Origin of the sequence: Hymenobacter roseosalivarius DSM 11622 (assembly GCF_900176135.1) — a bacterium.
In the GTDB taxonomy this organism is placed as follows: Bacteria; Bacteroidota; Bacteroidia; order Cytophagales; family Hymenobacteraceae; genus Hymenobacter; species Hymenobacter roseosalivarius.
This window is the reverse complement of the sequence record NZ_FWWW01000104.1, coordinates 1-57,237: the sequence shown is the minus strand read 5'-3', so window position 1 is coordinate 57,237 and position 57,237 is coordinate 1. Positions and strand designations below refer to the sequence as shown.

Genomic DNA, 57,237 nt, shown 5'->3' with positions numbered 1-57,237 from the left:
CTTACCCGACAGCCCAGCTACAATACCCCACCGGCAAAACTACCGGCATTGTTTCCACTTTCAAATCGGGTCAGACGGAATACCAGTGGCAGGTAAACAACTTCGCCAAGCCCAAGCGTACCGACCTGGTAGTGTACGAGCTGCTGGTGCGTGATTTTATTGCGCGCCACGACTACAAAACCCTCACCGATACGCTCAGCTACCTGCAACGCCTGGGCGTAAATGCCATTGAGCTGATGCCCATCAATGAGTTTGAGGGCAACGAAAGCTGGGGCTACAATCCCTCTTTCTACTTCACCCCCGATAAGTACTACGGCACCAAAGACGACCTCAAGCGTTTCGTGGACGAGTGCCACAAGCGCGGAATAGCCGTTATCATCGATATGGTGCTGAATCATTCCTTCGGGCAGTCGCCGATGGCGCAGCTGTATTTTGAGGGCGGTGCACCTTCGGCCGCCAGTCCGTGGTTTAACCGGGCCGCCACGCATCCCTTCAACGTGGGCTACGACTTCAATCACGAAAGCCCGTTCACGAAGTATTTCGTGGAGCGGGTAAACGAATTCTGGCTCCAGGAATACCGTATTGATGGCTACCGCTACGACTTATCAAAGGGCTTCACCCAGCGCAACAATCCCAATGATGTAGCCGCCTGGGGCCGCCGCGACGACTCGCGCATTGCCATCTGGAAGAACATCTACGACCAGCTTCGCACCATTGACCCCAACGTGTACTGCATTCTGGAGCACCTGAGCGACAACGACGAGGAGAAGATACTGGCCGACTACGGCATGATGCTGTGGGGCAAAATGACCGATAAATACAACGAAGCCACCATGGGCTACAACACCGGCGACAAGTCGGACTTCAGTGGCACGTACTACCGCAACCGCAACTGGGAGCAGCCACACCTGGTGAGCTACATGGAAAGCCATGATGAGGAGCGCCTGATGTTCAAAAATATATCCTTTGGGGCCGCTACCGCTACCTACGATACCAAGAGCATCAATGTAGCCCTGGCTCGTAACGAGGCCGCCGCTGCCTTCTTCTTCACGGTGCCTGGTCCTAAAATGGTGTGGCAGTTCGGAGAACTGGGCTACGACTTCTCTATCAACCGCTGCCCCGACGGTACCATAAAGGATGACTGCCGAACAGCCAATAAGCCGATCCGCTGGGATTATCGCGAGGTGCAGGAGCGGCGGAAGCTGTATAATGTGTACGCCAGCCTGATTGCGCTGAAAAAGAACGAGCCCGTATTTGAAACCACCAACTTCACCCAGAGTGTAGTTGGGGCCGTCAAAACCATTCACTTGCAGGATGACAACCTGAAGGTGACAGTGATTGGCAACTTCGATATCGTGCCCCAATCGGTTAACCCGGAGTTTCAGCAGGCCGGCACCTGGTATAACTACCTGACTGGCATGACGCTCAGCGTAACAAACCCCACGGCTAATCTGACGCTACAGCCCGGCGAGTACGCTGTATATACCTCCCGCCTGATTAATCGGCCGACTACTGTGCTGGCCACGCGTGGCCCAAGCAATACCACGGCGCTGCGTCTTACGGCCGCGCCCAATCCGGCCACGGCTACGGCCACGCTCCGCTATGAGCTGAAGACGGCTTCCCCGGTTACCATTACCATTACCAATCTGCTTGGGGCTGCCGTGCGCACGTTGCCAGCTACACCTCGGCAATCTGTTGGTGCGCATGAGCTGCCCGTTTCCCTGACTGGCTTGGCCAATGGCGTATATCTGGTGCGTCTGAGCACCGGCGAACAAATTCAAACCACGCGCCTGGTAGTGCAGCACTAAAAAGCCCCCCAGCGTCAAACAAAAAGAGCGGCCCCATTATCGGGGCCGCTCTTTTTGTTTGACGCCACATAATCCAGGATGACACTTTCAATCCCCCTTCGATGTGCTCGTGCTACACGCCTTATTTGGTAAGCACCGTGTGATAATCTACCAAGTCATCGATAGGGGAGCGGATGATTTTGCCCACTTCCATATCGTGGCTTTTGGCTACCTGAATCAGTGCATCGCGGAAGTTATAGCCCACCGAGCCGATGCAGTTGAACGTATAGTTCTGGTAGTTGGGGTACTTTGTTACCAGGTTATCAAAGAAAGCCTTGAACCCATCGAGCACGATTTCGCGGCAGTAGCTCACGTTGTTATGGTCGTAAGCATACTTGGCGAAGCTGGCCAGGAAGCGGTTGGGCAGCGGCTGATTGTACAAGCGGTCCAAAATCTCGTCGCGGGTGAGGCCGTAGGTTTCGCGGAAATTCTCCTGCAAACCATCGGGTAGGAAACCGCGCAGATAGTCGCGCAGCAGCCGCTTGCCGATGTAGGAGCCGCTGCCCTCATCGCCCAGAAAATACCCCAGCGAATCGACGTTCACGGCTACTTCTTTGCCGTCATAAATACAGGAATTGGTACCCGTACCCAGGATAGCTGCGAAGCCGGGCTTGGTGCCCAGCAGCGCCCGCGCGGCGGCCAGCAAATCGTGGTCTACCACCACTTTAGCTCTTGTAAACACCGCCCGCATAGCCGCCGCCACTATCTCCGCCTTCTTCGCCGATGAGATGCCCGCGCCGTAGTAATGCACTTCCGCTATCTTCTCCAGCTCTAGCGTATCAGGCAGATTCTGCTGGAGCGAGGCCTGAATACCTGCCGTATCAATGAAGTCGGGGTTGTAGCCTTCCGTGTTGAAGTTGATGCGCGTACCCGCGTCGTCAATGAGGCACCAGTTGGTTTTGGTGGAGCCACCGTCAGCAATGATTATCATAGGAAAAGAGCTAAGTGGAAAAGGCCCACGGCCAATGCGGAACCCCCGCGCAGTAGAAACGAGAACCGGAGAAAACGGTGGCGAAACACGGAAAAGATTTCCGTAGAAAAAAACCCCGCGTCAGAAATGTGCCGTTGCCTGGGGCCGTAATTGCCCGCGGCCCGCTGGCCGAGGCCTAAGCGTATTCGTAATCAGGGCGTAAGCGGTAGGCAACTGCTGACTTCCTGCTACTTAAAAAAGCCGCAGCGAAGAACGAAACTTCCTTCCTTGGCTGCCGTACCCATTTCGTGTGTTCCCGGCTTGTTTTATTGTTAGGTAAATCGTACTTTTCCTATGTAAAATGCCAGTACAGTAGCTTGCCTGTCTTCATCTCACTTTCCCCTTTTTTCACTTCAATCACCCTTTCATGAAAAAATTATTTACTCTGGCAGCGGCTGGTGTCCTCACCGCTACTTCACTTGACGCCCAGGCGCAGGCCCCCATTACAGTCAACGGACAGTTGGCCGCTACGGAAGTAAGTGCCAACGGCTATCAGCTCGTAGGCCGTTATACAGGCAACCGGGGTTTCGGCGACGCTGGCTTACTGGCTTTGTACGCCGCCTCCGACGCGACGAATCTGTACTTCTTTCTAGCCGGAACGCTGGAAAACAACGCGAGCGACGTAAAAAACTCCATTCAGTTGTTTATTGACCGGCCCGGCGCGACCGATGGGGTATCAGTAGGCACCCGCCTGCCAGCCCCCGCCGCCGTTACCGCGCCGGCAGTCGGCACCTCCTTTGCCGGTATGACGGCCGCGCTGGATCTGGCAGCTGATCTGGGTATCGGAATCAAAGGAACCGGGGCCGGCAATCAGGTACAGGTAGATGGCATCGCTTACACCTCCGCCACGGCCGCTACGGCCGCTGTGCTGACGGGCTCTACTCCTCTCAATACCACGGGTACACCCGGTACCATCGTCGCTACGGGTGCTTTGGCTCCCTTCGCCGGTGCCATGGTGGCTTACAACAGCAGCGCTAATCTGTCGGCCAACCCCGGCTTTGCCAGCAATGGCAACGCCCCCAGCAATGGTCTGGAAATTATGGTAAGCCGCGTGGCGATGGGCATTCCTGCCGCTGGCGGGGTCGTACGCATCTTCGCTGTGCAGAACAACCAGGACGGCAGCTTCCTCTCTACTGACTTCATCCCGCAGCGTAACCCGGTGCCTGCTACCTCCGAAAACGTAGGATCGGCCGCTACCGCGAACTTCACGACCATCCCTGGCACCCAGGCCGGCACCCTGACCGTGGGCAGCGCCACTCTCACCGTGCTGTCTAACCGCAGCGAGGTAGCTTCCAAGCTGGGCTTCTCAGTGTATCCCAACCCCAGCCGCGGCGCGGCCAAGGTGGAGTACAACGTGTTAAGCGGCAAGCAAAGCGTTTCTCTGGACGTTTACAATGGTATCGGTCAGCTCGTGCGTACTTTGTCCAGTGAGCAGCAGTCGGCCGGCCGGCACAGTTACGCGCTCGATAACCTGTCGGCGGGTGCTTACTACGTGAAGCTGCAAGTAGGCAGTCAGGCCACCAGCCAGAAGGTGATAGTAGAGTAAAACACAGCTAAGTCAACTATTTTGCAAAAAGGCCGGCCATTATGGTCGGCCTTTTCTGTTTTGCCCTGCTGGATTTCCCTGCTGTATGCCGCATTCGCTCGGCTGGGCTGAGTGAGGCCTGCGCCTGAGCGGCTGCGCCGCGAATCCGTCTGCAAACGTATGCGCAATAAATACCGAACGGCATGGGTGATGCAGGCGCGCGCAGCATAGCTGCTGGGGCATAGACCTCACTCGGCCCAGCCGAGCGACTGCGGGGAGCCTCAGCATGACAGTTAGCTTGGTAACGGCTGCGAGCGAGTTGCTTCGCGTTGCGCTGCATGACCGCCAGCTTAATTTACTGTTCATACCTCCTACGCTACCAGTTGCTGCAAATGAGTTGAGAAAAAGAGAAATGTTGGTGGTCAGTCATTTTGCATGGAGCGGGTTGAGTTTGTCTGAGCTACCCCGGAAATAGTGGTATCGCAACGTAAAAAAGCCCTCCAGCTACCTTGCAAGCCTGACCACGTTAAGACAGAAAGGCCATCGTACGGTACGATGGCCTTTCTGTTTTTAGTAAGAAGCTAAGCGGAAGCTCTTAGTTCTTCTTGATAGTATAAGTCGATTTGTTTGGCTCAGCCTCATCAAATTTCAGCTTGATGGTGTAGTTGCCGACCTCCGAGTTTTTGATGTCTTCGCCACCGGTTTTTAGCGGCCCGGAAGCCGAGGGGGCATTTTTGGCAAGAGCACCCAGGTTCAGATCCCATTTCTTGTTGGCGCGGAACTTGAAAAAATCAGCTTTCAGGTCGGTGGTAATAGTCCAGACCTTCTCATCAAAATTGTAGGTCATCACCACGTCCGTATCCCAGCTTATGCCGGCCGGGCCAATCAGGGCCCAGGTATCCTTGGGCACCTCCCGCGACTCGTAGGGCGTACCGGCCAGCGAAGTAGCGGCTGACATCAGCGCCTCCACGCTGGCACCCACCGACGACTTTACCCGCACGTCGAGCTGGGCCGGTGTGCCGGCAGGCAGCTTCAAATCCGTGAAGATGCTGTTAACTTCGGCCACGGTCAGGGTTTTGGTCAGTGCGCTGCCAGCGTCAATATCCTTGGGCGCTTTGAAGTCGTTGCCTCTTTTGTCGAACTGCAAGGTGTACGCGACGGCCGCCTGGTAGCCGTACGTAGCCGGGGTCCAAGAGTAGGTAACGGCTTCCTTGGCAGCATCGTCCCTGCGCAGAACGGCGTTGGAGGCCGAAGCGGTAAGGGCGGGGGCGGCCCCCATGTTGAGCATCACCCTGGTTTCATCCTTCTCGCAGGAAGTGAGGGCTACGGCCGCAAACGCGACCAGGCCGAGGGCTGTTTGAGTGATCCAGGTTTTCATGGAAAAGCTGAGGTTAAAGTTAAGTATGTACCAGCAGGAGCCGGCTTCCCCGATAAGGAAACCGGCTCCCAAAAGGTTCGGCTAGTTGTAGCCTGGGTTCTGCTTCAGATTCTGGTTAACTGACAGGTCGGAGGAGGGCAGCGGGTACAGGACCCGGAAGGCATCTACTCCGCGACCGCCCGCTACGCCCCCTTTCCAAGGCCAGAGGTAGGTGCCCTCCACGAAGCGGTTGTAGCGAATGAGGTCGGTACGGCGGTAGCCTTCCCAGTACAGTTCCCGGCCCCGCTCGTCGAGCAGAAACTCCGGCGTGAGCTGGGCGGCCGTGATGGCGCTGCCCGCGCGGTTGTTGAAGGCCCGCGCCCGAATCTGATTTACGTAGCTCAGGGCCAGAGCCCGGTCGCCGGTGCCGCCGCGCACCACCGCCTCGGCGTAGGTGAGCATTACCTCGGCCAGGCGAATCATGGGAAAGTCGATACTCGACTGATTCTGGGCTCCGCCCTGGGCGGCTCCGGTAGAAGTCACGTTGCGGAACTTAAGTACGCCAAAGCCCTGGTTGAACTGCGACAAATCGGTGATTTCCAACGATTGGCCCGTCGTCCAGAAGCGGCCACGGGTGTCGGCCGCGGTGTCCGGGAAAAGGTTGAACAGGGCGCGCGTCGTGCGAAGGCCCTGCCAGCCCACGGTCTGGCCTACTTTGCCCTGCCAGGAAGCCGAGTTGCCCGTGGCAGCATTTACCAGAAACGTAGTACCGCCAAAGCTCTGCGTATTATTCACGTCGAAAGCAATGGGCCAGATGATTTCCGAGCGGGCCGAAGCCGTGTTGTTGTCAGCCAGGAAGAGTCGGCCGTAAGCCGAGGCCACGTTGCCGGCCGGGGTAGTAGAGAGGGTGTAGCCCGCGTCAATCACCTTCTTGGCCTGGGTGGCAGCATCCGTGTAGCGCTGGGTGCCCGTGTACACCTGCGCATTCAGGTAAAGACGGGCCAGCATGGCCCAGGCGGCGGCCTTATCCACCCGCGCGTACTCGTTGGTGCGAGGCTCGGCGAAATCCGGGTCCGCGCTTAGGGCCGTCAGCTCCTGCTCGATAAAGGTGAAAAACTGCTGGCGGGTGTAGTAAGGGGGCTGAAAGGTGCCTATCGGGTCGTTCTCGGTTACGAAGGGGCCGTTGCCGTATAGGTCCATGGCGTGCATGTAAGCTACGGCGCGCAGAAACCGGGCCTCGGCCCGAAACTGCCGGGCCACTGCCACGTCGGCGGCGCTCAGGCGCGCCGTCATCCGGCTATCCGAAGCCTCCCGCAGAAACTCGTTGCAGATGGCAATCTGATAGTAGATGCGGTAATAAAGACCCCGAATCAGCGGCCCGCCGGCCGTCCAGTTCATATTGTGCCAGTCTTGCACACCGGGGTCGTTCCAGGCCACCACGGCCTCGTCAGTAGAGAGCACCTGGGCGCTCCAGTACTGGCGCAGGTAGTCGGAAGTGCCTTCGTCGATACCGCCGATGTCGCCGCCGCCGGCTGGGCCTTGCTGGCCCGTCACGGCGAAGCCCGCGTAGAGTTTGGCCAGTACCTGCCGGTAGCCATTGAGGTCAACGTACACCTTATCAGGCGTCGGCTCGAACTTAGGTTGCTGATCTAGGTCTTTGGTGCAGGAGCTGGTGCCCGCGGCCAGTGCCAGACCCGTGGCCGCAACGACCAGTCCGCGAATGAGATATTTAGTCATGGGGGAGTATGTTAGAAGCTGGCGTTGACGCCAAAAGTGAAGGTGCGGGCACGGGGATAAAAGTTGTTGTCGACACCGCCAAAAATCTCGGGGTCAAGGCCATCATACTTCGTAATCAGGAACACATTCTGAACAGCGGCGGACAGGCGAAGGTTGATTTTTTCGTTGAGTACGCTACCAACATTGTAGCCCAGCGTCACGTTCTCGCCCCGCAGGAAAGAGCCGTTGCGAATGTAATAGTCGGCAAACAGCTGCTGCCGGGTGAAGCCCGTGCTATTGATGTCGGTGGGCAGGTTGGTCAGAAAGCCGGTGGAGCTTTGGGCATTGGCGAAGTTGGCCAGGTTGGCGGCCGCGGAGTTATATACGTAGTTGCCCACGTTGCCCCGCAGCAGGAAAGACAGACTTAGCTTGTTGTAGGACACATTGGACGAGAAACCCAGCACGGCCAGGGGAGCCGGCTGCTTATAGCGGTACAGGTCGCCGTCGCTGCTGAGACCATCGGCGTTACGGTCAACATATACGCCCTGCAGCGGCCGGCCATTGGGGTCGTATACTTGCTGGCGCACGTAGAACGCACTGGAAGGAAAGCCTACGGAGTGAACCTGAATGGTGCTGCCCGTACCGCCCGGAATGCCACCTACGAGGTAGCCGGCAAAGTCGGATTGCTGCGGCCCCAGCCCGGTAATTTTATTCTCGTTGTAAGCCACATTGAAGTTAAGATCCACGTTCCAGGCTTCGGAGCGAACCGGGCTGCCGTTGATGCTGAACTCAATACCGCGGTTGCGCAAAGAGCCAATGTTGGAGGCCAGCAGGTTGGTCAGGTTGGCCCCGGCCGGCACGTTTACCACGGCCAGCAGGTCGGTCGTGTTGCGCTGGTACACGTCGATGGCACCCGAGATGCGGTTGTCGAGAAAGCCGTAGTCAAGTCCGTAGTTCCAGGTAGTGGTCGTTTCCCAGGTCAGGTCGCGGTTGTAGCCCGAAGGGCGCTGGGTGGTCACAAACTCGGAGCCAAACTGATATTGCGCCCCGGCGTTGCTGGTCACGTAGCGCGGCAGGTAATCATACACGCCGCCAATGTCCTGCTGGCCGGTGCGGCCCCAGCCCGCGCGCAGCTTCAGCTCCGAAACGGTGTTGTTGTCAGCCAGAAACTGCTCCTCCTTGATGCGCCAGCCCAGGCCTACGGCCGGAAATACGCCGCTCCTATTGCCTTCCTCGAAGCGCGACGTTCTGTCGTTGCGGACGGTAGCCGTCAGCAGGTAGCGGTCTTTTACGTTGAGGTTGGCGCGGCCGAAGTAGGAAAGCAGGACCAGGCGGTTGTAATAGCCCGGCACAGTCAGCACGTCGGTGGGGTTCACGAGCGTGGCGCGGTCGAAGCGTAAGGGTAGGAAGTTGTCGCCCTGATTGACGAAGTCCTGGTAGGAGTGGCCGCCCTGCACGTCCAGCTTCACGCTGCCCAGCTGCTTGCTATAAGCCAGATAAGCTTCCAGCAGGCGCATATCCTTGCGCTGATTGTATTGCGTGAAGCGCCCGCTCAGGTTGGGGTCGCCACCACCAGTCGGGTTGAAGTTGCCGAAGTCCGTGGGTTGAATGGTAGTTGAGCCATCACCACGCGAAATGTCGGTCCCCAGGTTCAGGTTGGCCCGCAACCCTTCTACCCCGTGGATTTTGTAGTCGAGCTGCACGTTGCCAATCAGGCGCTTCACGTCACTGACGTTGTTGGTGTTGTTGAGGGCCGCTACCGGGTTGCCGGGAGCCAGGCCCAGGGGGCTGCCGTTGGGCTGGAGGTACTGGAAGTAGCCCCCAAAAGGAGCAAGCTGAGCCCCATCGGCACCCTCCACCCGCACGGGCTGCGTGGGGTCAAAAAGGACGGCATTACCAATCTGCCCGTTATCAACAAACCGGTTGTTGACCAAGGTGCCTTTGGCGTTTATATCCACGCGCAGGTGGTCATTAAACAGCATTGGGGACAAGCTCACGGAGCCGCTGTTGCGCTTCAGGTTGTTCGTGATGACGATGCCATCCTGATAGAGGTTGCCGTAGGACACGCGAAAGGGGATTTTGCCCGCGCTGCCGGTCAGGCTGATATTGTTGTCGAAAGTGGCGGCTGTCCGGAAGATTTCGTTCTGCCAGTTGGTGGAGGTGGTACCCAGCGTGGCAATCTGCGACTCCGCGCCATTGGCCCGCACGATGTCGCCGAACTGTTGGGCGCTGAGCACGTCGTAGGTGTTGGCGCGCACGGAAGCCGACGTCTGCGAGGAGAAGTTAACCGTCAGCTTCTCACCCTGCAGGCCGCGCTTTGTGGTGATGAGAATGACGCCGTTGGAGGCGCGGTTGCCATAAATGGCCGTGGCCGAGGCATCCTTCAACACCGTCACGCTCTCGATATCGTTGGGGTTGATAAGCGAGAGGGGATTGGACGCTCCCGCGATTCCGCCCTTGTCTACCGGAACGCCGTCGATTACATATAAGGGGTCATTGTTGGCGTTCAGCGACGAGTTGCCGCGAATGCGAACGGCCGACCCCGCGCCGGGGGAACCACCGCCGGTAGTAATGCTCACGCCCGCGATTTTGCCCTGCACGAGCTGCTCGGGGTTGGTGATCTGCCCCTGCACGAAGTCCTTGGAGCTAACCGTTGCCACGGAGCCTGTCACGTCCTGCCGGCGCTGGGTGCCGTAGCCGACGACTACGGCCTCGTTGAGCAGGGTCGTATTCTCGCCCAGGGTGGCGTTGATTTCCGTGTTCTGGCCCGCCGTTACGGTTACGGGCAGACGCTGACTGGTGTAGCCGATAAACGACACGACCAGCGTCTGCGCGCCAGCCGGCACGTTTTGGATCGCGAAAGTGCCATCGGCATTCGTCGAGTTACCTAGGGAAGTGCCTTCAATCAGCACAGTCACGCCGGGTAGCCCTTCTTTTTGCTCATCCAGAACGCGGCCACTCACGGTGCCGGTCTGCGCGAAGGCACTGGTAAAACCAGCGCAGATGAACAATAGCAGAAACAGTAGTTTCGGCAAGTAAGGGTGTTTCATTGAAAAAATGTTTGGAGTGGGAATAAATAAACCGGTTGGGGACCGGGCAAGCAAAAGAGAAAGAGCGAGAAAAAGCAAGAATAAATATAGCCGGCGGACTATTTTACGAATGCTTATATCTTTGCTCTTCCATTACAAAAGGGTTAATAAACTACGCAAGGTAAAGTTTTGACATCAAAAAATCCAATGTTAACTGGCTTTACTTTTTCACTGGAAAGCAAGGCCGCCGCTTGGGCAGCACATAAAAATTACAACCAGCCTTTGCCTGTATTGACCTGAGATTTACGCTGACCAGTATCCTTGTATGTTCTCTGCGGGCCTGCACTACCGCATTTCGGGATAGTAGGTTCCGGTAGTAGTTGAAGACCTAATTGCTGCTCATTACTTTAAGCGAGCCGCCAGCAAGGCCCGAAGCATCCGCCCGAACTTGAGCGTCTTTAGCGCCGGGGGGGCATTTTTAGTAAAATAGTAGCAATGCCCGCTTCCGCTTTTACCGGGTTATCACCAATCAGCTCAAGGCCTTGCGTGGAAAAGCGAACGGCGGTAGCTGCGTCCGGTATCACGGTGCCGTTAGCATCTACCACCGCGGCGTACACGAATACCGCGTCGTTCTGGCCGGCGGCTAGGTCTTTGCCGTGGCGGGCATAAGACAGCTTGATGCTCTTTGGGACGCCGGGCGTGCGCCGCTCGGTCTGAGCGGCGGCTTTGCCCTGATAGTAGCCCACGGCCCGCAGCGTGCCGGGCGAGAAAGCCGGTAGCGTGAAGGTAAACGGCGGGTGGGGAAGCTGGTCGGAAAACGTGTTTTTATCCGGCCGCTGCCGGGCTATTACTTTACCGTTGAGCGACAATTCCACTTCGTCGCAGTTGCTGTACACCACTACCTGCTTGCTGGAAGTCGGCTGCCAATAATTAGCAATAAAAACCATGGACTTGCCGAAGCCGTGGGGGGCATTTACGGGGCCGTACTGGCTTTGGTAGAAGTAGTAAGCGAACTTCGGCAGCCGGAAAATATCGGCTACGCCCGATGACTCAATATCCGGGGCGTACCCGCGCTTGTAGTCGAACATCAGCCAGTTGGCGTCGCCGACGGCGGGGCTGCGGTAGTTGTCGTTGTGGGCTTCCTGAAAGTTGAGGGCCTGCTGGGCCAAGGCTCGCTCGCCTTGCCCGCGCAGCTGGCGCGAGGTGCGCTCCGATTCTTTCAGGCCCGCGTAGGCCGTTTGGTTGAAGCCAGCGTTGTGGGCGTAGTACTCCCAATCGCCGTATTCGCACAAGAAAAGCGGCTTCTGGCCGTCACACTTGTTCCAATATTCGGGGACTTTGCGGTGCTGGCGGGCCGGAATGAACACGTCGTAGGCATAATCCAGCCAGCCGCAAGTATATACGCCTTCTTTCCAAGGCAGCTCCTGATGGACAGCCTGATGGGTCTGCTCCATGTAGGGCTTGCTCATGTCCGTCTCATTCAACGACGACTCCCAGAGCACGATGCTGGGGTGGTTACGGTCGCGGCGCACCATGTCGCGCACGTCCTGGAGGCTGTTTTTCTGAAACTCGGCATCGCCAAAAAACTGCCAGCCCGGAATGGAATTCATCACCAGTATGCCCAGCTCGTCGCAGGCCCGTAGAAAGGCGGATGAGGGCGGATAATGGGAGCAGCGCACGAAGTTGAACCCAGCCTCCCGGATCTGCCAGGCGTCGCGGTACTGGGCGTTATCCGATAAGGCATAGCCTAGGTATGGATATTCCTGGTGACGGTTGGTGCCGCGCAGGCGCAGCTTCTGGCCGTTCAGATAAAAGCCGTCGGTGGCGAAACGGATGCAGCACTTCTACCACCAGCTCATATAAGTAAGGCTGCTCTGGTGACCACAGCTGCGGCCTCGTAACTGTGAGCTGCTGCTCTATCCGCCCAAATGCCCCGGCGGCAATGCCGGCCGCTTCGCTTTCAACTCTGCCTACTTCGGCTCCTTTTGCGTCGAGCAGGATAGCGCGAACCTGCGCCTTCTGCGTCTGAGCGGCATCGTTCTGTACTTCGGTTTGCACCCGCAGCATGGCCGACTTTGAGTTCACGTTTTCATAATGGACCAAAATGCCCCCACCCGCCACGCGTCCGGTCTGCACGGGGTCGGTGATGTACACTTTGTCCTGCACCCGCAATTCCACCCACCGGTACAGTCCGCTGTAAAAGTTAAAATCGAGGTCTTTCAGGGGCTTACCGGGCGGCACGGCGGGGTTGTCCTGGTTGTTGAGCTTCACCAACAAGCAGTTTTCCTGGCCATACTTAAGCTGGCGCGACACATCGACTGTGAATGGTAAATAGCCCCCCCAGATGCCGCTGAAGGCGCTTTTCATTCAGATATACGTCGGCCGTGTGCATGGCGGCCCCGAAATGCAGCGCCACCCGCTTATTGGAATCGGCCGCTGGCACCTGAAAAAACTTGCGGTAGAAGCAGGTACCCTGCCACTGCTTTTTGTCGGTCACCCCGGGCTCAATTTGGGCCGTGTGCGGCAACGATACGGCCGTCCACGGCACGGTGCTGTCGGCCGTTTTGGCGAAAAACGGAGCCGTCACGACAGTATCAATATCCTTCACGAACTGCCAGTCCTGATTGAAATCTACGGTCGTTGTCAGGCTGGCTGTCTGATTCTTGCTGGTACACTGACTCAGCGCCGCTACCAGCAGCAAGCCGGAAGCCAAGCGCGAAAGAGTAGGTGAAAGCACCGAAATAATGGACATATATCTTACTGGAGATAAACGGATTCGAGGTCAACGTACAGCTGGCCACTGGCCGGAGCAACACCCTCGAGCACCACTTGTAGAACCTCTGCCTCCGTCAATTTGAGGGTAGCCGGTTGGTTGGCTGACTGATAAGTAAGGGGCAAAAAGCCGGGGTAGGAGCGGGGCAGCAGCAGCAACGCATCCGGGCGAAACGCGGTGAGCGGAATCCGCAGCTCCCGCTCCTCCGCTCCGAGCTGCACCATGGCCGAGTACGCGGTGGCGTCTTTGGTCATCAGCACCACTTTCACGCTGGTGGCGGGTTGGTTGGCCTGAGCCTTCACGATTACTTCTGTAAAGCCGGCTACTTCCGTTGTTCGCCCGGCCAGCTTATGACCGAAATAAGCACGCAATGCCGCCGAGGGACCGGGTCCTGCGCTGGGTTTCGCCTGCCCCAACTTTGGCTGGCCTACCACTAGGCGCAGGGCCAGCTCGCCGGCGGGCGTGGTCACGTAGTCCGTCCAAGCGGTGCTGGCAATGCCGCGCGCCTCCACCTGATCTTTATCTAGGCTGGCGCGGAACAGCGGCAACGGCGTGTCTTTGGCTACGATGGGCACCGAAAAACTCTCGGCGTGATGATAATTCCAGTCGCGGGGCTGGCCCGCGAAGCCGCCAGGAAAGGTGAGTGCCTGTTGCCCTTTGCGCAGCACAATCCAGTAGCGCAGCAGCCCCGGATACGCCAGCTCAGCGGGCACGGTGGCCTCGACGGTAGCGTAGCTGGTGGTGGTCATGGGCAGCACCTGGGTGCGGCCGTTATTAGCGAAGGCAATGGCCATGGGGTCGTAGGCAAACTGCGTGGCCCACTGAAAACCCGCCGCCCGGAAGCTGCGCGCCATAAACGGATACATAATCGGCTGGATGATGTCGGCCGACTCGAACTCATACACCATTTTAGCCTTGCTGATAAAGCGCTTATCCGTGCAAAACGGAATCGGATACTCGTCAACATAAGGCAGAAAATTGCCGCGCAGGGCGTGCCCGCTCACCAGTCCCTGCGGATACCACTGAAAGGTGACCCCATCCACGCTGGCATTCAGAATGGCGTCGTACACGTCGGGGCTTTCGGCAATGTTGTAGAACACCGGCTTGCGGCAGCCCGTGGCCCGGATGGCCTGAGCCATGCGGTTGGCAAAGGCCGTGACCGGCGCTTCGGGCTTGCTGTATTTAGGCTCGTTACAGACCTCGTAGGCAATGATATCCGGGTCTTCCCGGTTGAGCTACCTGGTGTACAGGTTGCGGTGGTTCAGAAATTGGGTCAGATACCGTTCCTGGGCCAGGATAGCGCGCGGGTTGGTGTAGGCCTGGGCTTTGGAGTAGATGCTGGAAAAGCCTGTGCCGGTGTCGGGCTCCGGGTAGCCGTTGTTCCAGTAAGCAATGGGCGTCAGGATGATTTTGATGCCACGCTGCTTGAGCTCAGCCACCAGAAAATCGAGCAGCTTCAAATGCTCATTTTCCCGCAGATTGCCCAACGTATCCGTGATTTCCACGTCCCAGACGTGTACTCGAAACGCATCGAGTCCCAGCCGTGAGAGGTGGTACACGTCCTGCCGAATAGCCTGTTCGTGGTTGGCGCCCACGCGCTGGTGCGCCCGGTAAGCGTGAGCGAAGGGCGTGGTGTAGTTGACGCCAAACAAGGCTACTTCCTGCTTAGACTTCTGCCAGCGCAGCACGCCCTGCTTATCCACAAACACGTCGCCCTCAGGCTGACGCGGGCCTGCCTGCGCTACCGCCGGCAACCCCGAAAACGCGGTCGGGAGAGTGAGAAGAAGCAGAAGAGCAAGCAAACGAATGCGCATACGCGAAGAGTGGGTTTAAGGCATGATTATGCCTTATTTAGGAGGGCTTGGAAAGAATAAAGGCAGCTGCTTTACACAATCGTTTGTGCTAAAAGGTAATAGCATTATTTCATTTTTCAACAGCACCGGAGAGAGTAAGGCGAAAATTATATCTTCGTGGCCCTTTCAAGCCCGTCCCGACGGCGGAAACAGCTTCGCCGTTAACCTTTCTATGCGCATCTTCTTTTTTGTAGTATTTTTGCTGCTCTGGAGCAGCGCCAGCCGGGCCCAGACTACGCTGCGCGTGACCCGCGTGCCGGCCAATACGCCCGCCGGGGCCGTGCTCTACGTAGCGGGCTCTTTTAATAACTGGAACCCGAAAAATGCCCCCCACGCCCTCACCAAAAACGCCGATGGCAGCTACCAGCTGATTTTGCCCCCCGGCCTCGATAATTTCGAATACAAGTTTACGCGTGGCTCCTGGGAAACGGTGGAAACGGATGCGGCCAATAAAGCTGTGGAAAACCGCGCTTACACGGCCTCGGGGGGCAAAATCGTAACGCACGACATCAGTAACTGGCAGGACCTGGCCGGCGGCGCGCCGGTGAAGCAGCACACGCTCACGCCCAATGTGACCGTGTTGGCCGACTCGTTTCTGATGCCCCAGCTTAACCGCAAACGCCGCGTGTGGGTGTATTTGCCCAACGACTACGCCACCAGTCACCGCCGCTACCCCGTGCTTTACCTCCACGATGGCCAGAATGTGTTCGACGAGTTCACCGGCTTCAGTGGCGAGTGGGGCGTGGATGAAACCCTGCGTCAGCTGCAGCTGGCGGGGCAGGATGCCGGCTGCATCGTGGTGGCCGTAGACCACGGTGGGGCAAATCGTCTGGATGAGCTATCGCCCTGGCGCAATGCAAAGTATGGCGGCGGACAGGGCGACGCTTACCTGGAGTTCATGGTGCAAACCCTTAAGCCCTACATTGATGCGCAATATCGGACCTTAAAAAGCCGGCAACATACGGGCATAGCCGGCTCCTCTATGGGCGGGCTGATTTCGTTATATGCCGGTCTGAAATACCCGCAGGTGTTCAGCAAGGTTGGCGTGTTTTCGCCGGCTTTTTGGTTTGCCCAGGACTCTCTGTTCAGGTATATGCAGCAGGCTCGGCTGCGGCAGCTGATGCGATTCTACTTCGTGGCTGGTATGCAGGAAGGCGAAACAATGGTGCCGCTGATGGCTGCTATGCGGGATTCGCTGAAGAATAGTGGGGTTAAAGCCTCCAATATTAGTTACCGGGCAGTGGCCGATGGCAAACACGCTGAATGGTTCTGGCGGCGGGAGTTTCCAGCCGCGTATCAGTGGCTGTATAAAAAGGGCAGGTAGCGCGGAGGGCCACTCCGCGCTACGAAAAAACTTGCGCGTTACAAACGGGCGCTTATCTTTGCGGCACAAACGCCTTATTCTTCTGGCAATGAATTTCTCAATGACTTCGCAAGCATGGTGGTGGCCTCTCCGAAACTCCGGACGGGAAAACCTGTGCGTGCGGTAAGGTCAATTGTATAATGAACCTCGCATCGAACATAAAGGAAAGCCCGGCCACCCGCCGGGCTTTTTTGTTTCCCGGTGGTCCGAAACAGTACTCGTTGCTCACCGTCAAAATGCTTCCGCTTCTCATGAATAACTTGCCGCAACCTACTTACGCCCTCAAAACCCGCCACGTACGCCTGCTGGCCGACACCGTAACGCCCGTAGGCCTCTACCTGCGTCTGCGCGACCAATACTCCAACTGCCTGCTGCTGGAAAGCTCCGACTATCACGGTCAGCAAAACGCGTTCAGCTACCTGGCCTGCGACCCGCTGGCGCGCTTTGAGCTAAGCCGGAGCGAACTGCGCCAGACGTTTCCGGATGGCACCGTCGCCACCGAAACGCTGGCCCAGCCTCGTCTAGCTTTAGACCGCCTGCGCGAATTCGCCGGTCGCTTCCAAACCGAGAAAAGCGAGTTCGATTTTATCACTGGGGGGCTTTTTGGCTACATGGGCTACGAAGCCGTGCAGTATTTCGAAGACCTCACGCTGAACCCCGCTAAAGAATCTGCTGGCCAGATTCCAGACATCATCTACGGCACTTACCGCTACGTGATTGCCATCAATCACTTCCGCAATGAGCTGTTTGTGTTCGAGCACTCGCCCGCCGACGAGCCCACCGACCACGACGGCCTGACGCGGCTAGTAAATCTGGTGCGCAACCCGAGTTTGCCGGAGTTTGGCTTCGCGCCGGTAGGGGAGGAGACCACTAACCTCACGGACGAGGAGTTTCTGGAAAAGCTGGCTGCCGGCCAAGATCATTGCCGTAAAGGCGACGTGTTTCAGATCGTGTTGTCGCGCCGCTTTTCGCAGGGATTTTTGGGCGATGAGTTCAACGTGTACCGCGCCCTGCGCTCGGTGAATCCCTCGCCGTACCTGTTTTACTTCGACTACGGCAACTTCAAAATCTTCGGCTCCTCGCCCGAAACCCAGCTGCTGATCAAAGGCCGCGCGGCCAGCCTGTTTCCCATTGCCGGCACTTTCCGCCGCACCGGCCACGACGCCGAGGATGCCGCTCTCGCCCAAAAGCTAGCCGCTGACCCCAAAGAAAATGCCGAGCACACGATGCTGGTTGACCTGGCCCGCAACGACCTGGCCCGCCACGGCGACGAAGTGAAGGTGAAAGTCTTTCGCGAAATCCAATATTACTCGCACGTCATTCACCTGGTAAGCGAAGTAACCGCCACCCTGGCCCCCGATGCCTCGCCCCTGCAAGTAGTAGCCGATACCTTCCCGGCCGGCACGCTCTCCGGCGCCCCCAAGCACAGCGCCATGCAGCTCATCGACCGCCTCGAACCAACAGGACGTGGCTACTACGGCGGTGCCCTGGGCTACCTGGGCTTCAACGACGACTTCAATCACGCCATTATGATCCGCTCCTTCCTGAGCACCGGCAACCAACTCCACTACCAGGCCGGCGCCGGTGTAGTAGCCGCCTCCGATATCAACTCCGAGCTAAACGAAGTTCATCATAAGCTAGCCGCCCTGCGCAAAGCATTGAAACTGGCCGAAGCAATAGGAGAGAAACTGAGCGCGAGTATATAGAACGAAGCTCTCCTCCTCAGCTGAGGAGGAGACGCCGTGCCGCAGGCGCAGCTGGGGTGGTTGACCTGGTTGCTGAAGTTGTTTAGGTGAAAATCAACAGACAACCTTGAATAGCATCATTAAAACAATAAGTATCTAAATTCTAGCTCTCATCACTATGAGCATTCTCGTTCTCGATAACTACGACTCCTTCACCTACAACCTCGTGCAGCTCCTGCGCGAGCTAGGCTACGGTGCCCAAACCACCGTGGTGCGCAACGATAAAATTACGCTGGACGAAGTAGACCAATACGACGCCATCATGCTCTCGCCCGGCCCCGGCGTACCGGCCGATGCTGGCTTGATGCCCGCCATTATCCAGCGCTACGCGCCCACCAAGCGTATGCTGGGCGTGTGCCTGGGGCACCAGGGCATTGCCGAAGCCTTTGGGGGGCAATTATATAACCTGCCCGCCGTGCTCCATGGCATCGCCACCGACGCCGACATTATCACTGGCGAAGACCGGTTATTCAAAAATCTGCCGGTCAGGTTCAAGGTGGGCCGCTATCACTCCTGGGTCGTTACGCCCGAAAGTATGCCTGCCGAGCTGGAAATAACCGCCCGCGACGCCAACGGTCAGGTTCTGGCCCTACGCCACCGCCAGTACGACGTGCGCGGCGTGCAGTTCCACCCCGAATCCATTCTGACCGAGCACGGGCACGAGATGCTGAAGAACTGGCTGGCCGAATGAAATCAGACCGTCATGCAGAGCGAAGCGAAGCATCTCGCGTGCTGACGTCTGAGTAGTAATCTAACGGCGTGAGCGAGATGCTTCGCTCTGCATAACCGTCTTTTGACAAAAGAAAGAATCAGCGAAATCATCTAAATCAGCGTTAATCAGCGATTTTGAAAAATATCCTCACTACCCTTTTCGACCAGCAAACCCTCACTCGTGAGGAAGCCCGCGAAGCGATGTTTCGCCTGGGCCAGGGCGGCGTCAACCCGTCCGAAACGGCTGCTTTCCTGACCGTGTACCGGATGCGGCCCATCACGGTGCCGGAGCTGAGCGGCTTCCGCGACGCCCTGCTCGACCTCTGCCGCGACCCGGAGCTGGGCACGAATGAAGTACTCGACATTGTAGGTACCGGCGGCGATGGCAAAGACACGCTGAACATCTCCACGCTGGCTTGCTTCGTGGCGGCGGGAGCGGGCTATAAGGTGGCCAAGCACGGCAACTTCGGCGTGTCGTCGGTGTGCGGCTCGTCTAATATTCTGGCCCACTTCGGCTACGATTTTGAGGCCTCGTCCGACACCCTGCGGCGGCAGCTGGATGAGGCAAATATCTGCTTTCTGCACGCGGCGGCATTTCATCCGGCCATGCGCCACGCCGGACCAGTGCGCCGGGAGCTGGGGGTACGAACTTTCTTCAACATCCTCGGCCCGCTGGTCAACCCGGCCCGGCCGGCGGCTCAGCTGGCGGGCGTGTTCAGCTTGGAGCTGCTGCGCTTATATAACTACTTGTTTCAACAGACCAGCACCCGCTACGCCGTGGTACACGCACTCGATGGCTACGATGAGCTCTCGCTTACGGGCACAGCCAAAGTCGTGTCGGCGCGGGGCGAGCAGGTGGTAACTGCCGCCACGCTCGGCATGCCCACTTACACAGCCACTGACTTAGCTGGGGGGCAAACCGTAGCCGAATCGGCAGCGATGTTTCTCAACGTCCTTGATAACGAAGGCACTGCCGCCCAGCGAGACGTGGTAACGGCGAACGCCGCTCTGGCTATGCAATGCGCCGACCCCACGCTGTCGCTGCCCGACGCGTTGGCAGTGGCCCGCGAGTCATTGGTGAGCGGCGCGGCGCGGGGGGCTTTTCGGAAGTTGTTGAAGGTGTAGAGACACCTATTTGTGTCTCCTCGTTGAACAATGGTAGTTGAACAGCCGAAACCGCGCCGTTCAACTACCATTGTTCAACGAGGAGACACAAATAGGTGTCTCTACATTTCGTCCTGATTATTCGTTTTTTCCCCCACAGCCGACAAAACCTCCCGGCTTCTTGTTCCTAGCTTATGGCAACCATTCTTGATCAGATTATCCAACACAAGCGCGGCGAAGTAGCCGAGCGCCAGAGTCTGGTGCCGGTGAAGCTGCTGGAGCGCAGCTTGTACTTCAGCACCCAGCCTTTGTCATTGCGCCAATACCTGCTGCGCGAAGACCTCAGCGGTATTATCGCTGAGTTCAAGCGCAAATCGCCTTCGAAAGGCTGGATAAATCCGCATGCGCCCGTGGAGCGCACCACCATCGGCTACATGCAGGCCGGCGCGTCGGCCCTGTCGGTACTCACGGATAAGGAGTTCTTTGGGGGGCAAAATGAGGATCTAATTACGGCCCGCCGCTTCAATTTCTGCCCTATTCTGCGCAAGGATTTTGTGATAGATGAGTACCAGATTCTGGAAGCCAAGAGCATCGGGGCCGACGCGGTGCTGCTTATCGCGGCTGTACTCACGCCCGCCGAAGTGTCGCAGCTCGGCCGCTTTGCCCGCGGTCTGGGCCTGGAAGTGCTATTGGAAGTGCATAACGCCGAAGAGCTGGACCGCAGCCTCGACGCCGCCGCCGTGAACCTGGTAGGCGTAAACAACCGTAACCTCCACGACTTCAGCCTGAGCCTGGAAACCTCCGCCGAGCTAGCCGAGCGTATTCCCAATGAGTTCGTGAAAGTGTCGGAAAGCGGCCTGAGCACGGCCGCGGCCATCCGGCAGGTGCGCGGCTACGGTTACGGCGGCTTCCTGCTGGGCGAGGCTTTCATGCGCCACAGCCGTCCCGAGAAAGCCTGCGCGGCTTTGATTCAAGAACTACAGGCCGCAGAGCCAATCACTGCCTAAGCGCCGCTGCGCCTACCAATAAGCCATGAATCCTACTCTCCATGTTAAGGTGTGCGGAATGCGCGAGGCGACTAGCCTGGCTGCCGTAGCCGCGCTGCAACCGGATTTTCTGGGCTTCATATTCTATCCCAAATCCAGCCGCTACGTGGGGCAGGAACTGAATGCGAGTAGCCTGGAAAATTTGCCCCCCGGCATTAAAAAAGTAGGCGTTTTTGTCAATGAAACGACCGACATTATCCGGCAGCGGGTGCAGGAGTTTAAGCTGAATGTGGTGCAACTTCACGGCGACGAAACACCAACTCAATGTCAGGAGCTACGCGCTCCGGGCCTACAGGTAATGAAAGCATTCGCGCTAGGGGGCAAATTTGACTTCGATACGCTTCTGCCCTACGTCCCACACTGCGATTATTTCCTGTTTGATACCAAAGGCGAGCAGCCTGGCGGCAACGGCCTCGTCTTCGACTGGCAACTACTGCGCGACTACGCACTGCCGACACCTTATTTCCTCGCCGGCGGCCTCGATGTAGCGCACGCCGAAATGCTACGGAACCTCCAGCTGCCCGGCTTGTTTGCCGTAGACTTAAACAGTCGGTTCGAGGTCGGCCCCGGCGAAAAAGACCCGATTCGATTGCAGCAGATGTTTCAACAGCTACGCGGCGAAAGGCGGTCATGCTGGATCTGACGTCCGCTTGTCGAAGCGTCTCTCCCGCTTCGTTGAATTACCCTTGTAACATCAGCACGCGAGATGCTTCGCGCTGCGCTGCATGACGTTCTAAACTCCTCAATCAGCTTCATAATACTTCACCACCAATATGGCTACCACTTCCGCTTTCCAACCCAATGCCCGCGGCTACTACGGCGAGTTCGGGGGGGCATTTATTCCCGAAATGCTCTACCCCAACGTGGAAGAGTTGCGCGAGCAATACCTTACCATTCTCGCCGACCCCGACTTCCAGCGCGACTACCAGCAGCTCCTGCGCGACTTCGTGGGGCGGCCCACGCCGCTGTTTGAAGCCAAGCGGCTGTCGGCGCGCTACGGCACGCGCATCTTCCTGAAGCGCGAAGACTTATGCCACACTGGTGCCCACAAAGTCAATAATACCGTCGGTCAGATTCTGCTGGCGCAGCGTCTGGGCAAGACGCGCATTATTGCCGAAACCGGCGCGGGGCAGCATGGCGTGGCTACGGCTACCGTCTGCGCCCTGATGGGCATGGAGTGCATCGTGTACATGGGCAAAACCGACACCGAGCGCCAGCGCCCCAACGTGGAGCGTATGCGCCTGCTCGGCGCGGAAGTGCGGCCCGTTACCAGCGGCAGCCAAACCCTGAAAGACGCTACCAACGAGGCCATCCGCGACTGGATTTCCAACCCCGTGGATACCCACTACATCATCGGCTCGGTAGTCGGCCCGCACCCGTACCCTGATCTGGTGGCGCGTTTGCAAGCCATTATCAGTGAGGAAATCAGAAAGCAGCTGTTGGAGAAAGTGGGCCGTGAGCTGCCCGACTACGTGGTGGCTTGCGTGGGCGGCGGCTCCAACGCGGCGGGGGCTTTTTATCATTTCCTCGATGAGCCTTCGGTGAAGTTGATTGCCGTGGAAGCGGCCGGCAAGGGTATCAAATCGGGTCACTCGGCGGCGACGTCGGTGCTGGGCAAGCCGGGCATTATTCACGGCTCGCGCACCTTGCTCATGCAGGATGAGGACGGCCAGATTACGGAGCCGTACTCGCTGTCGGCGGGGCTTGATTATCCGGGAATCGGACCCCTACACGCGTTTTTGGGTGCTTCGGGACGGGCGCGGTTTATTTCAATTGAAGACGAGCCGGCCTTGCGGGCGGTGGCTGAGCTGAGCCGTCTGGAGGGCATTATTCCGGCCCTGGAAACTGCCCACGCGCTGGCCGCTTTGGATCAGATAGGCGCGGGGCCTGAGGATATCGTGGTGCTGAACCTATCGGGGCGGGGGGATAAGGATTTGGATACTTACTTGAAATACGCGGAGCAAATGCACTAGCGTCAGGTTCCCGCAGAGGAGCGCGGAGGTACGCAGAGCTAGAACGGCCTCCGCGAGCCTCCGCGAAACCTCCGCGTACCTCTGCGGGAACTCAACTCACAACCAATATGAACCGTATCCAACAAGCTTTCCAAAAGAAAGGCAAAGACCTGCTCAACATCTACTTCACCGCCGGCTATCCCACGCTCGATGCCACGGTGCCGCTGATCCAGACCCTGGCCGCGGCCGGTGCCGACCTCATCGAAATCGGGATGCCCTTTTCCGATCCGCTGGCTGACGGCCCTGTAATTCAGCAAAGCAGCACCGCCGCCCTGGCTAACGGCATGAACATGCGCGTGCTGTTCCGGCAGCTCCAGGACATCCGCCAGACCGTGCCCGATACGCCCCTACTGCTCATGGGCTACTTGAACCCGGTAATGCAGTTCGGCGTCGAGAATTTCTGCCGCCAGGCCGCCGAAGCCGGCGTCGACGGCATCATTCTGCCTGATCTGCCGCTGGATGATTACGTAAATGAGTACCAGGAAATTTTCCGCCGCCACAACCTGAAGCCGGTGTTTCTCATCACCCCGCAAACCAGTGAGGCCCGCATCCGCCGCATCGACGAGCTGACCGATTCGTTCCTGTACTTAGTATCTGGCCCCGGCACGACCGGGGGACAAAATACCCAGAGTGAAGGCGTACAGGAAGCATACTTCGAGCGCATCGCGGCTATGAACCTGCGCAACCCCCGCCTCATCGGTTTCGGCATCGGCGACAAAGCCAGCTTCGCGCGGGCCTGCTCCTATGCCGAGGGGGCCATCATCGGTTCGGCCTTCATCCGGGCCCTGGAAGGCGCGGAAGATGCGCCAGCGGCGGCTAAGGCGTTTGTCTCTTCTGTTTTACATTAAAAATTTCCCGCAGAGGAGCGCGGAGGTTTCGCGGAGGTACGCAGAGTTAGAACAACCTCCGCGAGCCTCCACAAAACCTCCGCGCTCCTCTGCGGGAACCTGACGTATGATCATCCAACTTGAAAAGAACATTACGGCGACTGCCCAAGCGGGTATTGAAGCCAGCATCAAGACCCTGAAATATAAAATCACCGAAGTCAAAACTCAGCGGGCACACTATCTGGTGGCCATCGGCAAAGCGGAAGTGGACTTGCGCGCCATTGGCCAGCAACCCGGCATCCGCGACATTCACCAGGTATCCGATGACTACCAGCTGGTGAGCCGCAAGTGGCGCGTAAAACCCACCGTGCTTGACCTCGGCGACGGCGTGTATATCGGCGAAGGCTCGCTAAGCTTGGTAGCTGGGCCGTGCAGCATCGAGAGCGAGGCGCAGATGGAGAAAATCATGCAGCACCTGCTCGATAACAACGTCCGGCTGATGCGGGGGGGCGTTTTTAAGCCGCGCTCCTCGCCGTATTCCTTCCGGGGTTTGGGCATGGACGGCCTGAAGCAGTTTCACCAGATGGCCCGCGCCCGCGGCATCAAAGTGGTGACCGAGGTAATGCAGGTGTCGCAGGTGGAGGAGATGCACGACTACGTGGATGTATTCCAGGTCGGTGCCCGTAACACGCAGAACTTCAATCTGCTCGATGCGCTAGGCGGCGTTGATAAGCCGGTGCTCATCAAGCGCGGCATTTCGGGCACTATCGAGGAATTGCTGTCGTCTGCCGAGTACGTGTTTTCGGGCGGCAATGAAAAGCTGATTCTCTGCGAGCGGGGCATCCGCACGTTCGAAACCGCTTCGCGCAATACCCTGGATCTGAACGCCGTGCCTATTCTCAAAGAGAAAACCCACCTGCCCGTCGTCGTTGATCCTTCGCACGGCATCGGCATCCGCGACTACGTGGCACCGATGGCGCTGGCCGCCGTCATGGCCGGGGCCGATGGCATTCTCTACGAAACCCACGAGAAGCCCGAAGAAGCCGCCTCCGATGGTCAGCAAACCTTGAACTTCGATGAGTCAGCGCGGCTTATTAAGAACCTGCGGCGGGTGTACGAGTTGCGGAAAGATTTAGTGTAAAGCCGTAACGTGCTGGTTGTGTAGCTTTAGCGCATGTTCTTCTAGTTCAGTCCTTATAGCTCGCTGCTGCTGCCCTTCTTTGTGCAGGGCGTAGTGTTTATGGCAATACTACTTGTGCGCGGGTGGCGGCGCGGCATGGCCTCCGATGGCTGGCTGGCCCTGCTGCTCCTGCTAAACACGCTGCCCCTCACGCAGTGGATGCTGGGCTTCGCGGGCTGGTACGACTCCCACGACGCGTACTCTACGTTCATGTTTTATTTCCCCTTCAGCCACTGGTTGGCGCTGGGGCCTACCTTTTACTTCTACTTCCGCAGTCTTACCAATCAGGACTTTCGATTTGGCCGGGCCGAAAAGTTGCACTTCCTGCCGGCAGCGGTGTACCTGGTCTGGCGGCTCGTGCTGTTTGGCTACGACATAGCGTGGCGTCACTGGAGCCTAGGAGAGCCATTCACCGGGCATTTTGGCACGAAGGGCGCGTTGGCCGGGCTAAGCGAGGGCGTAGACGGCGACCTGGAGCTACTTGGCTACATATCCATATTTGCCTACGGCCGGCTGACCCTGCGCGACTACCAACGCTACCGGCGCTACCTCGACGATAACTAATCCAACACAGGGCCCATCAGCTTTCAGTGGCTGCGCAATCTGATGGTGGTAGTGCTTGTGGGCTTGATAATTTCGCTGCTGTTTAGCCTGGTCAATATTGCCGCGCCTCTTTCTTATATTCAGGTCTGGTATTCGTTTCTGGCTACGGGCCTGCTGATTTACTACCTAAGCATTGCTGGCCTACTCGCTCCGTATCAGCCCGCGCCGGCCCTGCATTTTCAGCCCAGCAGCTCCACGGAAGATGCTCCCGATAGCGAGGCTGCCGCCACACCGAGCCCAGCCGTTGAGGTACTCGAACCAAGCTTGGCTGGCGACGCGGCCGAAAAAGCCCCCCAGTGCAGCCCAGCATCGCCCAGACACGCTGTACTGCCCACCGATCCTGACCTTGCTCGATGGGCCGCCAAGCTTACCCGGCACATGGAAGCAGAACGGCCTTACCTGGCGCCTGAGCTTACGCTGGGCGAATTGGCCAGCCAGCTTCGCACCAATACGTCGTTGCTGTCGCGGGTCATCAACACCTGCTTCGGCCAGAACTTCAATGATTATATTAACACCCACCGCATTGCCGAGGCCGAGCGCAAATTGCAAGACCCGCGCTACCAGCATTATACGTTGCTGGCGGTGGCCCTGGAGTCGGGTTTCAACTCCAAGTCAACGTTCAATCGGGTGTTCAAAAAGCTGAAAGCTGCGACGCCCAGTGAGGTGGCAGCTCGGCTCAATCTATAAGTTGGGACGTCCCAAGCCGTAATCCGGGGCGCTTGGGAGTGGGCTGGGGGGCAATTTTGGGTCGTTCAATCAAACCACTGACGACCATGAAAAATCTTCTCTTTTCCGCCACTCCTTTAAGCTCCCGCCTCGCCGACGTGACCTGGTTGCTCCTGCGTTTGCACATCGGCCTGTCCATTGCCATTGGGGCTGGGTGGAGCAAGCTTGTCAATATGACCACCGCTACTGAAGCGGCCAAGCTGGCCGGCGACTCAGCCACCCTGGGCCCACCCGATTGGTTCGTGCAGCAAGTGGCCAATCTGGGTTTTACGTATCCCTCACCCTATACGTGGGCTTGGCTAGCTGTCTGGGGTGAATTCGCGGGCGGCCTACTGATTGCCTTTGGGTTGCTCACCCGCTGGGGCGCAGTGCAGCTGGCCTTTCAGTTTTTTGTCATCGCTTTTTTGTGGTACGAATCGCCCGAACCAGTGCTGGGCATGTATTATCAGCAGCTCTTGTTCTGGTGCTTCGTGCTTGTCACCGTAGTAGGTGGGGGGCGGTATTCGCTCGATTATGCGCTGACGCATCCTACGGGCTGGCTGCGCCGATTGGTGCCCACGCACTAAACAGCCTCTATAGGTGCGGCCACACTGGTGCTATTCGTCGCTACGGCCTGCTGGGCTGGCGACCTGCACTCCGACTTGTATATTGAGCCCGGCAAGCAGTTCGTACTGGGCGGCAGTCAGCCCGGCGCGTTTCGGGTAGTAGCCCGCAACGTGGGGTCGGTGCCGGTAGAAATAAAAGAGCGACCCCGTGGAGGTGGTATTTTTGGCAAGGCGACATTGGTGCCCGGCCAAAAAGCTACGCTTCGATTCCTGCCTGGCTCCAGCGCATTGCTGCTCAACCCCTCCGATCAAAAAGCCCACCTCGACCTACACGTCACCGGCGACACTAAGCTAAGTATGGGCTACGAATTGAATGGCAAGCAGTAGTTTTTACTAGCGCTGAGCTTACTGCTGGCTATAATGAAATATTCATTTGAGTAAAAAAGCCCCCCAGAGCTATTGCTGACAATTCCCAGTATCTGTCTGAAAATAAGTTCAATAGAAGGTGTACAACTTATTAACTCAATTTTCTATATTTGGCCCCATGTTCTTGCTATCCACCAAATGCATTCTGCCGACCGTGAATCGCCCCGATAAGGGCGGAGTCGAGCTGCATGGCCGGAACGGAAGGTAAGAACCACCTCCAACCCCGAAAACCTCAAGCCCGACTCCGCCAGGAATCGGGCTTTTTTTGTGCCCAATACCACTCTGCCGCTATGTTTGAGCAAGCTTACGACCAGTACACGACTCAGGACCAGCTCGTCTGGAAGGTATTATTCGACCGCCAGACAGCCCTGTTGCACAAGCGGGCCGCCGCCGCGTTTGGGGCCGGCCTCGCCCGCCTCGACTTCCAGCGCAACGCCATTCCGCGCTTCGAGGCCGTGAACGAGCAGTTGCAGCGGCTCACCAGCTGGGAACTGGTAGCCGTACCTGCGGCCGTGGATGATGCCGCCTTTTTTGCTGCCCTGGCGGAGCGTAAGTTTCCGGCCGTCACCCAGTTGCGGCCCATGGAGCACTTCGACTTCGTGCAGACGCCCGACCTGTTTCACGACGTATTCGGGCACGCTCCGCTGCTCACCGATCCTGCCTTTGCCGATTTTCTGCACTTTCTGGGTATCGTGGGGCGGCAGCACCGCCATGATGCGCCCGCTTTGGTGCGGCTACGGCGCTTGTATGGGTTTACGGTGCAGTTTGGGCTGGTGCAGGAAGATGGCAAGCCCCGCATCTACGGGGCCGGCCTGGTGTCGTCGGCCGGCGAGATTCACCACTGCGTCCACGATGAGACGGCCCGGCCCGCGTTTGAGCTGGCGACGGTGCTGGCCACGCCGTATTCGGAAGAGCGGTTCCAAGAGCAGTACTTCGTGCTCAATTCCTGGGAGCAGCTCACGGCCAGCGTCGCCGAAATGGCGGCCTTGCTCGCGGATAGCTGGCAACTGAAGCCGGCATAACCCGACCCGAAACTTTCGCCTCTCACCAAAGCGCACAAAAAAAGCCCCCCAGAGATGAATCCAGGGGGCTTTTTTACGCAAAAGCAGTTACGCTTTCAGCTTGAAGCTCTTGCGCAGATACGCCACAGTAGCCGCGTGGGCGTCGGCGGCGAATTTTTCGTTGTATTTAGGGTTGGAGGGGTTGGCAAAGGCGTGGTCGGCGGTGTAGCTCTTGATGGTCACCTTCTTCTTGGCGGCGGCCATGTCCTTCTGGAACTGCGCTACCACTTCGGGGTTAATCCACTTGTCTTCGCTGGCAAAAATGCCCAACACGTCCGTATTCAGCGTTTTCAGCTTGGCTACGTCTTTCTCCGGCATCCCGTAGTACACGACGCTGCCCACGGCCTTAGGGCCGGCCAGCCAAGCCGTCTGCAACGACCAGCCGCCACCAAAGCACCAGCCCACCGACGCAAACTGTGCGTCCTGGCCCGCGTACTGCATGGCCCCACGAATGATATTCTGGGCCCGGTCCGTCTTCACGGCCTGCATGTATTTGCCGGCCTCGTCGGGCGTGGTGGCTACCTTTCCATCGTATAAGTCGAGGGCGATGACATTGACGCCCGGCAGCTCACGGGCGAAGGTGGCCGCTTCCTTCTTGATGTAGTCATTCAGGCCCCACCACTCGTGAATCACGAACAGATACTTTTTGGAAGGCGTCGCGCTCTTAATTTCAAAGCCCTGACCAGTTTGGCCGTCGGCAGTCTTGAACTTGACCATCGCCCCTTCGCCGTGGTAGGTGTAAGGCAGCGGCGCATCGTGGCCCCCGGAGAAATCCGTGTTGGAAGCCAGCATGGCGAAGGTTTCGGTGGCGGCCTGGCCGGCGGCCGGCTTGGTGCAGCAGCTCATTGTGGTCTGAGCGGAGGCAGCCGTGGCCACGCTGAGCAGCGCGGCGCAAAGGGTCCAGAATTTTTTCATGGAGATGGGAACAGGGAAAAAAGAGGGAGAAATAAGCGAGTCCTGACGAAGGGGTCAAATGTGTGTTGCTACACGAGTTAACCTTTCGTCAGGATGCACTAACCAGGCAGGCGGCAAATAGTTTGGCAGGGGCACAGCGGTCAGCGCACAGCGTGGTACTACGACTTTTTTTGTCGTAGTACCACGCCGGCTACTGCGTGCGAATGTGCGCGCCCAGCTCCATCAGCAGGGCATAGAGGCCCACGTACGTCCGGTTCAGATAAATAAAATGCTCGGAGCCGCGGGGTTCCCGCTGCTGGCGCAGCTCGGGCTCCTGCATCAGATCATCGCCTAAGGCATAAAGCGACGCCATGTAGGCGGGGTCGCCGAAGTCGAACGTTACTTGCCGGAAGGGGCGGCCCACCAGCTCCAGCGAGGCGCGCAGGGTGCGTGCGTAGAGGGCGCGGCGGTCGGCGGAGTCGGTGGGGCGCAGGATACCGGTTTCGTCGAGCAGGGCGGTGAGGCGGGCTTCGTCGGCCAGGGTTTCGGGGGCCAGCAGGGCGTTGAACAGGCGCTGCACGTCGGCCGGAATTTCCTTGACGCAGCCAAAGTCCAGCACGCCTACCGTGCCGCCGTTCTCGGCCCGCAGCAGAAAGTTGCCGGGGTGCGGATCGGCATGGACGCGCCGCAGCATATTGAGCTGAAACATATAAAAGTCCCAGAGCGCCTGCCCCAACTGGTTACGAACTTCCGGGCCGGGATTCGTGGCCAGAAACTCTTTCAAATGCTGACCCGGCAACCAGTCCATCGTCAGGATGCGGGCCGCGGACAGCTCGGGGTAGTAGTGGGCAAACTCCAGATGCGGCAAGTGGGTGCAGCTGGCGGCTATTTCGGTGCCGCGCCGCAGCTCCAGCGCGTAGTCGGTTTCTTCGAGCAGGCGCATTTCCACTTCCTCCAGATACGGCCGCACCTGAGCCTCATCCAGCCCCAGCACGCGCAAGGCAATGGGCTTCACCAGCCGAATATCGGAGCGGATGCTGTCGGCCACGCCGGGGTACTGCACCTTCACAGCCAGGGGGCGTTTTTCTGCTTTGGACAAGGCATAATGGACCTGGCCGATGCTGGCGGCCTGCCGGGCATTCACGTCAAACTCGGCGAACAGCGTTGAGGGTGACTGGCCAAATGCATCCCGGAACGTCTTGAGGATAAGGGGCCCAGACAGCGGGGGCGTCTGGTATTGGGCCTGGGCAAACTGGTCGGCGTAGGCGGGGGGCAGTAACTTTTTTTCCAGAGCCAGCATTTGAGCCACCTTCAGCACCGAGCCTTTCATCTCGCTCAGCGTGCCGTATAGCTCGGCAGCGTTGGCCGCGTGCAAATCGGCCTCGGTGCTGGCGGCCCCCACCGAGCGGCGGGCGTAGTGCTTCACGTAGTTGGCACCCACTTTCAGCCCCGATTTGGCGAAGCGCGCCGCCCGCGCCACTTTGGTTGTCGGCAGCGAGTCGAGCTGCCGGCTGGCCGTGCCCTCGCCCGCCACCAGCGGAGTGGGGGGCAAATTATCCATGGATTCCGCCATTAGCGACGCTGGTGCAACAGAAAGCGGGTGAAGTCGAGAGCCGAGTCGAAGGAGTTGCGGCCCACCAGGTCGAAGCTGAGGGTGACGGCTTTTTCCACGGCCGCGTCGGTGCGCTCGAAGTTGAGGCTTTCGTCTTTGGCAAAGAAGCCGAGCACGAACAGCGCCTGCGTCCAGAAGAAGCGCGGGTAGCCATCCTGAATCAGCCGGCGGGGGGCAATTTCGTCGGTACGGCGACCGTCGCGCAGCAGGCTTTCGATAAATATGGTGAACTCAGTCCGAAAATCGTCGAGTACGCGGGGCGTGACGCCCGGCACGCGCGGCATAGAGCGGCGCAGGGCCATGAGCGCATAGCTGCGGTTCTGCTTCAGAATTTCCAGTAAGGTGTAATAGAAAGCCAGCAGCTTCTCGCGGGCACCGTATTCCTGCCACACGGGCTCCAACGCTGCTTTCTCGCGCGCCTGACGGCCAAAGTCAGCCCACAGCTCCCTGTCGATGGCCGCGAAGTTGGGGTAGAAGCGGTAGAAATCAGCTTCCGGGATGTTTAGCTTTTTGGTGAGCTTAAATACCGAGGTTGGGGGGCTGTTTTTATCCAGCACGTAAGCCAGATAAGCCTGCTTGATGCGGTCCTTTTCCGTGTTTTCCATAGTGCAGGTACAACAGCAAAAGGCTCGGTAAAGTTGAGGTAAAGCGGCGGTGTGGACCTACGAATTGCCCGGCGGGCTTCGTAGGTCCACTATAGTTGCTGATAACTGTTTATGCGCGCGTCGCTCAACGAGAGTGGACCTACGAGGAAAAAAGTCGTAGGTCCACTCGCCGCACCAATCCTCTTACTCGGCCTGGCGGTACGCCGCCCGCAGGGTGTCAATGGCCCGCTGCCGCGCGAATTTGTGGTCGACAATCGGGTTGGGATAAGCGTCGCTGCCAACTTCGGGCACCCATTTTTTTACATAAGTCAACTCCGGATCGTACGTGTCCAGTTGACTCTGCGGACTATACACCCGAAACCAGGGCGCGGCTACGGCCCCGGTGCCGGCCATCCACTGCCAATTGCCCACGTTCTGGGCCATGTCGTAGTCGAGCAGCTTATCGGCAAAATACCGGTCGCCCCAGCGCCAGTCGATGAGCAGGTGCTTCACCAGAAAGCCCGCCGCCGCGATGCGGGCGCGGTTAGGCAGGTAGCCGGTCGCGTTCAGCTCGCGCATTCCGGCATCCACCAGCGGATAGCCCGTGCGGCCCTCGCACCAGGCCTGAAACTCCTCCTCGTTATTGCGGTAAGGCACCCGGCGCAGCCTTGGATCGTAGCTCTCGGTGGCCGTGAAGGGGTAGTGCCAGAGCAGCATCATAAAGAAATCGCGCCAGATCAGTTCTGCCAATAGCTTGGGGTTCAATTCTTTGGCTTGCCGCATCAGCTCCCGCACGCTCAGCGTCCCGAAGCGCAGATGCACCGAGCGCCGGGTGCTGCTGTTCACCAGGCCGGGCTGGTTGCGGGTGAGGTGATAGTCACGCACCAAGGCTTCGGGGGGCAATTCGGCGGCGGGCACGAACTGCTCGAAGGGCTCGAAGCCCATTTCCGGCAAGGTCGGGCGGGCGGGCGCGTTGGGCAGGCGGTGCAGGTTGGTGGCGGTGAATAGGTCGGCCGAGGGGTGCTGCTGCAACTGCTCGTCGCGCAGGGCGGCCAGCCAGGCTTTCTGGTAAGCGCCAAATACCTTGGGCACGGTGCCCGACTTGGTTTGAATCTCGTCTTTGGCAAAAATGACCTGGTCTTTGAAGGCCCGAAACTCCGCTCCGTGCCGCGCGCACAGCGCTGCTACGGCCGGGTCACGCTCCCTGGCATAGGGCTCATAGTCCTCGTTGGTGTACACGGCCGCTATTTCGTGCTTACTCAGCAGCTGCGCAAACACCTCCAGCGGCCGGCCATACAGCGCCAGAAAATTGCCCCCCGCCACTTCCGTGCGGGCTGCCAGCCCTTCCACCTGCTGGTAGATAAACGTGACGCGGGCATCGCGGCGGCTGGGGAGCAAATCCAGGATGTCGCGGTCATAAATGAACAGCGGTACCACCGGGTAGCCGCTTTGCAGGGCTGCGGCCAGGCCCGCGTTGTCGTGCAGACGAATGTCGCGCCGGTGCCAGAAAAGCGTGATTTTCATAGGAGAAAGGTTAGGTGGTGAATGGTGAGGTGGTGAGTGGTGAGTTTGTTGTTCTTACTGCTACAGTTCTTATGTGGTCTGCGCCGCCAGAACATCAAACTCACTATTTCACCACCTCACTATTTCAGCCGTCCCATGCCGCCATCCACGGGCATTACCTGGCCGGTAATAAAACTGCCGTGGTCGGAGAGCAGGAAGGATGCCATGTAGGCCAAATCCTCGGGCTGACCGATGCGCTGCAAGGGGTGGCGTTTGGCCCCGCCTTCGGCTTTCTCAGGGGTGTTGAGCAGCGGTGCCGCCAGCGGGGTGTTGGTCAGCGACGGCGCTACGGCGTTTACGCGGATGTTCTGGGGGGCAAATTCGGCGGCCAGGGCGCGGGTAAGGCCTTCCAGGGCGGCTTTGGCGGTAGCGATGCTGGCGTGGAAGCTCATGCCCGTGGTGGCGGCCACCGTGCTGAAGAGCACCACCGACGCGCCTTCGGCCTTTTTCAGCCGCTTCATCAGGGGCTGCAATAGCTGCACGGCGCCCAGCACGTTCAGCTCAAAATCGGCCCGGAAATCATCCAGCGGAATCCGCTCGAAGGGGCGCAGCTTGATGCTGCCGGGGCAGTACACGAAGCCGTGCAGGGTATCGGGCAGCGCGTCGAAAGCGGTGGGAGAGAGGGGCTGGGTAGCGTCGAGCTCCAGGTGGGTGGTATGCAGTTCCGCCAGCTCGGGCGAGAGGTGGCGGGAAGCGGTAAACAACTGGGCTCCCAGGCCGTGCAGCAGCTTAGCCGTAGCCAGCCCGATGCCTGACGAGGCACCGACAATAAGAATGTTTTTTTGGGCGAAATCCATGCGAGTGGTTCAGGTGAGAAAGGCTTCCTGACAACTGAACCAGGCGGCCAAGGTTTGCGCGGCCCTCGATTACCATGATGCTAGCCTGCACCACAAAAAAATAAATCAGGCCGGCAAAAGCACATCTCCTGCCGGCCTGATGACCTGATAGCTTAACAAGCGGTAGTCTATTGGTTACTAGGAATAGATAGTATAAATTGCTGTATAGTAGTAAGTTAAATTCTTGAAAAGGTCAACTCATACCTTGCCCCTTGCCTCGGGCAGGCATGGCGCGGGAGCTTTGAGCGGCGCGAATGGCCGCTGCTTGGGGCAAAGCAGCGGGCAGAAACAACTTAGGGATGAGCCATCCCCGCTACCTGAAGTTGCAGGCATCCAAAAATATTTTTCCCGCCGAAAGGGGGACAGCTTAAGATGCCTTCAGACGGTTATTTTCCGTCGTCTCTAAGCAACCCTTGCGGCGCTTCTCCCATCTGCTAAAGCAACTCCTCACTAACCTTTTACCACCATGAAAACCTCGACTCAGTTGAAAGTCCTTTTTCTCCTTTTAACGGTATGTGTGCTGCACGCTTCCGCCTTTGCCCAAATCAAGCAGACCCGTAAAGTGGGCAACTTTGAAGCGGTAAGCGCTAGCGGAGCAGTAAACATATTTCTCCGCCAGGGCAACGCGCCGACCGTGGTGGTAGAAACCGCCGAAGAAGGGCAGCAGTACCTGGTGACGGAGGTGCAGGGCGGCGTGCTGAAGATTTACCGGGCCAAAGGCATCAACTGGCGAGAGCTGCTGGGCGGTGGGAGCGACAAAGTCAACGTGTACATCACCAGTCCCAGGCTGCGGGCGGTGACGGTCAGCGGCGCGTCGTCGGTGAAGGGCGAGTCGGCCTGGGTGGCGGATGAGCTAAAGCTGCAAACCAGCGGGGCCAGTGATATGGTGCTCAGCATCAAGGCGAAGAGCCTGGTAGTCAACTGCTCTGGGGCCAGCGACGTGAAGCTCTCCGGGCAGGCCGACCGCCAGCAGGTGAGCGTCAGCGGAGGCAGTGAGTATGAGGCGTACGCGCTACAAAGCCGCAATGCCCAAATTGGCGCCTCGGGAGCCAGCGAGGTGGAGGTGTCCGTGGACGGGGAGCTGACCTCTAATGCCTCGGGGGCCAGCAGCATTCGCTACCGGGGCAGTGCCCGCGTGCTGAGCAGTCGGGCGAGCGGGGCCAGCTCCGTGCGCCAGGCCAGGTAGCCAGGGTAGCGTAAGCCGGGACGCTGATTTGCAGGTGCATTTAGAAGGAAAAACGTGGCGTGGACCGAGGTCCGCACCACGTTTTTCGTGACCAGCTGGTATCTTAAGGATGTGGCTTTGCCGTACACGCAACTTAGCGGGCTACTTCTGCGAATAGGTGGAGTTTAGCAAAAATTCGCGGCTTGCCCGGCTTTTGTCTAGCTTCGCCCAAACTCCCTTCTGCTTTCAACTCTCTCGCCAGACTATGAACATCAAAAAGCTGCTCGTTGCCAACCGGGGCGAAATTGCTATCCGCGTGCTGCGCGCCGCCACCGAGTTGGGCATCCCCACGGTTGCCGTGTACACCTACGAAGACCGCTATTCCCTGCACCGCTACAAGGCCGACGAGGCCTACCAGATCGGCCACGACGAGGAGCCGCTGAAGCCATATCTGGACATTGAAGCCATTCTGCGTACGGCCAAAGAGAACGGGGCCGACGCCATCCACCCTGGCTACGGCTTTCTGGCCGAGAATGCTACGCTGGCCCGACGCTGCCAGGAAGAGGGCGTCATTTTCGTCGGCCCCCGGCCCGAGGTGATGGAAGCCCTCGGCGACAAGGTGGCCGCCAAGCGCGTGGCCGTGCAGTGCCAGGTGCCCATTATCGAAAGCAGCGAGGCTGACCTAACCGACTTGGAAGTAGCGCTGAGCGAGGCCCACCGCATTGGCTACCCCCTGATGCTGAAGGCAGCTTCGGGCGGCGGCGGGCGCGGGATGCGCGTTATCCGGGACGATGACCAGCTGGAAAAAGGCTTTTTTGAGGCCCGCAATGAGGCCCTGAAAGCCTTTGGTGACGACACGGTATTTCTGGAGAGATTCGTGGAGCGGCCCAAGCACATTGAGGTACAGCTGGTAGCCGACAACTATGGCAACATCACCCACCTCTACGAGCGCGACTGCTCCGTGCAGCGCCGCTTTCAGAAGGTAGTCGAAATCGCGCCTGCCCTGGATCTGGCTGATCATCAGCGCCATCTGCTGTACGAGTACGCCCTGCGCCTGGGCCGAGCCGTGAACTACAACAACGTGGGCACGGTCGAATTTCTGGTGAACCCGGAGCTGGACCGTATCTACTTTATCGAGGTCAATCCGCGCATTCAGGTCGAGCACACCGTCACGGAGATGATTACCGGCATCGATCTGATTAAAACCCAGCTCTACATCGCTGCCGGCTACAAGCTCGCTTCCCCCGAGATAGGACTGGAGCCGGGAGCCAAACCGCTCAAAACCGGCTTTGCCATTCAGTGCCGCATCACCACCGAAGACCCCGAAAACGACTTCAAGCCCGACTACGGCACCATCGTGGCTTACCGCTCGGCGGGCGGCTTCGGCATTCGCCTGGACCAAGGCTCGGTGTACCAGGGCGTGAAGGTGTCGCCCTTCTTCGATTCGCTGCTGGTGAAAGTGTCGGCCCACGCACCCACGCTGGAAGGCGCAGCCTCGAAAATGGCCCGCACGCTGGACGAATTCCGCATTCGCGGGGTGCAGACCAACATTCAGTTTCTGCAAAATATCATTGCTAACCCCGAGTTCGTGAGCGGGCGGGCCAACGTGGACTTCATTAAAGACCACCCCGAGCTGTTTCAGTACAAGCCCCGTCAGGACCGCGGCACCAAGGTATTGGCCTACATAAGCGACGTCATCGTGAACGGCAACCCCGACGTGAAAAACCTGCTCGACCCCAGCCGCGAGCTGCGCAAGCCCAAAATACCGGCCGCCGACACCACCGCGCCCTACCAGCCCGGCACCAAGGACAGGCTGACCGAGCTGGGCCCCGAGGGCTTTGCCCAGTGGCTGCGTGCCGATAAGCCCATTCACTACTGCGACACTACGTTCCGCGACGCCCACCAGAGCCTGCTGGCCACGCGTATGCGCACCTTCGATATGCTGAAAGTGGCCGAGCACTACGCCAAGATGCACCCCCAGACCTTCTCGATGGAAGTATGGGGCGGGGCGACCTTCGACGTGGCCCTGCGCTTTCTGCATGAAGACCCGTGGGAGCGACTGGCGAAAATCAGGGCGGCGGTGCCCAATATTCTGCTGCAAATGCTGATCCGGGGGGCAAATGGCGTGGGCTATAAGGCCTACCCGGATAACCTCACCGAGCGCTTTGTGCAGCAGGCCTGGGAAACTGGCGTGGACGTGTTCCGCATCTTCGATTCCCTGAACTGGATGCCCGGCATGGAGTCCTGCATCGGTTTCGTGCGCAACAAAACCCAGGGCCTGGCTGAGGCCAGCATCTGCTACACCGGCGACCTGCTTGACCCTAAGCGCACGAAGTACAACCTCGATTATTACCTGCGCTTAGCCAAGCAAATTGAAGATGCCGGCGCGCATATTTTGTGCATCAAGGACATGGCCGGCCTGCTCAAGCCCTACGCCGCCACCGAGCTGATTCAAGGATTGCGGGCTACCATCAGCTTGCCGATTCATCTGCATACCCACGATACATCATCCTTGCAGGCAGCCACTTATCTAAAGGCAATTGAAGCAGATGTTGATGTGATTGACGTGGCGCTGGGCTCCTTATCGGGCCTGACTTCGCAGCCCAATTTTAACTCCGTCGTGGAGATGCTGCGCGGCACGCCCCGGCACCGGGAGTTCGATCAGCGCAGCCTGAATGAGTTTTCCAACTACTGGGAAACCGTGCGCGAGTATTATTATCCGTTCGAGTCGGGCCTGAAGGCGGGCACGTCAGAGGTGTTTCAGCACGAGATACCGGGGGGGCAATATTCCAACCTGCGGCCCCAGGCGGCGGCGCTGGGTCTGGGCGACAAGTTTGAGCAGGTAAAGCAGACCTTCGCCGACGTAAACCAGCTCTTCGGCGACATCGTGAAAGTGACACCCTCCTCAAAAGTGGTCGGCGACATGGCCTTGTATCTGGTTACCAACAACCTGACCACCCAGGACGTGCTGGAAAAAGGGGAGAGCCTGTCGTTCCCGGAGTCGGTGCAGAGCCTGTTCCGGGGCGACATCGGCCAGCCGGAAGGCGGGTGGCCCGCAGAGTTGCAAAAGCTCATTCTCAAGGATGAGAAGCCCTTCACCGACCGGCCCAACGAGCACCTCGCACCCATCGACTTTGATAAGGAGTGGGCGGCGTTTCAAACCAAGTTTGGACCCCAGACCAAGTTTACGGACCTGCTTTCCTACCTGCTCTACCCGAAGGTGTTCGAGCAGTACTGGGCGCACGTGCAGCAGTTCGGCGACGTGTCGCTGATTCCGACGCGGGTGTTTTTCTACGGCCTGAAGCCGGGTGAAGAAACCATCATCGACATTGCCCGTGGTAAGTCAGTGATTGTGAAACTGCGCTCGGTGGGCAACGTGAACGACGACGGCAACCGCACCATTTTCTTCTCCTTCAACGGCCAGACCCGCAACCTGGAAGTGCGCGATAAGTCAGTGGAAGTCAAGACCATACGCAACCAGAAAACCGACAAGGCCAACCCCCTCCAGGTCGGGGCACCCTTGCAGGGGATGCTCTCCAAAGTGCTGGTAAAAGACGGCGAAGCCGTGAAACGCAACACGCCGCTTTTCATCATCGAGGCCATGAAAATGGAAACCACCATTACCGCCCCCAACGACTCCACCGTCCAAAGCCTGCACCTGGGCGAAGGAACCTTAGTAAACGCTGACGACCTTGTATTAACACTTGGGTAATAACCAACTTAAAGCGCTGCGTACGGCTTCTATTCTGAAAATTGCATATATTTTCGAAGTTGTAGCATTTCTTATCCACTCTTGTATCCCTACATGAACCTCTTACGTCCTTTTCTTATTGCTGCTGCTAGTATAAGCTTGCAAGTGCACGCCCAAAGCACCGTTATCAGCTCGGGTAATGCAGCACAGGAAAATCTGAAGTCGTTGGTCAATGGTTCGGCTGCTATCAGCTTCGACAATCGCTACGAAGGGGTGCGCGGCACCCCGTATTTAGTAGCAGCCTGGGTGCCTGGCACTATTCAGCTTGCCTCGAAGGTGCACCTGCCAGAAACCAAGCTAAAGTACGATGCTAACCAGCGCTTGCTCCTGATGCTGCGCGGTCCCAAAGATTCCACGTATGTGGATATGAATAAGATCGAGGGCTTCGTGCTGCGTGACCCAACCCGGACTCAGCCGCGGGCCTTTCAGCGCTTCTACGATGCGCCTGATCCGGTGCTGCGGCGGGAGTATTTTGAGGTGTTAGCGCCGGGCAATTACAGCTTCCTTAAGCTTCAGCGTAAAACCCTGCAAAAAGCCAGCTACTCCGGGGCTTACAGCGCCGACCGTCGCTACGATGAGCTGCTCGACCAGACCGACTATTACATCCGCACGGCCGATGGTCGCCTACAGCCGCTTAAACTTAACTCAAAGGCCCTGCAGGCAGCTTTGCCGGAGCACGCCGCTCAGATTCAGGTAGAGCTAAAGAAGCGCCCTGCCCTGCGTACCGAAGCGGATTTTGTGGCGCTTATACCTTGGCTCAATACCTTGCCCGCGCTGCCAGCCAAATAGCTTATAGCAAAGTATGATTGCAAAAAAGCCTCCCAGACATGTCTGGGAGGCTTTTTTATTTATCAAGCTGTTTAGGAAGTCATGCCTCATGAATTTCTAAACAGCTATAAGCGAAAGAGTATCCTTGGTTTTGTCATAGGACAAAATTCCTACCTTGAGCCATGAAAAAAATTGTCCTGCTCATCGGGTTGGCGTGCATAAGCCAAGTAGTTGAAGCACAGAAAAAGAAGGGCCCGCCCATCAAGGAGGCGACCGTAGAGCGCATTATCCGCATGCTGGCGGCCGATGATATGAAAGGTCGGGCATCTGGTCAGCCGGGCGGCCTGCAGGCGGCCAGATTTCTGGCCGCCGAGTTTGATCGGATCGGGCTCGAAAAGATGCCGGGCTTACCCACCTATGAGCAAGTATTTCCGGCCTATGAAGTGCGCGGCGGTGCTACCAGCGTAACGCTGAATGGCACGGCCGTTGCGCCCGAAAATATCCTGGTTGCCTCGGGGCTCCCGACACTTAGCTGGACGAGCGAGGATGCCACCCCGCCGCAAGTGGTTGTAATTGGGCCCCAAGCCAATGTGCGCCAGGAAATGGGGGCTTTGCTCCAGCCCGCCGCCAATACCCTGATACTTGTCGATCCGGCTCATGCGCAGTGGTTCGGGCAGGTGGCTGGTTACATGAGCCACGGCAGCATGCGAGGGGAGGAGCCGAAGCCGTACGCCAGCGTATTTGTGCTGGCTGCCGCGCCGCCTGCTCCCGTCAAGTTTGCTGCTATGGCTACTACTACTATCAAGGCGGTGGAACTGCGCAACGTGGTAGGTGTATTGCCCGGCCAGGCCAAAGACAAAGCGCGGGCCGCTGAAATGGTTGTTTTCTCCGGGCATTACGATCACATCGGTACAATGCCCGCCGTGGCCGGCGACTCCATCGCCAATGGTGCCGATGACGATGCCAGCGGCACGACGGCCGTAGTAGCGCTGGCCGAGCATTTCAAGAAGAAAAAGAAGAATCAGCGGACGTTGGTATTCGTGGCTTTCACGGCGGAGGAAATCGGCGGCTTTGGCTCGAAATACTTTTCCCAGCAGATTGATCCACAGAAAGTAGCGGCTATGTTCAACATTGAAATGATCGGTAAGGAAGCGAAATTTGGCCCCAAAACCGCTTTCATCACCGGCTACGAGCGCTCCGACTTTGGGAAGCTGCTCCAGCAAAATCTGGCAGGCACACCCTTCCGCTTCGAGCCTGACCCGTACCCCGAGCAAAATCTGTTTTACCGCTCCGACAATGCTACCCTGGCCCGCTTAGGCGTTCCCGCTCACACCATCAGCAGCGACCAGATTCCGACAGATAAGCTTTATCATACAGTAGATGACGAAGTTGAAAGTCTTAATATGACCAACATGACAGCCATAATTTCGGCCATTGCGCGCAGCGCTGTCGGGATTATAGCCGGCGAGCAGACGCCTACGCGTATCGAGCCGGCCAGTGTAGGACAGCGCCCATAAAGGCTAAGCTGACTGAAGAATATGCATAATAAGGAAGGGCCAATGAGACGCAATTATGCGTCTCATTGGCCCTTCCTTATTATGAACAAGTGCTGGCGAAGCTTGCTTTACTTCGGCAAACGCACACTTAAACCTGCTCCCACCAAGAAGCCCTCAGCGGTGCTGGTGAAGCCCTGGCCGGCATTCAGATCGAGACGCAGGTTGGGTAATGGCCGCCAATAAAGGCCAACGGTAGCGCCAGGGGCCAACTCAGACTCGCGCTGCCAGGTGGTATACGTTTCGACAAAGAAGCCAAAATTGCCCCCCAGCGGGCCATTTAAGGCCAACGTGCCGAGATAAGTGCCCAGCTTCGAATCGGCGGCGCGAAAGCCCCGCTGCCGGAATCCAACGTTGGCTTCCAGACCGTAGCGCTGCCCCAGCTGCTGCGATATGAGCAGGCGGGCACCGGGCTCCAATACCTTATCGGGGAAAGAAGCATCGCCGTTACGCAACGTCAGTTCGCCCAGCAGGACCACTTGTGAGCGGCCATTAGGCACCGTTGAAGCCAAAAACTTGGCACCTACGGTCAGGGGCGCAAAACCACCGGGTAAGGTTGTGGAGGGAACGGGTGCTTCAAAATCACCCTCCGCAGCCCTTGAGGGCACGGCAGCGAGCCTGTCGGTAGGGTGGAGGTAGCCCTGCGTGAGGCGCAACTCGATATGGCTGGGCAATCCAATCCGTAGCGTGGCCCCGGATAGGGTGCGAGTCGGGCCAAAACCAGTAGCGTCGGCGGGCTCAAATCGGTTAGTGCCCGCATCTACCTGCACCTGACCCAAGGGCACCATATTGGTCGTAATGGTACGGCCGGGCCGGTCGGGGCGGATATTGCGCACGAAGGGCGCATCGGCGTTGAAAGTGGGATCAACAGTTTGGGCCAGAAGGCGGCCCGGCGCGGCGAGCAGTAGCCCGCCAATGGTTAGTAGAGCGATTTTACGCATGACCCAGGGGACACCAGGCCGCCGGGGAAAGTTCAGTCCTGCCCAGGTGGACTACTTGCCTGCGGAAGTCGGGTAAGCGGCATAATTCTTAGAAAACATAGCTCCTCTACTGCTGTACGCAGCATTCTGGGCGGTACTGGGAAGACTGGATGCTTTGCAATGTGTCGTTACGGCTATAGCTTTAGGCCCTGATTTTATACAAGCCTATATAGCTCGCTATCAGAAAAGAAGCACGGGAGTAGAGTATAATAAGTGAAACCAGCCAGCCTGGTTCAGAGTAAACGGAAGCAGCAAAGTAAGCAGGCGCTTTTTCGCTCGAGAAAGCTTTTAGGTACTATCATAAGTATCGAGAGAACATACTGACTTACAATCGTGTGCTAACGAATAGAGGAGTTAGAAATGAATTTGAAACAGCAACGTACGGTTGAGGCTATCCACCAGCAAGCCGAGAGCATAACCGAGGAGGCCGCGGCGCTATACTGTCAGCAGGCACCCAGTATGTTAGGTGAGGCTGGGGGGCAAAAATCGTTGGAGCAGGAGTTGCAAAGCCACCTGACGGCTTTAGTCAATGCCGTGTTGATGGATAGTGGCGGGCTGTTTGAAGCCCACCTGACACATGCTCGCCGCCAGCCCCCCGAACCAGCGCACGATCAGGAGTTGACCCAGCAGCTAACGGCCCTCAAACAGGTGCTAGCCCAGCGCCTGCCCATTACGGAGTACATCGCGGCGGCTGGGCATCTGAGCGCGGCTTTTAAAGAACTGGAGCAGCCGATGGCAGTAGTGACCCCGGCACCGCCTGCATCGTCTCTTCATGAGTCACCGCTGAAGCACTTAGCCACCTCTTACTTGACATACCTGCTGGATGGGCAGCGTACGGAGGCTATCAACTTACTAAAGACAGAAGTTAAGCGTGGCACTGATGTACGGCTGTTGTATGAGCACGTATTCATGCCGGTGCAGTGGGAACTAGGTTCGCGCTGGCACAAGGGCGAAATCAGTGTGGCGCAGGAGCATTATTGCACGGCGGCTACTGAGCTGGCTATGGCCATGTTGCAGCCCTATCTGCAAGTCGCTCCTTCCAACGGTTTTAGCTTCGTGGCCACTACCGTATCCGGCGACCTGCATAGCGTGCCCGTGCGGATGGTATCCGACTTTCTGGAATTTGACGGCTGGACACCTTTTTTCCTGGGGGCCAATACGCCTACCGATGGTATCTGGCAAGCAGTGGTTGGGTTCAAAGTAGATCTGCTCGTAATTGGGGCTTCCATGGCCCATCATGTTGGTATTCTGCGCCAGCTCATTAGCGCCAAACATGCTACCAGCGGCGCTGAACGCGTATTTGTGATGGTAGGAGGGGAGCCTTTCAACACCGATCCGGCGCTATGGCGCAGTATTGGGGCGGATGCTTACGCACCCAATGCTAGAGCGGCCGTAGAAGCGGCCCGCAATTTAATGCTTAGCTCACGCGCCTGAGTGGCTCATTCGTCCTCGTAGTCCAGACCAAGTAGCTGATTAAGCGCTTGTTGCAACTCGCTGGCGGCGTGCATCTGTCCAGCTTTCCGGCTCACCTGCAAACCTCGACGGTAAACTTTTTCGGCCTCTTCCGGCTTTTCTAGTTGCTCCAGCAGCTTGCCCGCGTGGTAGTAAGTACCCACATAGTCAGGATGTTCATCCAATAGCGTTTGGTAAAATTTCATAGCCCGTAACGGCTCCGTAGGCCGATATTCGGTGGCCAGCGCATAAATCGTAAACGCGTCGTTGGGGTCGTCGGCGTAGAAGGCCAGGAGTTGCTGTAAACGGTTGGGTGCGGTTTCCATGGGGCAGGAGTTTTCTGTATCTTCGCCCGAAATTAGGGGCTTTCCCGTAGTTATCTGTCCATATAAGCACCTTCGATGAAGTTTCTCGTTTGTATCAGCAACGTGCCCGACACGACCACCAAAATTACCTTTACTCCTGATAATAAGGAGTTGAACAAGGCTGGAGTGCAGTTCGTGATTAATCCCTGGGATGAATATGCCCTCACCCGCGCCATTGAGTTGAAGGAAAAGCTCGGCGGTAACGTGACGGTGCTTAACGTAGGCGAAGCCGATACTGAACCCAATATTCGCAAAGCCCTGGCCATCGGTGCCGACGACGCTATCCGCGTAAATGCCAAGCCTACCGACGCCTTTTTCGTGGCCCAGCAAATTGCTGCTGCTGCTAAAGATGGCGGCTACGACATTATCCTGATGGGTAAAGAAAGCATTGATTACAACGGCTTCCAGGTACACGGCATGGTGGGCGAGCTGCTCGGTATCCCGACCGTAGCGCCCGCTATGAAGCTCGACCTAGAAGGGAACACTGCTACATTGGAACGTGAGATAGAAGGCGGCAAAGAAATAGTAGAGGTATCGGGGCCCTTTGTGGTTTCGTGTCAAGAGCCTATGTGTGAGCCCCGCATCCCCAACATGCGCGGCATCATGACGGCCCGGACTAAGCCCTTGAAAGTAGTAGAGCCAACCGGCGAAGCGCCTCGCACTCAGGTTACCGAGTACGCCTTGCCCCCCAAAAAGCAGGGTGTCAAGCTCATTCCTGCCGAGTCGGCCGGCGACCTGATCAAGCTGCTGCGCAACGAAGCCAAGGTCATCTAAGTCAATTAACAATGATCAATTAACAGTGAGCAATTCGCAGCTTAGAGATTAAAAAGCGGCTGAACATTGTAGTTGGTCTTTACTTGTTAATTGCTCATTGTTAATTGTTAACTGAAAAAATATGTCTGTTCTAGTTGTAGTTGAGTGTGATAACGGTGAGGTGAAAAAGTCCTCGCTGGAAGTGGCTTCCTACGGGAGCCAGGTAGCCCAGATGCTCGGCACGACGGCTACGGCCGTGGCCGTAGGCGAGGCAACTGAAGCCAACTTGGCCAGTCTCGGCGAGCAGGGCATCAGCAAAGTATTGTACGATAACGATTCCCGCCTGAAGGATTTCGTAAACGGTGCTTACACCAAGCTGATTGCCGCCGCGGCTCAGCAGGAAAGTGCGCAGATTATTGTACTGGCTAACTCCAATATTGGCACCGCCGTAGGCTCGCGCCTGTCGGTGCGCCTGCAAGCCAGCTTGGCTACCAACGTAGTAGAGCTGCCTAAAACCGATGGGGGGCAATTTGTAGTGAAGCGCGGGGCTTTCTCCGGCAAAGCCTTCTCTGACGTAGTCCTGAGCGGCGAGCGGAAGATTATTGCCGTGAAGAAAAACTCGATGGAGCCCCTGCACAACGCCGGCCAAACCGCCACCGTAGAGCAGTTCTCGGCCCAACTCGCCGATGCCGACTTCGCCGACGCCCCTAAGCAAGTAATTATGCAGGAGCAAGCCGGTGGCATCCTGCTACCTGAAGCCGATAAAGTAGTATCTGGAGGCCGGGGCATGAAAGGTCCCGAAAACTGGAATCTGATTGAAGACTTAGCTAAGGCGTTGGGTGCGGCTACGGCTTGCTCCAAGCCGGTGTCCGACGTCGATTGGCGCCCTCACCACGAGCACGTAGGCCAGACAGGTATCACGGTGTCACCTAACTTGTATATTGCCTGTGGTATTTCGGGCGCTATTCAGCACCTGGCGGGCGTAAACTCTTCAAAAGTTATCGTCGTTATCAACAAAGATCCGGAAGCACCGTTCTTTAAAGCGGCCGATTATGGCATCGTTGGCGACGTATTCGACGTACTACCCAAACTAACTCAGGCCGTTAAAGAGTTGAATTAATGTGTTGCTAAGTTGAGTTTCCTTATGTTAATGTCTTAGTTTTGATTCTAGGCAGTAACTTATTGATTATTACTATAGTAAGCACAAATCGACACACCTTAAATCAGCTTAATCGCTTGTGAAGAAAATTCAGCTCGAAATCCTCGGCCTGTCATCCAGCCAATCCCAGTCGGGTTCTTTTGCTCTTATCCTGGGCGAAAAAACCGGCAACCGCCGTTTGCCTATTATCATTGGCATGTTTGAGGCGCAGAGCATTGCGATTCAAATAGAAAAAATCAGTCCTAATCGTCCTCTTACCCATGATTTGTTTAAGTCATTTGCCGAGCATGTGCATGTGGCTATTATCGAGGTATTGATTTCGGATTTGAAAGAAGGAGTATTCTATTCGAAAATAGTGTGCTCCGATGGGGCCACTAACTTCGAAATCGACGCCCGGCCCAGCGACGCTATTGCTATCGGCCTGCGTTTTGGCGTACCGATTTTCACCGTGGAAAGTGTGCTCAGCGAAGCCGGCATTATCCTGAGTGACCTCGATGAAAGCGCCGAAGAAACTTCTGACGACGATGACGAGGACGATGATGATGACGACAACAGCGGCACGCCAGCGGCCACGCCCAGCCCCCGCGACCCCAGTGGTCAGGTGTCGCTGGACGAACTGACCAAGATGCTGGCCCAGGCACTGGAGAAAGAAGATTACGAAAAAGCCGCCAAAATCCGCGATGAGCTAAACAAGCGCAACGGCTAAGTTTTTGGCCGTTTTAGAAAGAAAGCCTTCCTTGCATGGAAGGCTTTTTTGTGCCGTCTACCCGTCAATTAACTACCCAAAAATGCCCCCCAGTCCCGACCTTCGCTACCCCATCGGCCACCCGACGCTGCCACCCGGCCCACTTTCCGCCACTGAGCGCGCGGCTTTGATCCAGCAGATTGAGCAACTGCCGGCCCAACTTACGGATGTAGCTCGCCAAATAGGTGGGGAAGGTTTGCTGAAGCCATACCGTCCCGGTGGCTGGACGGGCCGGCAAGTCATTCACCACCTGGCCGATTCGCACCTTAACTGTTACACGCGTTTTCGCTTGGCGCTTACGGAAGAAAGGCCCACCGTGCGGCCCTACGATGAGCAGGCCTGGGCCGAACTGCCCGACGTGGAGGCAACGCCCATCACCGTTTCGCTGACGCTGCTGGAAGCATTACACACCCGCTGGACGGTGCTGCTCCATCACCTGACCGAAGCACAATGGCAGAGCACATTTTATCACCCCGGAAACGATAGAGAGTATACGCTCGATCAGGCGCTGGTGCTCTATGCCTGGCACGGCCAGCACCACCTGGCTCACCTAACAGGCTTACTTGACCAAAAGGCTTGAAATTGCTGACAGTAAAAAGCCCCCCAGAGCTACTTCTGGGGGGCTTTTTGCTGGTGATACTCTCTTGAACTAAGAGCCAGCCGATTGGCTATTTGTACTATCTGTAATGGCTGAGAGGCCACCTTCCGATTCGTCGTCCACTTTTTTGGCGGCTCGAACTAGGCTGCTACTGAAGATAAATTCCTTTAGTTCAGGAACCTGGGCATTAAGGATTTCTTCTTTGTTGCCATCCCACAGCTTCTGGCCTTTGTGCAGAAAGATAATGTGGTCGCCGATTTCCACCACTGAGTTCATGTCGTGGGTAATGATGGCGGTGGTGATGTTGTACTCGTGGGTGATTTCGTGAATCAGCTCGTCAATTTTGAGGCTGGTGAGCGGATCGAGGCCGGAGTTGGGCTCGTCGCAAAATAAATAGGTACAGTTAGGCGCGATGGCGCGGGCAATACCTACGCGCTTCTTCATGCCACCGCTGATTTCAGCGGGCATTTTGTTGCCTGCGTTTTCGAGGCCGACGCGCTTCAGGCAGAACTCCACCCGGTCGCGGCGCTCCTCTTTGGTCATCTCAGGTGTGAGCATTTTCAGCGGGAACTCCGTGTTTTCGTACACCGTCATCGAGTCGAACAACGCCGAGCCCTGAAACAGCATCCCGATTTTGCGCCGGATTTCCTGCCTGATCTGCACCTTATTGTTGGTGAATACGCTGCCATCGTAGGTGATGCTGCCGATGTCGGGCTGCATCAGGCCTACAATGCACTGCAACAGCACGCTTTTGCCAGTACCTGAGCCGCCAAGCAATAGATTACACTTGCCCGTCTCAAACGTGCAGGTGATACCCTTTAGCACCTGGTTGCCATTAAAGGATTTCTGGACATTATGAATTTCAATCATGGGAATAAATGGCTGAATGATCAAATGGCTGAAGGGTGAATAGCTAACAGGCTGTCCTTTGGATATCAGAACAATCACCTTTCAGCCATTCAACTACGCAATCATTTACAGAAGTAACGCTGCTAACACGAAGTCAGCCAGCAGAATAGCAATAATAGAGTTGTTTACGGCCCCGGTGCTGGCTGCACCTACTTCCAGTGCGCCACCTGTGGTAAAATAGCCTTTATACGATGAAATGGCTGATACCAGGAAGGCAAATACAACTGACTTAATCAGCGCGAAGGTGATGTTATAAGGAATAAAATCAGTCCGCAGCCCTTCAATATATTCCTGTGCTGAAATCGCGCCGGTAAGCGTACCTGCTAAGTACCCGCCCAAAATCGAAAGCATCATGGCCAGAATAACCAGCAGCGGAAACATTAGAATAGCGGCCACGATACGCGGGAGCACCAGGTAGGAAGCAGAGTTGATACCCATTACTTCCAGGGCTGCTACCTGCTCGGTGATACGCATAGTGCCTAAGCCGCCCGCGATGCTGGAACCAACCTTCCCCGCCAGCACGATGCTGGTGATGGTGGGCGCCAACTCCAGGATGGTCATTTCGCGCACCATAAAGCCGATAGTCGATTTCGGGATGAGCGGGCTAACCAGATTATAGGAGATCTGGACGCACGTAACAGCCCCAATAAACGCACTGACAATCGCGACAATAAAAATCGAGTCGAAGCCGATAATCACGGATTCTTCGAGGGTACGTTGCCAGAGCGTTTTCAGGCGCTCGGTCCGCGTAACCATACTTTGAATGAAAAGCAGAAACTCGCCGAAGTTTTTGACCATATAGCGGAAGAGGGAAGGGAGAAATACAGGAACTTGCAGAGCAAACAGCTGCGCCTTGAAAATGCTCGGCCCGTGTTTGGTAACCCTACGTAAAAACGAACTCAACGAGTAAAGGAATGCAAAAATATATCATTGTTACCGGCGGAACGAAGGGAATAGGGCGGGCCGTGGTCATGCGCTTCGCGCGGGCTGGGTTCGCGGTGGTCACTTGTGCCCGCTCAGCGGCCGATCTAGTTACACTCGCAACCGACTTGGAACAGGAAACTCCCGGCAGCGAACTGTACACAGTATCCGCCAACCTCAGTCAACCTGCTGATACCCGACGCTTTACCGATTTCGTGCTGGCGCTGGGGGGCAAAATTGAGGTGTTGGTTAATAACACAGGGGCATTTACTCCTGGTCGCCTGCAGGATGATATGGATGACGGGTCGGTGCTGCGCCATATGATTGACGTAAACCTGTACAGCACCTACGACGTAACCCGCGCCCTGCTGCCCAGTATGTTAGCGCAGCGTGGGGGGCATATTTTCACGATGTGCTCGGTGGCCAGCCTGCGGGCTTACCCCAGCGGCGGGGCATATAGCGTAGCGAAGTTTGCCTTATTGGGCCTGACGAAAGCCCTACGTGAAGAGTTGAAAGAGCAGAGTATTCGGGTGACGGCGGTACTGCCGGGTGCCACGCTCACGGCCAGCTGGGAAGGGGTAGATTTGCCCCCCGAGCGGTTTATTAAGGCCGAAGATGTAGCGGAAGCTATTTTTGGAGCGTACTCCTTATCGCCCCAGGCGGTGGTGGAGGAGTTGCTGATTCGTCCTCAGTTAGGTGATATATAACTGCCTGAGCTATAAGCAGGAGTTACTGCGATTTTACGGCTTTGCCCTTGCTGGTAATCCGAATGTCAGTAGTAGGGTCGCCGCTGTAATACAAGGTGCCGGTACCGGCATGAAGGCCGCCTACGATGTCGGAAGCTGATACGTAAGCATTGCCATCGCTGCTGCGGGTAAGCTCAAAAAAGCAGCGTTTGGTTTGCAGTTCGGTAGCGCGCAGTGAACCAAGCCCACCCACGGTCAGGCTCAGCTCTTCGGCGGTACCGCGCAGCCGTACGTCACCCAGCTCGTACATATCCAGATAGATAATATCACTGGTCAGGTCGAGATCGTAGTCGCCGGCACCTACGAGGTGAAAGAAGACGGTATCGGCGCGGAAGCTGCTGCCCGTGCGGATGTTACCCGCGCCCAGCAGCGCAATGTCGCGGATGCCGGAGACGTGTAAGGTTACTTCACGAGGCGTATCGTAGCGGCGCACCCAGTTGCAGCGGCTCGTATTGCGAACCGTAAGCCGCCCGTTTTCCACGGTCAGCTCAATATCCTCCTGGAGGTTTTTGCCCGTTCGTACTTCGGCGTAGGGCTCGGTGGCGGTGGCATCCTGCACCAGCGTCACGTCTACGTTAGTATAGGTGACTAAGTCCTGAAAGGGTGACAGCGCCCGCCGCTCGGTTACAATGCTGCCGGTACTTTTAAAACAATCACCTTCGTGGTCTTTCGCGCAGCCCGCCAGCCAGGGTATAAACACCAACAGACTGGCCCAACTGCTAAAAAGCCGTTTGAGGCAGCTAACTTGCAACCAACTATTCACTCGCAACATCACCAAACTATGGACCTGACTGGCAAGGTAGCTATTCTAACGGGCGTCAGCAAAGGCATTGGCCTGGCCACGGCTGAGGCGCTGCTGGCGCAAGGCGCAATAGTGGCCGGCTGGGGCCGCACCCGCCCGACGGACTTACAGCATGAGCGTTTCCACTTTTTCGAGTGCGATGTACGCAAACAAGCCAGCGTGCAGGCCGCTTTTGCCAATACCATTCAACAGCTCGGTGCCGAAGTGCATGTGCTGGTGAATAACGCCGGCCTGGGCATTGCTGGTCCGGTTGATGGCTTTGCGGCCGACGACTGGCACACCATGTTTGATACGAATGTACACGGCACGTTTTACTGCTGCCAGGCCGTGTTGCCCGCTATGAAGCGCCAGCAGCTTGGTCATATCGTGAATATTTCGTCCATCGCCGGCACTACGGGTATCGAGAAGATGGCGGGCTATTGTGCCTCCAAGTTCGCGGTGCGGGGCTTTTCGCAGTCCTTATTCAAGGAAGTGCGCACTGATGGTATCAAGGTCACCTGTCTGTATCCGGGCTCGGTGCAGACCAATTTCTTCGACGATATCCCCGGCACCGATGCTAATGAGCACATGATGCAGCCCCAGGATATTGCCGACACAATTATTTATACGCTGCAAACTCCCTTTAATTTCCACATCGTGGATCTGGAAATGCGGCCATTACAGCCAAAAAAGTAGGTTGTAGCGCTATATTTTATGGTTGAGATACAAAACCTAACCAAAAACTTCGGCACCCAGGCGGCCGTGAATGACATTTCATTCTCGGTGGGTAAAGGCGAGATTCTGGGTTTCCTGGGCCCGAATGGTGCAGGCAAGTCCACGACCATGAAGATTGCGACCGGCTATTTGCCCCCCAGCGCGGGCACCGTACGCGTAGCGGGCCATGATGTGCTGGCTGAGCCGTTGGAAGTGCGCCGCCAGGTGGGCTATCTGCCTGAGCATAACCCACTTTATCTAGATATGTATGTGCATGAGTACCTCGAATTTATTGGCTCCGTGCATGGCCTAAAAGGAGGCGACCGCCGCCGCCGCGTAGCGGCTATGGTAGATAGGGTAGGGCTTGGCCGAGAGCAGAACAAGCAAATTGGTGCCTTATCGAAAGGCTACCGGCAGCGCGTAGGTTTGGCTCAGGCTCTCATTCACGACCCTGGCGTACTCATCCTCGACGAGCCCACCACTGGCCTCGACCCCAACCAGATCGGCGAAATCCGCACGCTTATTCGGGAATTGGGCGAAAACAAGACGGTGATTTTCTCTACCCACATTCTGCCCGAAGTCACAGCACTTTGCACCCGCGTCGTCATTATCAACCGTGGACAGCTAGTAGCCGATAGCTCCGTGAGCGAGCTAGGTGCCCGCGCTGCTGGTGATACGCTTATCCGCGCCGAGTTCGAGCAAGCCATCGACCCCGCTCCATTGCGAGCGTTACCTGGTATTACGAGCGTCGAAATTGCCCCCCAGAACATGTACCACATCCGAGCCAGCGCGGGCGCCGATGTCCGGGGGGCAATTTCGCGCCTCGCGGCGCAGGAAGGTTGGGTGCTACTGGGGCTGCGGCAGGAAGAGCAATCATTGGAGCAGGTGTTCCAGAGCCTGACGAAGTAAACCTAAAGGTCTGTCTTATAGTGTGATTCTTGCTGACAGGCTTTTATCAAATCAATCCATCGAATACATGTTTGCTATTCTTCGCAAAGAATTCAATGCCTTTCTTAGCTCGCCAGTCGCCTACGTGGTGATGGGTGTTTTTCTGGTAGCTACCGGGCTGTTCGTGTGGGTATTTCCGGATAGCAGCGTGCTGGACTACGGCTACGCTGACTTGCAAACCCTGTTTAATATCGCCCCCTGGATTTTTCTGTTCCTGATTCCGGCCATCACCATGCGCACGTTTGCCGAGGAGAAAAAGGCGGGCACCATCGAGCTGCTGCTCACCCGTCCGCTCACCGATGGCCAGATTCTAGGGGGCAAATTTCTGGCTTGTCTGCTGCTCACGCTGCTGGCTTTGGTGCCCACGCTGCTCTATTACTATTCAGTGTATCAGCTTGGTAACCCCGAAGGCAACATCGATTCGGCGGCTACGGTAGGTTCTTATCTAGGGCTGACGTTGTTGGCCGGGGTGTTTGTGGCGATGGGCGTATTTGCTTCCGCCATTACCCGCGACCAGATTATTGCCTTTTTAGTGGCCGTCGTAGGCTGCTTTTTGGTGTACTCCGGCTTTGATTCACTTGCTTCAGTTTTTGAAGGCAGCCCCGCCTACTATATAAGCCAGCTTGGGATTGCCGCTCACTACCGCGACATCAGCAAGGGCCTTATCGACTCCCGCGACCTGACGTATTTTTTTAGCTTAATGGCCGGGCTGCTTTTAGCCACGCGGCTGGTTCTGCAAAGCCGCAATTGGTAACCCCACCCCAACCTCCTCCCCAAAAGGGAGGGCCTCTAGCCCTAATTCATAGCTTAAAAATGATTCCTTCCTTTATTCTAGAATGCTAGTTTAAACTAGCATTCTAGAACCCCTCCCTTTTGGGGAGGGGTTGGGGTGGGGTCCGCGTTAGAATATGCCCGAACCACCAATTCAACCTTCCCGCAAGCGCCGCGATCTAATCAGATTCCTGCTGATCATTGGGCTGCTTTTGCTCTTCAACTTCATCGGCCAGCGGCTCTTTTTTCGCCTCGATCTGACGGAAGAAAAGCGCTATACCATGTCGCCGGCCACCAAACAGCTCCTGCAAAATCTGCCGGAGCCGGTGACGGTCACCGTGTATCTGGATGGTGATTTTCCGCCCGCTTTCCGCCGCCTCCAACAGGCCGTACGCGAGACTCTGAATGAAATGCAGGTGTACGGGGGGGCAAATCTGCGCTACGTATTCGTCGATCCTTCGGCTGCCAGCTCCGAAAAAGCCCGCAGCGAGTACTATGAAACGCTGATTAAAAAAGGCCTGCGCCCTACCAATCTGGCGGCTACTGAGAACGGCAAGCGGGTCGAGAAAATCATCTTCCCCTGGGCCAGCGTGGCTGTTGGTCCCCGGGAAAAGCAGGTGCTACTGTTGCGCGGCAATCAAACGGCTTCCTCCGACGTGCGCCTGAATCAGAGCATTGAGGGTCTGGAGTATGAGCTGGCCAGCAGCATCCGCAAATTGTCCCCCGGTCGCCGCAAGATCATTGGCGTAGTCGAAGGCCACGGCGAGCTGACCAACGCCCAGGCCGGCGACCTTATCGGCTCGTTGCAGGAATACTACGATGTGTACCGCGTCAATCTAGCCGCCGTACCCAACCTGCGTACCCTCGACGCGGTGATTGTGGCCAAACCCGAGCAAGCCTACACCGAAATCGAAAAGTTTAAGCTCGACCAGTTCATCACTCAGGGAGGCAAAGCCCTCTTTTTCGTGGATGCCATGCGCGTCAACCTCGACAGCGCGGCCCGCGGCGGCATGCTGGCTTTTCCGTATCAGCTGAACTTGGAAGACCTGCTGTTTAAGTACGGTGCTCGCGTCAATCCTGATCTGGTGCTTGACCTGAACTCCGGGGTCATTCCACTCGTGACGGGTACCACCGGCGACCAGCCCACCGTCGAGCCTATGCCCTGGCAGTTTTATCCGCTCATTAATCAATTTAGCCCACATCCCATTACCCGCAACCTCGACGCGGTCTACACTAAGTTCGTGAGCACCATTGATACGGTAAAGGCCGTTGGCATTCGCAAAACGCCGTTGCTGTTCACCTCGCGTTATACCCGCGTGTTGCCCTCGCCGGTGCCCGTCAATCTGAACGACGCCCGCATGGAGCCAAATGCCAAGCTGTACCGTGAAAGCTTTAAGCCGGTGGGTTACTTGCTGGAGGGGCAATTTCGCTCACTGTTCGCTAATCGTGCTCAGCCGGGCACGACGCAGTTTCAACCGGCTACCGCAGCCAATGCCCGTCCCGGAAAAGTGTTAATCATCGGCGATGGCGACTTTGTGCGCAGCGAGCTGGATCCTAAAACTGGCCAGCCCTTCCGCCTCGGCTTCGACCGCCTTGCTAATACCGAATTTGCCAACCGCGAACTAGCCCTGAATGCCGTCGATTATATGCTCGACGAAACCGGCCTCATCGCCGTTCGCAGCAAGCAGATTACGCTAAGACCGTTGGATAAAGTGAAAATAACGGAGCAGCGCCGCCGCTGGCAGCTCATTAATGTGGGTGCCCCGCTGGTGTTGTTGGGCGTATTCGGAGGCTTGAGAGCATGGCAGCGCAAACGGCGCTACGCGTCGTTTAAAACCGAATAACGTCATCAGCAACAAACGAGGCCAAGAGCGAATGCAATGACGCGTCGTTTTGCGCAGGCGTGGGGGGCAAAAAATCAGCTTGGTTAATGTTCAGGTAGCCCGCCAGATGCTGAAATTCACTCGACGCTACGGCCTTGAAGCCCATTGACCACTGAGAGAAGTTGCGCTGCTGAATCTCACCGTCAGCTAGTCTTGTCACGTTGCGGTGACGAATATCCTGCTCAATCTTATTGAAGATATAAAACACCTCGTCTTTGGGGCCTTCTAATACCTGCATGATATTATGCTCACTGTAAAGCAATACGCCGGTTAGCTGGTGCTGCGCATTCCAGTCGCGCGACTGCTTTAATAAGGTTTTCAACTCCTGGTCACCCATGGGAAGGGTAGTGGTACTTTGATAAACTAAATGGTGCAGGGTAACGGTCGACATAGAATTATGTAGCAGTCTGGTCTTTGATCAGATCAACATTAGCGAATTTCGTGCAATACATAGTCGCTCTTGGTCACTAAAGGATTATTCACGTAGTGGCGAACCGAACTAGGTATTTATGCGCATCCTTTTATAGCCACGACTACCTGTATGATAAGTGAGAAGGCATGATAAACCAGCGAAAGTTTCGAGGTTTTCGCGGCACTTAAGGTTGGTCCAAAATCCTGGCGTGTTGCTTTGGTTATTCCCTTCTGCTAGCGCTGGCAAAGCCGGGTGTGTTTCCTATCTTTGTCGCCTTCCCCCAACCCTGGCCGAACCCCCACTATATGAAATTCATTGTCTCGTCCTCTGCCTTGCTCAAGCAACTCCAGAGCATTAATGGCGTAGTCACGAACAACCCCGTAGTGCCCATTCTGGAGAATTTTCTTTTCGAGATTGAGGACGGCAAGCTGACCATTACGGCCTCTGATCTGGAGACCAGCATGATAACCGAACTGCCGGTTGAAGCCCGCGAAACGGGTCGCATTGCCGCGCCGGCCCGCATTCTGCTCGACACGCTTAAGAACCTGCCCGACCAGCCCGTGACGTTTACGCTGGACGAGGAAACGTATACCATCGAAATTAGCTCTGCTAATGGCCGCTACAAGTTGGCTGGCGAGAATGCCACCGATTTCCCGCGCGTGCCGGTGGTGAAAGGCTCAACCCCGATTGAAATGCCGTCGACGTCGTTGGCACGGGCTATCAACAAAACCATCTTCGCCGTAAGTACCGACGAGCTGCGCCCCGCTATGACGGGTATATTGGTGCAATTGGCTGATAACCAGGCCACCTTCGTAGCCACCGACGGGCACCGCCTGTTGCGCTACCGCCGCTTGGACGTAGGTGCTGGTCAATCGGCTAATCTGATTATCCCGCGCAAGGCTTTCAATCTGCTTAAGAGTGCCTTGCCTTCGGAAGCTACCACGGTAAAAGTGGAATTCAACAGCTCCAACGCTTTTTTTAGCTTCAACCAGATGCGCCTCGTGTGCCGCCTGATTGATGAGCGCTATCCGGACTACGAAAACGTAATTCCGGTCAGCAACCCTAACCGTCTGATCATCAGCCGCGCCGACTTCCTGAACTCGGTGAAGCGTATTTCGATTTATTCGAATAAAACCACCCATCAGGTGCGCCTGCGTCTGGCGGGCTCTGAGCTAACGGTTTCGGCCGAGGATCTGGACTTCAGCAACGAAGCCAGCGAGCGTCTGGCTTGCCAATACGAGGGCGAGGACATGGAAATAGGCTTCAATGCCCGCTTTCTGGCCGAAATGCTCTCCAATATTGACTCGGAAGAAATTACTTTGGAGTTGAGCACGCCCAACCGCGCCGGCCTGCTCATGCCGACTACTGCCGACGAGAACGAAAGCATTCTGATGCTGGTGATGCCGGTAATGCTGAACAACTACGTTTAAATTTAAATAGTTGAATGGCTGTGGGTTAAATGGTTGATCGTTTTGCTGACACCGATGCGGCTAAAACGATCAGTCATTTAACCCACAGCCATTTAGCAATTCAAGCAATGAAGAAATCCGAAATTCGCTTTAGTATTGCCCTCGACGACCAGAAAGTGCCGGAGGCCATCAGCTGGCAGGCTACTGATGCTGGTCCTGATATTCATTTCGCCAAAGCCATCAACATCGCTCTCTGGGACCGTGATGAACGGGGTACCATGAAAATTGACCTTTGGACGAAGGAAATGCCCGTTGATGAAATGAAGCGCTTCTATGTTGATACCATCGGCGCAATGGCAGAAAGCATTACTACTGCCACCAACGACAAAGTAATGGCCGCCAAAATGCAGGAGTTGTGCCGCACACTTATGGAGCATCTGGAGGAAGAGGAACGCAAGAGTAAATAGGCTGCCTGGTTATAGGCCATAAAAAAGCCCCACCGACCTACGTTCGTTGGGGGGTCGGTTTTTTACGTTTTAGGTCCGT

General features: G+C 57.1%; 52 protein-coding genes (1 of these 52 only partly in view). 32 read left to right on the top strand and 20 right to left on the bottom strand.

Annotation, left to right across the window (positions count from 1 at the left end):
- On the top strand, positions 1-1,808 hold the 3' portion of the coding sequence (locus B9A24_RS20460) for a DUF4961 domain-containing protein (RefSeq protein WP_234997567.1). The gene continues 1,069 nt to the left of window position 1, outside the view; only the last 1,808 of its 2,877 coding nucleotides appear in the window; its start codon lies off the left edge, out of view; the stop codon is at positions 1,806-1,808.
- Between the two features lie 121 nt (positions 1,809-1,929).
- Here the strand turns inward: B9A24_RS20460 and B9A24_RS20455 are convergent, their stop codons facing one another.
- The gene (locus tag B9A24_RS20455; protein WP_084447882.1) at positions 1,930-2,778 is read right to left on the bottom strand and encodes an N-acetylglucosamine kinase; all 849 of its coding nucleotides are present in this window, start codon (positions 2,776-2,778) and stop codon (positions 1,930-1,932) included.
- A gap of 406 nt (positions 2,779-3,184) precedes the next feature.
- Here B9A24_RS20455 and B9A24_RS20450 point away from each other — a divergent pair, with 406 nt between their 5' ends.
- Complete coding sequence (locus tag B9A24_RS20450) at positions 3,185-4,363, top strand: T9SS type A sorting domain-containing protein (RefSeq protein ID WP_084447881.1); 1,179 nt, start codon at positions 3,185-3,187, stop codon at positions 4,361-4,363.
- A gap of 574 nt (positions 4,364-4,937) precedes the next feature.
- Here the strand turns inward: B9A24_RS20450 and B9A24_RS20445 are convergent.
- From B9A24_RS20445 to B9A24_RS20420, 8 genes are all read right to left on the bottom strand, one after another.
- Positions 4,938-5,720 (bottom strand): SusE domain-containing protein, encoded by a 783-nt coding sequence (locus B9A24_RS20445; RefSeq protein WP_084447880.1) that lies wholly within the window; start codon positions 5,718-5,720, stop codon positions 4,938-4,940.
- A gap of 81 nt (positions 5,721-5,801) precedes the next feature.
- The gene (locus B9A24_RS20440) at positions 5,802-7,436 is read right to left on the bottom strand and encodes a RagB/SusD family nutrient uptake outer membrane protein (protein ID WP_084447879.1); all 1,635 of its coding nucleotides are present in this window, start codon (positions 7,434-7,436) and stop codon (positions 5,802-5,804) included.
- 11 nt (positions 7,437-7,447) lie between these two features.
- Entirely contained in the window at positions 7,448-10,465 is a 3,018-nt protein-coding gene (locus B9A24_RS20435) for a SusC/RagA family TonB-linked outer membrane protein (protein ID WP_084447878.1), read from the bottom strand.
- A 437-nt stretch (positions 10,466-10,902) separates the two neighbouring features.
- Positions 10,903-12,231 carry a glycoside hydrolase family 2 TIM barrel-domain containing protein gene (locus B9A24_RS22480; protein WP_234997584.1) on the bottom strand — a complete coding sequence of 443 codons (1,329 nt, stop codon included), beginning with the start codon at positions 12,229-12,231 and terminating at the stop codon, positions 10,903-10,905.
- On the bottom strand, positions 12,173-12,811 hold the full coding sequence (locus tag B9A24_RS22475; RefSeq protein WP_200813983.1) for a glycoside hydrolase family 2 protein: 639 nt from the start codon (positions 12,809-12,811) through the stop codon (positions 12,173-12,175). The genes B9A24_RS22480 and B9A24_RS22475 overlap by 59 nt, the downstream gene beginning before the upstream one ends.
- The gene (locus B9A24_RS22470) at positions 12,741-13,196 is read right to left on the bottom strand and encodes a hypothetical protein (RefSeq protein ID WP_200813982.1); all 456 of its coding nucleotides are present in this window, start codon (positions 13,194-13,196) and stop codon (positions 12,741-12,743) included. The genes B9A24_RS22475 and B9A24_RS22470 overlap by 71 nt, the downstream gene beginning before the upstream one ends.
- A gap of 5 nt (positions 13,197-13,201) precedes the next feature.
- A complete protein-coding gene (locus B9A24_RS20425) occupies positions 13,202-14,356 on the bottom strand; it encodes a hypothetical protein (RefSeq protein WP_084447877.1) in 1,155 nt (384 codons plus the stop codon).
- A gap of 96 nt (positions 14,357-14,452) precedes the next feature.
- Positions 14,453-15,031: a hypothetical protein gene (locus B9A24_RS20420; protein WP_143435133.1), complete on the bottom strand. Its 579-nt coding sequence runs from the start codon at positions 15,029-15,031 to the stop codon at positions 14,453-14,455.
- 211 nt (positions 15,032-15,242) lie between these two features.
- Between B9A24_RS20420 and B9A24_RS20415 the strand changes: the two genes are divergently transcribed.
- The 14 genes from B9A24_RS20415 (at position 15,243) to B9A24_RS20350 (ending at position 28,380) form a co-directional block, all read left to right on the top strand.
- Positions 15,243-16,394: an alpha/beta hydrolase-fold protein gene (locus B9A24_RS20415; RefSeq protein WP_159452121.1), complete on the top strand. Its 1,152-nt coding sequence runs from the start codon at positions 15,243-15,245 to the stop codon at positions 16,392-16,394.
- A gap of 290 nt (positions 16,395-16,684) precedes the next feature.
- Positions 16,685-18,139, top strand: coding sequence for an anthranilate synthase component I family protein (locus tag B9A24_RS20410; protein WP_084447929.1), 1,455 nt, complete (start codon positions 16,685-16,687; stop codon positions 18,137-18,139).
- 157 nt (positions 18,140-18,296) lie between these two features.
- Entirely contained in the window at positions 18,297-18,869 is a 573-nt protein-coding gene (locus B9A24_RS20405; RefSeq protein WP_084447874.1) for an anthranilate synthase component II, read from the top strand.
- A gap of 155 nt (positions 18,870-19,024) precedes the next feature.
- Entirely contained in the window at positions 19,025-20,014 is a 990-nt protein-coding gene (trpD, locus tag B9A24_RS20400; protein ID WP_084447873.1) for an anthranilate phosphoribosyltransferase, read from the top strand.
- Positions 20,015-20,187: 173 nt separating this feature from the next.
- Positions 20,188-21,000, top strand: coding sequence for an indole-3-glycerol phosphate synthase TrpC (trpC, locus tag B9A24_RS20395; RefSeq protein ID WP_084447872.1), 813 nt, complete (start codon positions 20,188-20,190; stop codon positions 20,998-21,000).
- A gap of 25 nt (positions 21,001-21,025) precedes the next feature.
- Positions 21,026-21,682, top strand: a complete 657-nt coding sequence (locus tag B9A24_RS20390) for a phosphoribosylanthranilate isomerase (RefSeq protein WP_084447871.1) — start codon at positions 21,026-21,028, stop codon at positions 21,680-21,682.
- Positions 21,683-21,812: 130 nt separating this feature from the next.
- Complete coding sequence (gene trpB / locus B9A24_RS20385) at positions 21,813-23,012, top strand: tryptophan synthase subunit beta (RefSeq protein WP_084447870.1); 1,200 nt, start codon at positions 21,813-21,815, stop codon at positions 23,010-23,012.
- 107 nt (positions 23,013-23,119) lie between these two features.
- Positions 23,120-23,899: a tryptophan synthase subunit alpha gene (gene trpA, locus B9A24_RS20380; protein WP_084447869.1), complete on the top strand. Its 780-nt coding sequence runs from the start codon at positions 23,120-23,122 to the stop codon at positions 23,897-23,899.
- A gap of 106 nt (positions 23,900-24,005) precedes the next feature.
- Complete coding sequence (locus tag B9A24_RS20375; protein WP_084447868.1) at positions 24,006-25,019, top strand: bifunctional 3-deoxy-7-phosphoheptulonate synthase/chorismate mutase; 1,014 nt, start codon at positions 24,006-24,008, stop codon at positions 25,017-25,019.
- Positions 25,020-25,118: 99 nt separating this feature from the next.
- The gene (locus tag B9A24_RS20370; protein WP_143435132.1) at positions 25,119-25,622 is read left to right on the top strand and encodes a hypothetical protein; all 504 of its coding nucleotides are present in this window, start codon (positions 25,119-25,121) and stop codon (positions 25,620-25,622) included.
- 42 nt (positions 25,623-25,664) lie between these two features.
- On the top strand, positions 25,665-26,348 hold the full coding sequence (locus B9A24_RS20365; RefSeq protein ID WP_084447866.1) for a helix-turn-helix domain-containing protein: 684 nt from the start codon (positions 25,665-25,667) through the stop codon (positions 26,346-26,348).
- A gap of 86 nt (positions 26,349-26,434) precedes the next feature.
- Positions 26,435-26,953 carry a DoxX family protein gene (locus tag B9A24_RS20360; protein WP_084447865.1) on the top strand — a complete coding sequence of 173 codons (519 nt, stop codon included), beginning with the start codon at positions 26,435-26,437 and terminating at the stop codon, positions 26,951-26,953.
- A 27-nt stretch (positions 26,954-26,980) separates the two neighbouring features.
- Complete coding sequence (locus B9A24_RS20355; protein WP_084447864.1) at positions 26,981-27,319, top strand: hypothetical protein; 339 nt, start codon at positions 26,981-26,983, stop codon at positions 27,317-27,319.
- A 329-nt stretch (positions 27,320-27,648) separates the two neighbouring features.
- Positions 27,649-28,380: a phenylalanine-4-hydroxylase gene (locus B9A24_RS20350; protein ID WP_143435130.1), complete on the top strand. Its 732-nt coding sequence runs from the start codon at positions 27,649-27,651 to the stop codon at positions 28,378-28,380.
- 87 nt (positions 28,381-28,467) lie between these two features.
- Here the strand turns inward: B9A24_RS20350 and B9A24_RS20345 are convergent, their stop codons facing one another.
- The 5 genes from B9A24_RS20345 to B9A24_RS20325 all read right to left on the bottom strand — a co-directional run bounded on the left by B9A24_RS20345 (position 28,468) and on the right by B9A24_RS20325 (position 33,869).
- Positions 28,468-29,334: a dienelactone hydrolase family protein gene (locus tag B9A24_RS20345; protein ID WP_084447862.1), complete on the bottom strand. Its 867-nt coding sequence runs from the start codon at positions 29,332-29,334 to the stop codon at positions 28,468-28,470.
- 190 nt (positions 29,335-29,524) lie between these two features.
- Positions 29,525-30,874 carry an ABC1 kinase family protein gene (locus B9A24_RS20340; RefSeq protein ID WP_084447928.1) on the bottom strand — a complete coding sequence of 450 codons (1,350 nt, stop codon included), beginning with the start codon at positions 30,872-30,874 and terminating at the stop codon, positions 29,525-29,527.
- A gap of 11 nt (positions 30,875-30,885) precedes the next feature.
- Entirely contained in the window at positions 30,886-31,530 is a 645-nt protein-coding gene (locus B9A24_RS20335) for a TetR/AcrR family transcriptional regulator (RefSeq protein WP_084447861.1), read from the bottom strand.
- 183 nt (positions 31,531-31,713) lie between these two features.
- Positions 31,714-33,033, bottom strand: coding sequence for a cryptochrome/photolyase family protein (locus tag B9A24_RS20330; protein WP_084447860.1), 1,320 nt, complete (start codon positions 33,031-33,033; stop codon positions 31,714-31,716).
- A gap of 119 nt (positions 33,034-33,152) precedes the next feature.
- Positions 33,153-33,869: an SDR family NAD(P)-dependent oxidoreductase gene (locus B9A24_RS20325; protein WP_084447859.1), complete on the bottom strand. Its 717-nt coding sequence runs from the start codon at positions 33,867-33,869 to the stop codon at positions 33,153-33,155.
- Positions 33,870-34,374: 505 nt separating this feature from the next.
- Between B9A24_RS20325 and B9A24_RS20320 the strand changes: the two genes are divergently transcribed.
- From B9A24_RS20320 to B9A24_RS20305, 4 genes are all read left to right on the top strand, one after another.
- The gene (locus B9A24_RS20320) at positions 34,375-35,094 is read left to right on the top strand and encodes a head GIN domain-containing protein (protein ID WP_084447858.1); all 720 of its coding nucleotides are present in this window, start codon (positions 34,375-34,377) and stop codon (positions 35,092-35,094) included.
- A 244-nt stretch (positions 35,095-35,338) separates the two neighbouring features.
- On the top strand, positions 35,339-38,785 hold the full coding sequence (locus B9A24_RS20315; RefSeq protein ID WP_084447857.1) for a pyruvate carboxylase: 3,447 nt from the start codon (positions 35,339-35,341) through the stop codon (positions 38,783-38,785).
- A 93-nt stretch (positions 38,786-38,878) separates the two neighbouring features.
- Positions 38,879-39,613, top strand: coding sequence for a hypothetical protein (locus tag B9A24_RS20310; protein ID WP_143435128.1), 735 nt, complete (start codon positions 38,879-38,881; stop codon positions 39,611-39,613).
- Positions 39,614-39,774: 161 nt separating this feature from the next.
- On the top strand, positions 39,775-41,109 hold the full coding sequence (locus B9A24_RS20305; RefSeq protein WP_084447855.1) for a M20/M25/M40 family metallo-hydrolase: 1,335 nt from the start codon (positions 39,775-39,777) through the stop codon (positions 41,107-41,109).
- A gap of 107 nt (positions 41,110-41,216) precedes the next feature.
- Here the strand turns inward: B9A24_RS20305 and B9A24_RS20300 are convergent, their stop codons facing one another.
- Positions 41,217-42,086, bottom strand: coding sequence for a transporter (locus B9A24_RS20300; RefSeq protein ID WP_084447854.1), 870 nt, complete (start codon positions 42,084-42,086; stop codon positions 41,217-41,219).
- Between the two features lie 405 nt (positions 42,087-42,491).
- On the opposite strand from B9A24_RS20300, the gene B9A24_RS20295 reads away from it, so the two are divergent.
- Entirely contained in the window at positions 42,492-43,559 is a 1,068-nt protein-coding gene (locus tag B9A24_RS20295; protein WP_159452120.1) for a cobalamin B12-binding domain-containing protein, read from the top strand.
- Between the two features lie 5 nt (positions 43,560-43,564).
- Here the strand turns inward: B9A24_RS20295 and B9A24_RS20290 are convergent, their stop codons facing one another.
- On the bottom strand, positions 43,565-43,903 hold the full coding sequence (locus B9A24_RS20290; protein WP_084447852.1) for a tetratricopeptide repeat protein: 339 nt from the start codon (positions 43,901-43,903) through the stop codon (positions 43,565-43,567).
- A 75-nt stretch (positions 43,904-43,978) separates the two neighbouring features.
- Between B9A24_RS20290 and B9A24_RS20285 the strand changes: the two genes are divergently transcribed.
- From B9A24_RS20285 to B9A24_RS20270, 4 genes are all read left to right on the top strand, one after another.
- Complete coding sequence (locus tag B9A24_RS20285) at positions 43,979-44,716, top strand: electron transfer flavoprotein subunit beta/FixA family protein (RefSeq protein ID WP_084447851.1); 738 nt, start codon at positions 43,979-43,981, stop codon at positions 44,714-44,716.
- Between the two features lie 121 nt (positions 44,717-44,837).
- Complete coding sequence (locus B9A24_RS20280) at positions 44,838-45,815, top strand: electron transfer flavoprotein subunit alpha/FixB family protein (RefSeq protein WP_084447850.1); 978 nt, start codon at positions 44,838-44,840, stop codon at positions 45,813-45,815.
- Between the two features lie 118 nt (positions 45,816-45,933).
- Positions 45,934-46,560, top strand: a complete 627-nt coding sequence (locus B9A24_RS20275) for a bifunctional nuclease family protein (protein WP_084447849.1) — start codon at positions 45,934-45,936, stop codon at positions 46,558-46,560.
- A gap of 82 nt (positions 46,561-46,642) precedes the next feature.
- Complete coding sequence (locus B9A24_RS20270) at positions 46,643-47,179, top strand: YfiT family bacillithiol transferase (RefSeq protein ID WP_084447848.1); 537 nt, start codon at positions 46,643-46,645, stop codon at positions 47,177-47,179.
- Positions 47,180-47,248: 69 nt separating this feature from the next.
- Here B9A24_RS20270 and B9A24_RS20265 read toward each other — a convergent pair whose 3' ends face one another.
- On the bottom strand, positions 47,249-48,067 hold the full coding sequence (locus tag B9A24_RS20265) for an ABC transporter ATP-binding protein (protein WP_084447927.1): 819 nt from the start codon (positions 48,065-48,067) through the stop codon (positions 47,249-47,251).
- 105 nt (positions 48,068-48,172) lie between these two features.
- Positions 48,173-48,904 (bottom strand): MlaE family ABC transporter permease, encoded by a 732-nt coding sequence (locus B9A24_RS20260; RefSeq protein ID WP_084447847.1) that lies wholly within the window; start codon positions 48,902-48,904, stop codon positions 48,173-48,175.
- A 116-nt stretch (positions 48,905-49,020) separates the two neighbouring features.
- Between B9A24_RS20260 and B9A24_RS20255 the strand changes: the two genes are divergently transcribed.
- Positions 49,021-49,734, top strand: coding sequence for an SDR family oxidoreductase (locus B9A24_RS20255; RefSeq protein WP_084447846.1), 714 nt, complete (start codon positions 49,021-49,023; stop codon positions 49,732-49,734).
- Between the two features lie 22 nt (positions 49,735-49,756).
- On the opposite strand, the gene B9A24_RS20250 is transcribed toward B9A24_RS20255, so the two are convergent.
- Complete coding sequence (locus tag B9A24_RS20250; protein ID WP_234997582.1) at positions 49,757-50,473, bottom strand: GIN domain-containing protein; 717 nt, start codon at positions 50,471-50,473, stop codon at positions 49,757-49,759.
- Between the two features lie 81 nt (positions 50,474-50,554).
- On the opposite strand from B9A24_RS20250, the gene B9A24_RS20245 reads away from it, so the two are divergent.
- The 4 genes from B9A24_RS20245 (at position 50,555) to gldG (ending at position 54,831) form a co-directional block, all read left to right on the top strand.
- On the top strand, positions 50,555-51,250 hold the full coding sequence (locus tag B9A24_RS20245) for an SDR family oxidoreductase (protein WP_084447844.1): 696 nt from the start codon (positions 50,555-50,557) through the stop codon (positions 51,248-51,250).
- An 18-nt stretch (positions 51,251-51,268) separates the two neighbouring features.
- Positions 51,269-52,177: a gliding motility-associated ABC transporter ATP-binding subunit GldA gene (gldA, locus tag B9A24_RS20240; protein WP_084447843.1), complete on the top strand. Its 909-nt coding sequence runs from the start codon at positions 51,269-51,271 to the stop codon at positions 52,175-52,177.
- 67 nt (positions 52,178-52,244) lie between these two features.
- Positions 52,245-52,970, top strand: a complete 726-nt coding sequence (gldF, locus tag B9A24_RS20235; protein ID WP_084447842.1) for a gliding motility-associated ABC transporter permease subunit GldF — start codon at positions 52,245-52,247, stop codon at positions 52,968-52,970.
- 154 nt (positions 52,971-53,124) lie between these two features.
- Positions 53,125-54,831: a gliding motility-associated ABC transporter substrate-binding protein GldG gene (gldG, locus tag B9A24_RS20230; protein ID WP_084447841.1), complete on the top strand. Its 1,707-nt coding sequence runs from the start codon at positions 53,125-53,127 to the stop codon at positions 54,829-54,831.
- Here the strand turns inward: gldG and B9A24_RS20225 are convergent.
- Positions 54,818-55,261 carry a BLUF domain-containing protein gene (locus B9A24_RS20225; RefSeq protein ID WP_084447840.1) on the bottom strand — a complete coding sequence of 148 codons (444 nt, stop codon included), beginning with the start codon at positions 55,259-55,261 and terminating at the stop codon, positions 54,818-54,820. The two genes, gldG and B9A24_RS20225, sit on opposite strands and share 14 nt — an antisense overlap.
- A 326-nt stretch (positions 55,262-55,587) precedes the next feature.
- On the opposite strand from B9A24_RS20225, the gene dnaN reads away from it, so the two are divergent.
- Positions 55,588-56,712, top strand: coding sequence for a DNA polymerase III subunit beta (dnaN, locus tag B9A24_RS20220; RefSeq protein ID WP_084447839.1), 1,125 nt, complete (start codon positions 55,588-55,590; stop codon positions 56,710-56,712).
- A gap of 107 nt (positions 56,713-56,819) precedes the next feature.
- The gene (gene gldC, locus B9A24_RS20215) at positions 56,820-57,158 is read left to right on the top strand and encodes a gliding motility protein GldC (RefSeq protein ID WP_084447838.1); all 339 of its coding nucleotides are present in this window, start codon (positions 56,820-56,822) and stop codon (positions 57,156-57,158) included.
- The last annotated feature ends 79 nt before the right edge of the window (positions 57,159-57,237 follow it).

What these genes read in the sequence shown, in the direction of transcription:
- B9A24_RS20225 (WP_084447840.1), bottom strand. Translation starts at nt 55,261, where the DNA reads ATGTCGACCGTTACCCTGCACCATTTAGTTTATCAAAGTACCACTACC.
- B9A24_RS20450 (WP_084447881.1), top strand. Translation starts at nt 3,185, where the DNA reads ATGAAAAAATTATTTACTCTGGCAGCGGCTGGTGTCCTCACCGCTACT.
- B9A24_RS22475 (WP_200813983.1), bottom strand. Translation starts at nt 12,811, where the DNA reads ATGAAAAGCGCCTTCAGCGGCATCTGGGGGGGCTATTTACCATTCACA.
- B9A24_RS20390 (WP_084447871.1), top strand. Translation starts at nt 21,026, where the DNA reads ATGAATCCTACTCTCCATGTTAAGGTGTGCGGAATGCGCGAGGCGACT.
- B9A24_RS20375 (WP_084447868.1), top strand. Translation starts at nt 24,006, where the DNA reads ATGATCATCCAACTTGAAAAGAACATTACGGCGACTGCCCAAGCGGGT.
- gldC (WP_084447838.1), top strand. Translation starts at nt 56,820, where the DNA reads ATGAAGAAATCCGAAATTCGCTTTAGTATTGCCCTCGACGACCAGAAA.
- trpA (WP_084447869.1), top strand. Translation starts at nt 23,120, where the DNA reads ATGAACCGTATCCAACAAGCTTTCCAAAAGAAAGGCAAAGACCTGCTC.
- B9A24_RS20455 (WP_084447882.1), bottom strand. Translation starts at nt 2,778, where the DNA reads ATGATAATCATTGCTGACGGTGGCTCCACCAAAACCAACTGGTGCCTC.
- B9A24_RS20310 (WP_143435128.1), top strand. Translation starts at nt 38,879, where the DNA reads ATGAACCTCTTACGTCCTTTTCTTATTGCTGCTGCTAGTATAAGCTTG.
- B9A24_RS20280 (WP_084447850.1), top strand. Translation starts at nt 44,838, where the DNA reads ATGTCTGTTCTAGTTGTAGTTGAGTGTGATAACGGTGAGGTGAAAAAG.
- B9A24_RS20420 (WP_143435133.1), bottom strand. Translation starts at nt 15,031, where the DNA reads ATGCGCATTCGTTTGCTTGCTCTTCTGCTTCTTCTCACTCTCCCGACC.
- B9A24_RS20260 (WP_084447847.1), bottom strand. Translation starts at nt 48,904, where the DNA reads ATGGTCAAAAACTTCGGCGAGTTTCTGCTTTTCATTCAAAGTATGGTT.
- B9A24_RS20305 (WP_084447855.1), top strand. Translation starts at nt 39,775, where the DNA reads ATGAAAAAAATTGTCCTGCTCATCGGGTTGGCGTGCATAAGCCAAGTA.
- B9A24_RS20435 (WP_084447878.1), bottom strand. Translation starts at nt 10,465, where the DNA reads ATGAAACACCCTTACTTGCCGAAACTACTGTTTCTGCTATTGTTCATC.
- B9A24_RS20245 (WP_084447844.1), top strand. Translation starts at nt 50,555, where the DNA reads ATGGACCTGACTGGCAAGGTAGCTATTCTAACGGGCGTCAGCAAAGGC.
- B9A24_RS20340 (WP_084447928.1), bottom strand. Translation starts at nt 30,874, where the DNA reads ATGGATAATTTGCCCCCCACTCCGCTGGTGGCGGGCGAGGGCACGGCC.
- B9A24_RS20270 (WP_084447848.1), top strand. Translation starts at nt 46,643, where the DNA reads ATGCCCCCCAGTCCCGACCTTCGCTACCCCATCGGCCACCCGACGCTG.
- B9A24_RS20285 (WP_084447851.1), top strand. Translation starts at nt 43,979, where the DNA reads ATGAAGTTTCTCGTTTGTATCAGCAACGTGCCCGACACGACCACCAAA.
- B9A24_RS20410 (WP_084447929.1), top strand. Translation starts at nt 16,685, where the DNA reads ATGAATAACTTGCCGCAACCTACTTACGCCCTCAAAACCCGCCACGTA.
- B9A24_RS20330 (WP_084447860.1), bottom strand. Translation starts at nt 33,033, where the DNA reads ATGAAAATCACGCTTTTCTGGCACCGGCGCGACATTCGTCTGCACGAC.
- B9A24_RS20315 (WP_084447857.1), top strand. Translation starts at nt 35,339, where the DNA reads ATGAACATCAAAAAGCTGCTCGTTGCCAACCGGGGCGAAATTGCTATC.
- B9A24_RS20255 (WP_084447846.1), top strand. Translation starts at nt 49,021, where the DNA reads ATGCAAAAATATATCATTGTTACCGGCGGAACGAAGGGAATAGGGCGG.
- gldG (WP_084447841.1), top strand. Translation starts at nt 53,125, where the DNA reads ATGCCCGAACCACCAATTCAACCTTCCCGCAAGCGCCGCGATCTAATC.
- B9A24_RS20325 (WP_084447859.1), bottom strand. Translation starts at nt 33,869, where the DNA reads ATGGATTTCGCCCAAAAAAACATTCTTATTGTCGGTGCCTCGTCAGGC.
- B9A24_RS20360 (WP_084447865.1), top strand. Translation starts at nt 26,435, where the DNA reads ATGAAAAATCTTCTCTTTTCCGCCACTCCTTTAAGCTCCCGCCTCGCC.
- B9A24_RS20350 (WP_143435130.1), top strand. Translation starts at nt 27,649, where the DNA reads ATGTTTGAGCAAGCTTACGACCAGTACACGACTCAGGACCAGCTCGTC.
- gldA (WP_084447843.1), top strand. Translation starts at nt 51,269, where the DNA reads ATGGTTGAGATACAAAACCTAACCAAAAACTTCGGCACCCAGGCGGCC.
- B9A24_RS20320 (WP_084447858.1), top strand. Translation starts at nt 34,375, where the DNA reads ATGAAAACCTCGACTCAGTTGAAAGTCCTTTTTCTCCTTTTAACGGTA.
- B9A24_RS22470 (WP_200813982.1), bottom strand. Translation starts at nt 13,196, where the DNA reads ATGTCCATTATTTCGGTGCTTTCACCTACTCTTTCGCGCTTGGCTTCC.
- B9A24_RS20300 (WP_084447854.1), bottom strand. Translation starts at nt 42,086, where the DNA reads ATGCGTAAAATCGCTCTACTAACCATTGGCGGGCTACTGCTCGCCGCG.
- dnaN (WP_084447839.1), top strand. Translation starts at nt 55,588, where the DNA reads ATGAAATTCATTGTCTCGTCCTCTGCCTTGCTCAAGCAACTCCAGAGC.
- B9A24_RS20370 (WP_143435132.1), top strand. Translation starts at nt 25,119, where the DNA reads ATGGCAATACTACTTGTGCGCGGGTGGCGGCGCGGCATGGCCTCCGAT.
- B9A24_RS20335 (WP_084447861.1), bottom strand. Translation starts at nt 31,530, where the DNA reads ATGGAAAACACGGAAAAGGACCGCATCAAGCAGGCTTATCTGGCTTAC.
- B9A24_RS20345 (WP_084447862.1), bottom strand. Translation starts at nt 29,334, where the DNA reads ATGAAAAAATTCTGGACCCTTTGCGCCGCGCTGCTCAGCGTGGCCACG.
- trpC (WP_084447872.1), top strand. Translation starts at nt 20,188, where the DNA reads ATGGCAACCATTCTTGATCAGATTATCCAACACAAGCGCGGCGAAGTA.
- B9A24_RS20405 (WP_084447874.1), top strand. Translation starts at nt 18,297, where the DNA reads ATGAGCATTCTCGTTCTCGATAACTACGACTCCTTCACCTACAACCTC.
- B9A24_RS20445 (WP_084447880.1), bottom strand. Translation starts at nt 5,720, where the DNA reads ATGAAAACCTGGATCACTCAAACAGCCCTCGGCCTGGTCGCGTTTGCG.
- gldF (WP_084447842.1), top strand. Translation starts at nt 52,245, where the DNA reads ATGTTTGCTATTCTTCGCAAAGAATTCAATGCCTTTCTTAGCTCGCCA.
- B9A24_RS20425 (WP_084447877.1), bottom strand. Translation starts at nt 14,356, where the DNA reads ATGGCTCAGGCCATCCGGGCCACGGGCTGCCGCAAGCCGGTGTTCTAC.
- B9A24_RS20290 (WP_084447852.1), bottom strand. Translation starts at nt 43,903, where the DNA reads ATGGAAACCGCACCCAACCGTTTACAGCAACTCCTGGCCTTCTACGCC.
- B9A24_RS20415 (WP_159452121.1), top strand. Translation starts at nt 15,243, where the DNA reads ATGCGCATCTTCTTTTTTGTAGTATTTTTGCTGCTCTGGAGCAGCGCC.
- B9A24_RS20265 (WP_084447927.1), bottom strand. Translation starts at nt 48,067, where the DNA reads ATGATTGAAATTCATAATGTCCAGAAATCCTTTAATGGCAACCAGGTG.
- trpB (WP_084447870.1), top strand. Translation starts at nt 21,813, where the DNA reads ATGGCTACCACTTCCGCTTTCCAACCCAATGCCCGCGGCTACTACGGC.
- B9A24_RS20365 (WP_084447866.1), top strand. Translation starts at nt 25,665, where the DNA reads ATGGTGGTAGTGCTTGTGGGCTTGATAATTTCGCTGCTGTTTAGCCTG.
- B9A24_RS20440 (WP_084447879.1), bottom strand. Translation starts at nt 7,436, where the DNA reads ATGACTAAATATCTCATTCGCGGACTGGTCGTTGCGGCCACGGGTCTG.